At 70.1% G+C, this 54,953-nt stretch carries 59 protein-coding genes, 1 tRNA gene, 1 other RNA gene and 1 riboswitch (2 of these 62 cut by a window edge); of the genes, 31 read left to right on the top strand and 30 right to left on the bottom strand.

Going from position 1 to position 54,953, the window contains the following annotated elements; genetic code table 11:
* The 3 genes from JOE46_RS07505 to JOE46_RS07495 form a co-directional block, all read left to right on the top strand.
* Positions 1–278 carry the final stretch of a TetR/AcrR family transcriptional regulator gene (locus tag JOE46_RS07505; protein ID WP_143548464.1) on the top strand. The gene continues 346 nt to the left of window position 1, outside the view, so the window shows 278 of its 624 coding nt (coding positions 347–624); its start codon lies beyond the left edge, outside the window; the stop codon is at positions 276–278.
* 23 nt (positions 279–301) lie between these two features.
* Positions 302–1,117, top strand: a complete 816-nt coding sequence (locus tag JOE46_RS07500; protein ID WP_209926710.1) for a serine hydrolase — start codon at positions 302–304, stop codon at positions 1,115–1,117.
* A gap of 126 nt (positions 1,118–1,243) precedes the next feature.
* A complete protein-coding gene (locus JOE46_RS07495; RefSeq protein ID WP_097212204.1) occupies positions 1,244–1,762 on the top strand; it encodes a DUF3145 domain-containing protein in 519 nt (172 codons plus the stop codon).
* Here the strand turns inward: JOE46_RS07495 and JOE46_RS07490 are convergent.
* Complete coding sequence (locus tag JOE46_RS07490; protein ID WP_097212079.1) at positions 1,759–2,124, bottom strand: helix-turn-helix domain-containing protein; 366 nt, start codon at positions 2,122–2,124, stop codon at positions 1,759–1,761. The genes JOE46_RS07495 and JOE46_RS07490 overlap by 4 nt on opposite strands.
* A 100-nt stretch (positions 2,125–2,224) precedes the next feature.
* Between JOE46_RS07490 and JOE46_RS07485 the strand changes: the two genes are divergently transcribed.
* The 3 genes from JOE46_RS07485 (at position 2,225) to JOE46_RS07475 (ending at position 4,363) form a co-directional block, all read left to right on the top strand.
* Positions 2,225–2,875: an NAD(P)-dependent oxidoreductase gene (locus JOE46_RS07485; protein ID WP_209926708.1), complete on the top strand. Its 651-nt coding sequence runs from the start codon at positions 2,225–2,227 to the stop codon at positions 2,873–2,875.
* 156 nt (positions 2,876–3,031) lie between these two features.
* Positions 3,032–3,886 carry a DUF559 domain-containing protein gene (locus JOE46_RS07480; RefSeq protein WP_209926706.1) on the top strand — a complete coding sequence of 285 codons (855 nt, stop codon included), beginning with the start codon at positions 3,032–3,034 and terminating at the stop codon, positions 3,884–3,886.
* 276 nt (positions 3,887–4,162) lie between these two features.
* On the top strand, positions 4,163–4,363 hold the full coding sequence (locus tag JOE46_RS07475) for a cold-shock protein (RefSeq protein ID WP_027500001.1): 201 nt from the start codon (positions 4,163–4,165) through the stop codon (positions 4,361–4,363).
* A 65-nt stretch (positions 4,364–4,428) separates the two neighbouring features.
* On the opposite strand, the gene JOE46_RS07470 is transcribed toward JOE46_RS07475, so the two are convergent.
* The 6 genes from JOE46_RS07470 to aceE all read right to left on the bottom strand — a co-directional run bounded on the left by JOE46_RS07470 (position 4,429) and on the right by aceE (position 12,964).
* Positions 4,429–5,862, bottom strand: coding sequence for an acyl-CoA carboxylase subunit beta (locus JOE46_RS07470; protein WP_097212081.1), 1,434 nt, complete (start codon positions 5,860–5,862; stop codon positions 4,429–4,431).
* Between the two features lie 92 nt (positions 5,863–5,954).
* Complete coding sequence (locus tag JOE46_RS07465; RefSeq protein WP_097212082.1) at positions 5,955–7,205, bottom strand: KasA/KasB family beta-ketoacyl-ACP synthase; 1,251 nt, start codon at positions 7,203–7,205, stop codon at positions 5,955–5,957.
* Positions 7,202–7,507, bottom strand: a complete 306-nt coding sequence (gene acpM, locus JOE46_RS07460; protein WP_077041999.1) for a meromycolate extension acyl carrier protein AcpM — start codon at positions 7,505–7,507, stop codon at positions 7,202–7,204. The genes JOE46_RS07465 and acpM overlap by 4 nt, the downstream gene beginning before the upstream one ends.
* 119 nt (positions 7,508–7,626) lie before the next feature.
* The gene (locus JOE46_RS07455; RefSeq protein WP_209926703.1) at positions 7,627–8,544 is read right to left on the bottom strand and encodes an ACP S-malonyltransferase; all 918 of its coding nucleotides are present in this window, start codon (positions 8,542–8,544) and stop codon (positions 7,627–7,629) included.
* 127 nt (positions 8,545–8,671) lie between these two features.
* Entirely contained in the window at positions 8,672–9,988 is a 1,317-nt protein-coding gene (locus JOE46_RS07450) for a CdaR family transcriptional regulator (protein WP_209926702.1), read from the bottom strand.
* A 111-nt stretch (positions 9,989–10,099) separates the two neighbouring features.
* The gene (gene aceE / locus JOE46_RS07445) at positions 10,100–12,964 is read right to left on the bottom strand and encodes a pyruvate dehydrogenase (acetyl-transferring), homodimeric type (RefSeq protein WP_179800566.1); all 2,865 of its coding nucleotides are present in this window, start codon (positions 12,962–12,964) and stop codon (positions 10,100–10,102) included.
* A gap of 238 nt (positions 12,965–13,202) precedes the next feature.
* On the opposite strand from aceE, the gene JOE46_RS07440 reads away from it, so the two are divergent.
* The 3 genes from JOE46_RS07440 (at position 13,203) to JOE46_RS07430 (ending at position 14,217) form a co-directional block, all read left to right on the top strand.
* Positions 13,203–13,625, top strand: coding sequence for a DUF3052 domain-containing protein (locus JOE46_RS07440; RefSeq protein WP_097212206.1), 423 nt, complete (start codon positions 13,203–13,205; stop codon positions 13,623–13,625).
* 25 nt (positions 13,626–13,650) lie between these two features.
* Positions 13,651–14,115, top strand: a complete 465-nt coding sequence (locus JOE46_RS07435) for a peroxiredoxin (RefSeq protein ID WP_097212084.1) — start codon at positions 13,651–13,653, stop codon at positions 14,113–14,115.
* 30 nt (positions 14,116–14,145) lie between these two features.
* Positions 14,146–14,217 (top strand) — tRNA-Val (locus JOE46_RS07430).
* A 115-nt stretch (positions 14,218–14,332) separates the two neighbouring features.
* Here JOE46_RS07430 and JOE46_RS07425 read toward each other — a convergent pair.
* Positions 14,333–14,746, bottom strand: a complete 414-nt coding sequence (locus JOE46_RS07425; protein ID WP_209926700.1) for a hypothetical protein — start codon at positions 14,744–14,746, stop codon at positions 14,333–14,335.
* 102 nt (positions 14,747–14,848) lie between these two features.
* Positions 14,849–15,667: a transglycosylase domain-containing protein gene (locus tag JOE46_RS07420; RefSeq protein ID WP_099459052.1), complete on the bottom strand. Its 819-nt coding sequence runs from the start codon at positions 15,665–15,667 to the stop codon at positions 14,849–14,851.
* Between the two features lie 735 nt (positions 15,668–16,402).
* On the opposite strand from JOE46_RS07420, the gene JOE46_RS07415 reads away from it, so the two are divergent.
* Both JOE46_RS07415 and JOE46_RS07410 read left to right on the top strand, forming a co-directional pair.
* Positions 16,403–16,852, top strand: coding sequence for a DUF5994 family protein (locus JOE46_RS07415; RefSeq protein WP_373560256.1), 450 nt, complete (start codon positions 16,403–16,405; stop codon positions 16,850–16,852).
* Positions 16,849–17,307, top strand: coding sequence for a DUF5994 family protein (locus JOE46_RS07410; protein ID WP_245220970.1), 459 nt, complete (start codon positions 16,849–16,851; stop codon positions 17,305–17,307). The genes JOE46_RS07415 and JOE46_RS07410 overlap by 4 nt, the downstream gene beginning before the upstream one ends.
* Positions 17,308–17,323: 16 nt before the next feature.
* Here JOE46_RS07410 and JOE46_RS07405 read toward each other — a convergent pair whose 3' ends face one another.
* Positions 17,324–17,581 carry a type II toxin-antitoxin system Phd/YefM family antitoxin gene (locus JOE46_RS07405; protein ID WP_245221494.1) on the bottom strand — a complete coding sequence of 86 codons (258 nt, stop codon included), beginning with the start codon at positions 17,579–17,581 and terminating at the stop codon, positions 17,324–17,326.
* Positions 17,582–17,736: 155 nt separating this feature from the next.
* On the opposite strand from JOE46_RS07405, the gene JOE46_RS07400 reads away from it, so the two are divergent.
* Entirely contained in the window at positions 17,737–18,207 is a 471-nt protein-coding gene (locus JOE46_RS07400; RefSeq protein WP_209926696.1) for a DapH/DapD/GlmU-related protein, read from the top strand.
* Positions 18,208–18,300: 93 nt separating this feature from the next.
* Here the strand turns inward: JOE46_RS07400 and JOE46_RS07395 are convergent, their stop codons facing one another.
* Positions 18,301–19,005 carry an excalibur calcium-binding domain-containing protein gene (locus tag JOE46_RS07395; protein WP_209926694.1) on the bottom strand — a complete coding sequence of 235 codons (705 nt, stop codon included), beginning with the start codon at positions 19,003–19,005 and terminating at the stop codon, positions 18,301–18,303.
* A 108-nt stretch (positions 19,006–19,113) separates the two neighbouring features.
* Between JOE46_RS07395 and JOE46_RS07390 the strand changes: the two genes are divergently transcribed.
* Positions 19,114–19,278 carry a hypothetical protein gene (locus JOE46_RS07390; protein ID WP_189636474.1) on the top strand — a complete coding sequence of 55 codons (165 nt, stop codon included), beginning with the start codon at positions 19,114–19,116 and terminating at the stop codon, positions 19,276–19,278.
* A 4-nt stretch (positions 19,279–19,282) separates the two neighbouring features.
* Here JOE46_RS07390 and JOE46_RS07385 read toward each other — a convergent pair whose 3' ends face one another.
* The 4 genes from JOE46_RS07385 to JOE46_RS07370 all read right to left on the bottom strand — a co-directional run bounded on the left by JOE46_RS07385 (position 19,283) and on the right by JOE46_RS07370 (position 22,338).
* Positions 19,283–19,858: a thermonuclease family protein gene (locus JOE46_RS07385; protein ID WP_209926692.1), complete on the bottom strand. Its 576-nt coding sequence runs from the start codon at positions 19,856–19,858 to the stop codon at positions 19,283–19,285.
* A gap of 10 nt (positions 19,859–19,868) precedes the next feature.
* On the bottom strand, positions 19,869–21,176 hold the full coding sequence (locus JOE46_RS07380) for an FtsX-like permease family protein (RefSeq protein ID WP_097212091.1): 1,308 nt from the start codon (positions 21,174–21,176) through the stop codon (positions 19,869–19,871).
* Entirely contained in the window at positions 21,173–21,865 is a 693-nt protein-coding gene (locus tag JOE46_RS07375) for an ABC transporter ATP-binding protein (RefSeq protein WP_245220969.1), read from the bottom strand. Before JOE46_RS07375 ends, JOE46_RS07380 begins: the two co-directional genes overlap by 4 nt.
* A 116-nt stretch (positions 21,866–21,981) precedes the next feature.
* Positions 21,982–22,338: a DUF5655 domain-containing protein gene (locus JOE46_RS07370; protein ID WP_097212093.1), complete on the bottom strand. Its 357-nt coding sequence runs from the start codon at positions 22,336–22,338 to the stop codon at positions 21,982–21,984.
* Between the two features lie 46 nt (positions 22,339–22,384).
* Here JOE46_RS07370 and JOE46_RS07365 point away from each other — a divergent pair, with 46 nt between their 5' ends.
* Positions 22,385–23,380: a cobalamin biosynthesis protein gene (locus JOE46_RS07365; protein WP_209926687.1), complete on the top strand. Its 996-nt coding sequence runs from the start codon at positions 22,385–22,387 to the stop codon at positions 23,378–23,380.
* Here JOE46_RS07365 and JOE46_RS07360 read toward each other — a convergent pair.
* From JOE46_RS07360 to JOE46_RS07350, 3 genes are read right to left on the bottom strand one after another with little or no spacing between them, the layout of a single operon-like run.
* Entirely contained in the window at positions 23,306–24,220 is a 915-nt protein-coding gene (locus JOE46_RS07360) for an SURF1 family protein (RefSeq protein WP_097212209.1), read from the bottom strand. The genes JOE46_RS07365 and JOE46_RS07360 overlap by 75 nt on opposite strands.
* 50 nt (positions 24,221–24,270) lie before the next feature.
* A complete protein-coding gene (locus JOE46_RS07355) occupies positions 24,271–24,741 on the bottom strand; it encodes a low molecular weight protein-tyrosine-phosphatase (RefSeq protein WP_209926684.1) in 471 nt (156 codons plus the stop codon).
* Positions 24,728–25,399, bottom strand: coding sequence for an HAD hydrolase-like protein (locus tag JOE46_RS07350; protein WP_209926682.1), 672 nt, complete (start codon positions 25,397–25,399; stop codon positions 24,728–24,730). The genes JOE46_RS07355 and JOE46_RS07350 overlap by 14 nt, the downstream gene beginning before the upstream one ends.
* 55 nt (positions 25,400–25,454) lie before the next feature.
* Between JOE46_RS07350 and cobC the strand changes: the two genes are divergently transcribed.
* Positions 25,455–26,489, top strand: a complete 1,035-nt coding sequence (gene cobC / locus JOE46_RS07345; protein ID WP_209926679.1) for an Rv2231c family pyridoxal phosphate-dependent protein CobC — start codon at positions 25,455–25,457, stop codon at positions 26,487–26,489.
* The gene (locus tag JOE46_RS07340) at positions 26,486–27,619 is read left to right on the top strand and encodes a Nif3-like dinuclear metal center hexameric protein (RefSeq protein ID WP_209926677.1); all 1,134 of its coding nucleotides are present in this window, start codon (positions 26,486–26,488) and stop codon (positions 27,617–27,619) included. Before cobC ends, JOE46_RS07340 begins: the two co-directional genes overlap by 4 nt.
* A 44-nt stretch (positions 27,620–27,663) precedes the next feature.
* On the opposite strand, the gene JOE46_RS07335 is transcribed toward JOE46_RS07340, so the two are convergent.
* Complete coding sequence (locus JOE46_RS07335; protein WP_209926674.1) at positions 27,664–28,890, bottom strand: FAD-dependent monooxygenase; 1,227 nt, start codon at positions 28,888–28,890, stop codon at positions 27,664–27,666.
* A gap of 125 nt (positions 28,891–29,015) precedes the next feature.
* On the opposite strand from JOE46_RS07335, the gene JOE46_RS07330 reads away from it, so the two are divergent.
* The 4 genes from JOE46_RS07330 to JOE46_RS07315 all read left to right on the top strand — a co-directional run bounded on the left by JOE46_RS07330 (position 29,016) and on the right by JOE46_RS07315 (position 33,358).
* On the top strand, positions 29,016–29,720 hold the full coding sequence (locus tag JOE46_RS07330) for a TetR/AcrR family transcriptional regulator (protein WP_179800569.1): 705 nt from the start codon (positions 29,016–29,018) through the stop codon (positions 29,718–29,720).
* 89 nt (positions 29,721–29,809) lie between these two features.
* Entirely contained in the window at positions 29,810–30,547 is a 738-nt protein-coding gene (locus tag JOE46_RS07325; RefSeq protein ID WP_097212099.1) for a zinc ribbon domain-containing protein, read from the top strand.
* Between the two features lie 20 nt (positions 30,548–30,567).
* The gene (locus JOE46_RS07320; RefSeq protein ID WP_209928989.1) at positions 30,568–31,671 is read left to right on the top strand and encodes a bifunctional RNase H/acid phosphatase; all 1,104 of its coding nucleotides are present in this window, start codon (positions 30,568–30,570) and stop codon (positions 31,669–31,671) included.
* A gap of 292 nt (positions 31,672–31,963) precedes the next feature.
* Positions 31,964–33,358, top strand: coding sequence for a dicarboxylate/amino acid:cation symporter (locus JOE46_RS07315; protein ID WP_209926671.1), 1,395 nt, complete (start codon positions 31,964–31,966; stop codon positions 33,356–33,358).
* Positions 33,359–33,443: 85 nt separating this feature from the next.
* Here the strand turns inward: JOE46_RS07315 and JOE46_RS07310 are convergent, their stop codons facing one another.
* Complete coding sequence (locus JOE46_RS07310; protein ID WP_209926669.1) at positions 33,444–33,914, bottom strand: MarR family winged helix-turn-helix transcriptional regulator; 471 nt, start codon at positions 33,912–33,914, stop codon at positions 33,444–33,446.
* 97 nt (positions 33,915–34,011) lie between these two features.
* Between JOE46_RS07310 and JOE46_RS07305 the strand changes: the two genes are divergently transcribed.
* On the top strand, positions 34,012–34,836 hold the full coding sequence (locus tag JOE46_RS07305; protein WP_209926667.1) for an SDR family oxidoreductase: 825 nt from the start codon (positions 34,012–34,014) through the stop codon (positions 34,834–34,836).
* 19 nt (positions 34,837–34,855) lie between these two features.
* On the opposite strand, the gene JOE46_RS07300 is transcribed toward JOE46_RS07305, so the two are convergent.
* Both JOE46_RS07300 and JOE46_RS07295 read right to left on the bottom strand, forming a co-directional pair.
* Positions 34,856–36,088 carry an SLC13 family permease gene (locus tag JOE46_RS07300; RefSeq protein ID WP_209926664.1) on the bottom strand — a complete coding sequence of 411 codons (1,233 nt, stop codon included), beginning with the start codon at positions 36,086–36,088 and terminating at the stop codon, positions 34,856–34,858.
* 23 nt (positions 36,089–36,111) lie between these two features.
* Complete coding sequence (locus JOE46_RS07295) at positions 36,112–36,636, bottom strand: DUF1697 domain-containing protein (RefSeq protein WP_097212103.1); 525 nt, start codon at positions 36,634–36,636, stop codon at positions 36,112–36,114.
* Between the two features lie 86 nt (positions 36,637–36,722).
* On the opposite strand from JOE46_RS07295, the gene rnpB reads away from it, so the two are divergent.
* From rnpB to JOE46_RS07275, 4 genes are all read left to right on the top strand, one after another.
* Positions 36,723–37,138, top strand: an RNA gene (rnpB, locus tag JOE46_RS07290) — RNase P RNA component class A.
* 46 nt (positions 37,139–37,184) lie between these two features.
* Positions 37,185–37,958 carry a potassium channel family protein gene (locus JOE46_RS07285; protein WP_097212104.1) on the top strand — a complete coding sequence of 258 codons (774 nt, stop codon included), beginning with the start codon at positions 37,185–37,187 and terminating at the stop codon, positions 37,956–37,958.
* A gap of 297 nt (positions 37,959–38,255) precedes the next feature.
* Positions 38,256–38,444 carry a hypothetical protein gene (locus JOE46_RS07280; RefSeq protein ID WP_077041980.1) on the top strand — a complete coding sequence of 63 codons (189 nt, stop codon included), beginning with the start codon at positions 38,256–38,258 and terminating at the stop codon, positions 38,442–38,444.
* 46 nt (positions 38,445–38,490) lie between these two features.
* Positions 38,491–39,903 (top strand): RNB domain-containing ribonuclease, encoded by a 1,413-nt coding sequence (locus JOE46_RS07275; protein WP_097212105.1) that lies wholly within the window; start codon positions 38,491–38,493, stop codon positions 39,901–39,903.
* Here JOE46_RS07275 and JOE46_RS07270 read toward each other — a convergent pair.
* The 6 genes from JOE46_RS07270 to JOE46_RS26915 form a co-directional block, all read right to left on the bottom strand.
* Positions 39,887–40,759: a CHAD domain-containing protein gene (locus tag JOE46_RS07270; RefSeq protein WP_209926662.1), complete on the bottom strand. Its 873-nt coding sequence runs from the start codon at positions 40,757–40,759 to the stop codon at positions 39,887–39,889. The genes JOE46_RS07275 and JOE46_RS07270 overlap by 17 nt on opposite strands.
* Before the next feature lie 48 nt (positions 40,760–40,807).
* Positions 40,808–41,773: a prolyl aminopeptidase gene (pip, locus tag JOE46_RS07265; protein WP_373560257.1), complete on the bottom strand. Its 966-nt coding sequence runs from the start codon at positions 41,771–41,773 to the stop codon at positions 40,808–40,810.
* Complete coding sequence (locus tag JOE46_RS07260) at positions 41,770–42,210, bottom strand: hypothetical protein (protein WP_097212108.1); 441 nt, start codon at positions 42,208–42,210, stop codon at positions 41,770–41,772. The genes pip and JOE46_RS07260 overlap by 4 nt, the downstream gene beginning before the upstream one ends.
* Before the next feature lie 134 nt (positions 42,211–42,344).
* Positions 42,345–43,193 (bottom strand): 3-methyl-2-oxobutanoate hydroxymethyltransferase, encoded by an 849-nt coding sequence (panB, locus tag JOE46_RS07255; RefSeq protein WP_097212109.1) that lies wholly within the window; start codon positions 43,191–43,193, stop codon positions 42,345–42,347.
* Between the two features lie 172 nt (positions 43,194–43,365).
* A complete protein-coding gene (locus tag JOE46_RS26920; protein ID WP_307861259.1) occupies positions 43,366–43,740 on the bottom strand; it encodes a DUF559 domain-containing protein in 375 nt (124 codons plus the stop codon).
* A 249-nt stretch (positions 43,741–43,989) separates the two neighbouring features.
* Positions 43,990–44,238 carry a type IV toxin-antitoxin system AbiEi family antitoxin domain-containing protein gene (locus JOE46_RS26915; protein ID WP_307861258.1) on the bottom strand — a complete coding sequence of 83 codons (249 nt, stop codon included), beginning with the start codon at positions 44,236–44,238 and terminating at the stop codon, positions 43,990–43,992.
* A gap of 136 nt (positions 44,239–44,374) precedes the next feature.
* Here JOE46_RS26915 and JOE46_RS07245 point away from each other — a divergent pair, with 136 nt between their 5' ends.
* The 3 genes from JOE46_RS07245 to JOE46_RS07235 are packed head-to-tail and all read left to right on the top strand — an operon-like array spanning position 44,375 to position 50,366.
* Entirely contained in the window at positions 44,375–45,949 is a 1,575-nt protein-coding gene (locus tag JOE46_RS07245) for an alpha/beta hydrolase (protein ID WP_097212111.1), read from the top strand.
* Positions 45,950–46,004: 55 nt separating this feature from the next.
* Positions 46,005–47,345, top strand: a complete 1,341-nt coding sequence (glnA, locus tag JOE46_RS07240) for a type I glutamate--ammonia ligase (RefSeq protein ID WP_097212112.1) — start codon at positions 46,005–46,007, stop codon at positions 47,343–47,345.
* A 6-nt stretch (positions 47,346–47,351) separates the two neighbouring features.
* Positions 47,352–50,366, top strand: coding sequence for a bifunctional [glutamine synthetase] adenylyltransferase/[glutamine synthetase]-adenylyl-L-tyrosine phosphorylase (locus JOE46_RS07235; RefSeq protein ID WP_097212113.1), 3,015 nt, complete (start codon positions 47,352–47,354; stop codon positions 50,364–50,366).
* A 6-nt stretch (positions 50,367–50,372) separates the two neighbouring features.
* Here the strand turns inward: JOE46_RS07235 and JOE46_RS07230 are convergent, their stop codons facing one another.
* Positions 50,373–51,473: a serine hydrolase gene (locus JOE46_RS07230; RefSeq protein ID WP_209926661.1), complete on the bottom strand. Its 1,101-nt coding sequence runs from the start codon at positions 51,471–51,473 to the stop codon at positions 50,373–50,375.
* A gap of 161 nt (positions 51,474–51,634) precedes the next feature.
* A riboswitch (M-box (ykoK) riboswitch) is annotated at positions 51,635–51,808 on the top strand.
* A 292-nt stretch (positions 51,809–52,100) separates the two neighbouring features.
* On the opposite strand from JOE46_RS07230, the gene JOE46_RS07225 reads away from it, so the two are divergent.
* The 3 genes from JOE46_RS07225 (at position 52,101) to JOE46_RS07215 (ending at position 54,198) form a co-directional block, all read left to right on the top strand.
* Complete coding sequence (locus JOE46_RS07225; protein ID WP_209926659.1) at positions 52,101–52,862, top strand: MgtC/SapB family protein; 762 nt, start codon at positions 52,101–52,103, stop codon at positions 52,860–52,862.
* 172 nt (positions 52,863–53,034) lie between these two features.
* Positions 53,035–53,424: a hypothetical protein gene (locus JOE46_RS07220; protein ID WP_245220967.1), complete on the top strand. Its 390-nt coding sequence runs from the start codon at positions 53,035–53,037 to the stop codon at positions 53,422–53,424.
* A gap of 243 nt (positions 53,425–53,667) precedes the next feature.
* A complete protein-coding gene (locus JOE46_RS07215) occupies positions 53,668–54,198 on the top strand; it encodes a C40 family peptidase (protein ID WP_097212116.1) in 531 nt (176 codons plus the stop codon).
* 157 nt (positions 54,199–54,355) lie between these two features.
* Here the strand turns inward: JOE46_RS07215 and glnA (JOE46_RS07210) are convergent, their stop codons facing one another.
* On the bottom strand, positions 54,356–54,953 hold the end of the coding sequence (glnA, locus tag JOE46_RS07210; protein WP_097212117.1) for a type I glutamate--ammonia ligase. The gene runs 839 nt beyond the window's last position; 598 of the gene's 1,437 nt are visible here — the last part of the coding sequence; the start codon falls outside the window, past its right edge; the stop codon is at positions 54,356–54,358.

Below are 54,953 nucleotides of genomic sequence, written 5' to 3'. Positions count from 1 at the left end.
CGGGCCTCGCCGAACTCGGTCGCCGAGTGGACGCGGCCTCGTTCGAGCTGATCCTCGACGCGCTCGGCATCGATGCGCCGAGCGAGGTCGCGGTCATGGTGATCGAGGGCTGCCTGGCATTCGAGAAGGCCGCGTGCCTGCGTTGGCTGGCGAGCGCGGACGTCGAGCGGGCAGTGCTCGAGCAGGTGCTGGCCGGGACGTTCCTGTCCGCACTGCAATCCGTCTCTGGTGCGGATCCCGCGGTGGCGGCCGGGCTGGCCGGGCTGGCGGAGGGCTGAGGGCGGTCTCGTAGGCTGCACGGGTGCACAGCCTCGATGCGATCGAACACTGGCCCGTCGACCATGCCGCGGTAGCCGTGATCGGCCCGGACGGCAGGATCGGCGCGGCCGGGGACCAGGACCGGGTGTTCGCGCTCGCCTCGGTGACCAAGCCGCTCGTGGCGTACGCCGCTCTGGTGGCCGTCGAGGAGGGTGCGATCGAGCTCGACCAGCCCGCGGGGCCACCCGGCGCCACCGTGCGGCACCTGCTCGCACACACCTCAGGGCTGGCGTTCGGCGAGCCGACCGTGCAGAGCGCGCCAGGGGCCAAGCGGATCTACTCCAGCGCGGGATTCGAGGTGCTGGCCGACCTCATCGCGGCGGAGACCGACATCGCATTCCCGGACTACCTGCGCGAGGCGGTGTTCGCCCCGCTCGGCATGGCGGCATCGACGCTCGACGGTCCTGCGGGGCACGGCGCCCGGTCCAGCGCGGCCGACCTGGCCCGGTTTGCCCAGGAGCTGCTGGCTCCGACCCTGATCTCGGCGGAGACGGCGGGGGAGGCCACCAGGGTCCAGTTCCCCGGCCTGGACGGCCTGTTGCCCGGCTACGGCGTCCAACGGCCCAACGACTGGGGGCTCGGCTTCGAGATCAAGTCCCACAAGGCGCCGCACTGGACGGGTGCCACGAACTCGCCGTCGACCTACGGCCATTTCGGTCAGTCCGGGACCTTCCTGTGGGTCGACCCGGACCGCTCGATCGCGTGCGTCGCGCTGGCCGACCGGGCCTTCGGCGACTGGGCCAAGGCCGCCTGGCCGCCGCTGAGCGAGGCCGTGCTGGCCGAGCTCGCGGACATTTGATCACACCAATCCCTTCTATAACTGGCGCAACAGGGGGCGCACAGGGCACACTGGTGACGCAAATCGCGCGCCAGGCACAAATGAGGTCGTTGGGGAAGACGTCCCTCGTCTGAGCCGGAGGTGCTTGTGCGCGCGTTGAATCAGTTCGCCGATGCGACGACTGGTGTGCTCTACGTGCATTCGTCGCCCGCCGCGGTGTGCCCCCACGTCGAATGGGCGCTCACCGCCACCCTCGAGAGCCCAGCCAACCTCAAGTGGACCTCACAGTCCGCCGGAGACGGGCTGCTGCGCGCGACCAGCAACTGGGTCGGGCCGGTGGGCACCGGCGCGCGACTGGTCACCGCGCTGCGGTCCTGGCCGATGCTGCGGTTCGAGATCACCGAGGATCCCAGCGACGGCGTCGACGGCGAGCGGTTCAGTCACGTCCCCGGGCTCGGACTGTGGCGCGGCGCGATGAGCGCGAACGGCGACGTGATCCTCGGGGAGATGCGGCTGCGCGCGCTGATGCAGGCGCACGGCAGCACGGGCGAACTCGCCTCCGAGCTCGACACCGCGCTCGGCACGGCCTGGGACGAGGCGCTCGAGCCGTACCGCAGTGGCGGCGAGGGTGCCGAGGTCACCTGGCTGCGCAGGCACGTCGGCTAGGGCGCGTCCCCAACCCTGTTCCTGGCGTCGAGCAGCTCGTCCAGATGCTCGCGGGACCAAGCGCAGGCCGCCGCCATCGGCTCGAAGAGCGAGCGGCCGAGCGCGGTGAGCTCGTACTCCACCCTGGGCGGGATCTCGGCGTAGGCGGTGCGGGTGACCAGGCCGTCGCGCTCCATGGCCCGCAACGACTCGGTGAGCACCTTCGGGGTGACCGTGCGCAGTGGGACCTGGAGCTCCGAGAACCGGCGCGGGCCCTCGCGCAGGCAGGTCATGATCCGCGCCGTCCATTTGTCGCCGATCCGAATCGGCGCGGGACCGGTCGAGCAGCCCTCGAACATGTCGGGCTCCAGAGGCTTCGTCACCAGGTCAGCGTAACTATCGTTGCGGTAACCGGCACCCTGCTCGCTACCTTCGCGTCGTCGGTCGGCGATCGTGCGCCGGCCCCGTCGAACGGAGCCACCCATGAGCAGGATCATCATCTTCGGAGCCGGTGGGCGTGCCGGACGCCGCGCGGTCTCCGAGGCCCTCGCCCGCGGTCACCGGGTCACCGCGGTGGTCCGCGACCCCGCACGGTGCCCGGAACTCGCCACGCTCGGCGCGGACCTGGTGACCGGGGACGCCACCGACGCCGACAGCATCGCCGCTCTCTCGGCCGGCCACGATGTGGCGATCAGCGCCGTCGCCCGGATGGATCTGCCGTCGTCGGAGTTCTATGTCGCGGCCACCGAGGCGCTGCTCGATGGCCTCGGCCGGGCTCTGGTGGGTCGGATGCTGGTCGTCGGGATCGGCACGCTGCTCGAGACCGAGCCGGGCGTCCGCGTGCTCGATGCGCCCGGCTTCCCCTCGGAGGCAAGGGAGTTCTCGCTCGGTCACGCGGCCGAGCTCGAGGTGCTGCGCGGCGCCGACACCGATGTCGACTGGCTGATGCTGGCGCCGCCGCCGGTTGTCCTCGACGAGGTCGCCGAGCGCACGGGGGAGTACCGGATCGGCGGTAGCACCGTGATTGCCGATGCAGCCGGGGCGCGGCCGTTCTCGTACGCGGACCTCGCCGTCGCGCTGATCGACGAGGTCGAGCGTCCGAAGCACAGCCGAGAACTGGTCGCGGTCGGCTGACGGTGGCCCGGCGAGGGGAGGTTCTCGGGCTCTCGGCGCGACAGAACCGAGAACCACCCCCTCGGCCGCCTGTGGATGAGCGGTTCGGTCATCCACAGATCGCGGATTCCCGGCCCGGTCGGCTTGCGACACGTCGAGGGTTGGGGAGTGCACCCGATGCCGTTCCGCGGAACCCTGGCCGTACGCCGGGGCACCGTGACGGCGCATCAGCTCAGGCGGGACTTCGTGCGGCTGCACCGAGACGTCTACGTGCGCAAGGGGACTACGCCGACCGCGATCGCCCGTGCCCGCGCGGCGCAGCTGTGGGCGGGGGACCGCGGTGTGCTCGCCGGGTTCTCCGCCGCTGCCCTGCACGGCAGCAAGTGGATCGATGCGAGCGAGCCCGCCGAGCTGATCCGCGCCGGTCACGTGCGGGCGCCGAAGGGAATCGTGGTCAGGAAGGCGGAGCTGCTCGACGGTGAGACCTGTCGGATCGACGGGATGGCCGCCACCACCCCGGCGCGAACCGCGTTCGACCTCGGGCGTGGACTCGGGTTCGACCGGGCGGTCGAGGTCCTCGACGCGCTGTGCAACGCCACAGGTCTCGACCCCGCCGAGGTGTCGGCGATCGCGGAGCGGCACCCCGGCGTACGCGGCCTGGTCCGGCTACGACGGGTGCTCGACATGGTCGACGGCGGAGCGGAATCGCCGGCCGAGACCCGAACCCGGTTGTTGATCGTGCGCGACGGGCTGCCGCGCCCGGCGACCCAGATCAGGGTCCGCGACGAGTCGGGGCGGGTCATCGCGAGGTCGGATCTCGGTTGGGAGCGCTGGCGGGTCCTGGTCGAGTACGACGGCGAGCACCACTGGCTGGACGAGCGGCAGCGTTCCCGCGACATCGACAGGGCCGCCGTCCTCGAGGCGCTGGGCTGGGCGGTGGTTCGCGTGAGCGCAGAACTGCTCCGTGATCGGCCCGGCGTGGTGCTGGAGCGGGTCCGCGCGAAGTTGCGCGTGGCCGGGGCGCCGGTGTGAGCCGGCGAGGGGGAAGTTCTCGGGCTTTTCGACGTCATGGCTGCCCGAGAACCGCCCCCTCGACGAGGGAACCACCCCCTCGGGAATGGATCCGCCGCAGTCGGCGTTGAACCAGGCGGTCGTCAGTTTTGTGTGTTTGTGTTTACCGCACGCTCGCAAGAACTCAAGTTGCGTGCGCTCTGTTTGCCTTCAGGAATCTGGAGACGCCGAGTCTCGAACCGGCCCGGGGCACCACACGGTGTGGGTCCCGTCATCCCAGCCCTGTGAGGAGCAAATATGAGTCAGGGAACAGTCAAGTGGTTCAACGCGGAGAAGGGCTTCGGCTTCATCTCGCGCACCGACGGACCGGATCTCTTCGTGCACTTCTCCGAGATCCAGGGTTCCGGTTTCCGGAGCCTCGAGGAGAACCAGCAGGTCGAGTTCGAGGTGACCGAGGGCCCGAAGGGCCCGCAGGCCACCGCGGTTCACGTGCTCTGAGCCACCCGTTCAGCGAGAAGGGCCCCCGACCTGAGGTCGGGGGCCCTTCTCGGCTCTGGTGCGGATCAGAGCGGGATGTTCTTGTGCTGACCGCGTCCGGCCGGCGCGGCCGCCAGCGCGGCGGTGACCCGGCTGCGGGTCTTTGCGGGGTCGATCATCTCGTCGACGACGCCGATCGAGATGGCGCGGCTGACGCCGCCCGCGATCGCCTCGTGTTCGGCGGCGAGGCGATCGTGCAGTGCCTCACGCTCGTCCTCCGGGGCGGCGGCGAGAGCCCGCTTGTGCAGGATGCCGACGGCTGCCTTGGCGCCCATCACGGCGACCTCGGCGTCCGGCCAGGCGTAGACGGCGGTGGCGCCGAGGGCCCGCGAGTTCATCGCGATGTACGCGCCGCCGTAGATCTTCCTGGTGACCACGGTGACGCGGGGGACGGTGGCCTCTGCGAACGCGTGCAGCAGCTTGGCGCCGCGACGGACGACACCCTCCCACTCCATGCTCACCCCGGGCAGGTAGCCGGGGACGTCGACGATCACGACCAGCGGGATGCCGAACGCGTCGCAGAGCCGGACGAAACGCGCGGCCTTCTCGGCGCTCTCCGAGTTGAGGCAGCCGCCGAGGCGCAGCGGGTTGTTGGCGATCACGCCGACGGTGCGACCGCCGAGGCGTCCGAGGCCGGTGACGATGCTGCGGGCGTAGTTGCCCTGCAGCTCCTCGAGGGTCGACTCGCCCTCGACGTTGTCGAGCAGTTCGTGCACGATCGGGCGCACGTCGTAGGCGCGCTTGGCCGACGCCGGCATCAGCGCACGCAGGTCGGTGTCGCCGTGCTCGGCTGCGGCCTGGTCGAAGGTGCCCTGGTCGCAGAACATCGACACCAGGCGGCGCGCTCGATTGAGTGCATCCAGCTCGTCGGTGGCCGCGATGTGCGCGACGCCCGACTTCTTGGTGTGGGTGTCCGGGCCGCCGAGCGATTCCATGTCGACCTGCTCGCCGGTGACCGAGCGGACCACGTCCGGGCCGGTCACGAAGACCCGTCCCTCGGGCGCCATGATCACGACGTCGGTCAGCGCGGGTCCGTATGCGGCGCCGCCGGCGGCGAAGCCGAGGACGACGGAGATCTGGGGGACCAGGCCGGACGCGCGCACCATTGCCTCGAACACGAGGCCGACCGCGTGCAGGGCCTCCACGCCCTCCGCGAGCCGCGCACCGCCGGAATGCCAGATGCCGACGATCGGGGACTTCTCGTCGATCGCGGTGTTGATCGCGTTCACGATGTGCTTGCAGCCCTCGACGCCCATCGCGCCGCCCATGACGGTCGCGTCGGAGCAGTAGGCGATCGTGCGAACTCCGTCGATCTCGCCGGCAGCGGCGAGCACACCGGACTTGTCACGATCGTGCAGCGGGACGGTGGTCCCGGCGTCGAAGAGGTTCTCGAGTCGCGCCATCGGGTCGCGGGGATCGAGCTGGGCATCGGATCGGGTGATCGGGGCCAAGATGGTCATCGCTTGTCCTCCTTGTACTGGCCGCCTGCGGGCGGTAGTCGGGGTGGGGGCCCCTGGCTGCGAGGCCCCCACCATCGAGCTAGTCCGACCGGTCAGACTCGGCCGAAGGCGAGCGCGACATTGTGCCCACCGAATCCAAATGAATTGTTGAGCGCGAAGTCGATCTGGCCGTAACGGGGTTCACCCTTCACGACATCGAGATCGATCTCTGGATCCTGGTTATCGAGATTGAGCGTGGGCGGAATGACTCCGTCACGCACAGCCAGGACCGTGAGCACGGCTTCGAGCGCACCGACGGCGCCGATGGAGTGCCCGAGAGCTGACTTCGGTGCGTACACCGCAGCGTGGCCACCGACCGCGGACTTGATGGCCAGTGCCTCGGCCGTGTCCCCGATCGGCGTCGCCGTGGCGTGCGCGTTCACGTGGGTGATGTCGGACTTCGCCAGACCCGCGGTCTGGATCGCCCGTGCCATCGCGCGGGCCGCGCCCGTGCCCTCGGGGTGCGGCGCCACGATGTGGTAGCCGTCCGAGGTGATGCCCGCGCCCATCAGGCGTGCGTGGATGGTTGCCCCGCGCGCCTTGGCGTGCTCCTCGGTCTCGAGGACCATCAGTGCCCCGGCCTCGCCGAAGACGAAGCCGTCGCGATCCTTGTCGAAGGGACGCGAGGCGGCCTTCGGATCGTCGTTGCGTGAGCTCAATGCCCGCATCATCGCGAAGCTCGCGATCGGCACGGGATCGATCTGGCCCTCGACGCCACCGGTGACGACGATGTCGGCGTCACCCATGATGAGCATCCGGTATGCGTGCGCGATCGCTTCCGAGCCCGACGAACACGCCGAGACGGGAGTGATCACGCCTGCGCGGGCGCCGAGCTCGAGCCCGACGACCGCGGCGGGACCGTTCGGCATCACCATCTGCACAGAGAACGGCGACACCTTCCGGTATCCCTGGGTCTTGATCTTGTCGACGGCGTCGATCAATGCCTCGCCGCCCCCGAGTCCGGTACCGAGGACCACGCCGAGCCGGTCCTTGTCCACCTCGGGGCTGCCCGCGTTCTGCCACACCTGGCGTCCGAGCACGAGAGCGAGTCGCTCCACGAAGCTCATCCGCCGGATCTCGACGCGGGAGAGTGCATCGTCGGGGTTCACCTTCAGGTGCCCGCCGATGCGGACGGGAAGGTCGTACTCCGCGACGAACGGATCTTCGAGGACGTCGATCCCGCTCTCGCCTGCGAGCAGGCCCTTCCACGTGGCATCCACGTCACCAGCGATCGACGTCGAGGCCGCGAGGCTGGTGACGACGACGTTGGGGAAGTTCCTGGTGGAAGTCACGGGCGAGCTCACTCCTCGTTCGCGGAGTCGAGCTTCGCCTTGACGGCGTCAGCGGCGTCGCCGCCCTCGGCCTCGAGCTTCTGGATGTAGCTGACGGCGTCGCCGACGGTGCGCAGGCTGGCGAGATCCTCGTCGGGGATCTTCACGCCGTACTTGTCCTCGGTCTGCACGGCGATCTCCACCATGGACAGCGAGTCGATGTCGAGGTCGTCGACGAAGGACTTCTCGATGGTCACCTCGGACGGCTCGATGCCGGTGACCTCCTCGATGATCTCCGCGAGTCCGGCAATGATGTCTTCCTGGGTGGTGGCCACTTCGTGGCTCCCTTCTTGTTTGGTGTTACTTGGGTCTGGCGTTGGCCGGTCGGCAGACCGGCCATTGTGGTGTGTGGTCCTGCTGCGAGGGGCCTAGGGCCGCAGGATTGCGGCGGGCCTCATCCGAGCCCGGTGAGCTCGGACAGCGCGGGGATGTCGTCCGGCGTCTTGATCGCCAGCGTGGGGGTCCCCTTCATCTCCCGCTTGGCGATACCGACCAGGGTGCCGGCCGGGGGGAGTTCGGCGATCGCCGTGACCTGGGCCGCGCGCAGCGACGCGGTGCACAGGTCCCAGCGCACGGGCCTGGTCACCTGGGCAGCCAGCTTGGCCAGCGCGTCGGCGCCGGAGGTGACCGGCTGACCGTCGGCATTGGACAGTAGCGTGCGCGTCGGATCCGAGGGGCTGATTCGGGAGGCCGCCTCGGTGACGGCTTCCTGGGCCGGCGCCATGAACGCGGTGTGGAACGCGCCCGCCACCGGCAGGGCCCGGACGCGGGCCTTCTCCGGCGGCGCTGCCGCGAGCTCCTCCAGGGCGCTGAGCAGGCCGGCCGCCACGATCTGGCCGGCCGCATTCCGGTTCGCCGGCTCGAGGCCGAGCTCGGCCAGCCGTGCCAGGACGACCTCTTCGTCGCCGCCGAGCACCGCGGACATGCCGGTCGGCTCCAGCGCGCAGGCCTTGGCCATCTCGGAGCCGCGGAGCGCGGCGAGCGCGACGGCGTCGTCCGAGGAGATCACGCCTGCGATGGCGGCCGCGGCCAGCTCACCGACCGAGTGTCCCGCGGCGATCAGGTCCGCGGGGACGAGTCCGCGGCGCTCGAGCTCCTCGAAGGCGAGCAGCGCGGCGGCGACCACGAGCGGCTGGGTGACCGAGGTGTCGGTGATCTCGTCGGCCGTGGCGGTGGTGCCCAGGCGTTCGAGGTCGAGGCCGGAGGCCTTCGACCAGATGGAAATGCGGTCTGCAGTGCCCGGCAGCTCCAGCCAAGGGCTGAGCATGCCGGGGGTTTGGGAGCCCTGACCCGGGGCAAGCAACGAAATCACAAGATAAGGGAACACTGTCCAGCGGCATGTGGGTGATGTTTTTGACCATCAACCTTGGACAAGTGTTTTGTAGGGTTCCCACAAAATCGCATGTGGGGAACTCGCATCGGAAGTGGACGGCGGAACGTTACAAGTCGATCGCACGGTTTGTGAAGAATGTGATTGGTGTGACTGGATGCGTTGTTTCGTGACTGGCCTGAGCCAAACGACCCACCGTTGACGCGACCCTGAGCACGTACGCGTCGCGCGGGTTCATGGGGTCTCGGCCGGTGATCTCGCTGATCCTTTTAAGTCGATACCGGACAGTGTTGGGGTGCACGAACAGTTTGCGGGCACAGGTCTCAACGGCGGCGCCACAGTCGAGATAGGTCTCGAGGGTGTCGGTCAGCGCCGACCCCGCGGCGGCCAGCGGTCGCACGAGCAGATCGATGAGCGAATCGAGGGCCGCCCGGTCACCGAGCAGGCCCCGCTCGGGCAGCAGTTCACCGGCGTGGACCGGCCGCGGGGCGCCCCGCCAGCCGGCCACCGCCTCCATGCCGGCCAGGGCCTCCACCGCGCTGAAGTGCGCGGCGCTGAGGGTGCGGGTGGTCGGCCCGATCACCACCGGGCCGTCGGAGAAGTTGGTGAGGAGGTCCGTCATGAACTGATCGTCGTACGGGTCCTGCATGTCGCCGCTGACCACCATCACCAGCCGGGAGCCCTGCACGACGGCGAGCGCGGCCCGCCCGTGCTTCTGCGCGATCGAGTGAACGGTGCTGACCACCGACACGCCCTGTTCGGGCGGCGGGGTGCCGACGAGGACGGTCGCGGGCGCGGTCGCGTCCCAGTTGAGTGTCGCTGCGCGGGAAAGCATGTCGGAGCCGGTGTCGCCGCGGACCACCGCGTCCACCACGAGGGCCTCCAGGCGGGTGTCCCACGCGCCGCGGGACTCGGCGGCGCTGGCATAGACGGAGGCGGCGGCGAACCCGAGCTCGCGGCCGTAGCGCAGCACTGCCTCGGTCAGGGCGATGAGCTGTTGCTCGTTCCTGGCCAGTGCGGGCAGCCACTGCTCGAAGAACTCCATCGCCACGCGCACCATGTCGACGGTCTGACGGAGGGTCAGCCTGCGGGCCAGGTCCTGGGGGATGACCTGGAAGGCCTCCATGCTGAAACGGATGTCGCCCTCGGGGTCCTTGAGCCACTCGAGGAAGTTGACCACCGCGGTCTGCACGAGCAGCTGCACGCTCGCGCGCTGGTCGGCGTCGAGGTCGCCGACGAACGGGAGCTGGTCCTGCATCGAGGTGATCGCCTCGGTGGAGAGCCGGCCGGAGAACTGCTTGACCCGCCGCAGCAGTGCGTCGGGCAGGGGGTCGCGGGGCTGACGCTGCCTGCCGAAAACCGGCACGGCCGCCGCCTGTGTCCCGTCGTCGGCGGAGCCGTCCAGTGGGGGTTTCTGCTCGCCCATAGTCTCGAAACTTACGCCCACCGTGACCTCGGGCGCCCGGGGGCGCGAATTGCGCGCTTCCCGGGCGCCTGATTTGTCAGGTGTCTATAAACGCTCGTGCACAGATAGTCGTCAGGCGCTGCCGGGGTCCTTCAGCGACTTCGGCGCCGCCAGGACGTCGTCGATCCGGTAGTGCCGGGCGGCCGCCGCCGGGGTGTTGTGCTCGAGCTTGCCCTCCTTGGCGAGGCCGGCCAGCGCCGCGACCACGATCGACTCGGCGTCCACGTTGAAGTAGCGCCTTGCCGCGGTCCGGGTGTCGGAGAAGCCGAACCCGTCGGTGCCGAGCGTGGTGTACGCGCCGGGCACCCACTGCCGGATCTGGTCCGGGACCGCCCGCATCCAGTCCGAGGCCGCCACGAACGGGCCCTCGGCGCCTGCCAGCGCGGTGGACACGTACGGCACGGCGGCGGTGGCCTGCGGGTTCCGCAGCGCCTGTCGCTCGCACTCGACGCCGTCGCGGCGCAGCTCGCCCCACGACGTCACCGACCACACGTCCGCCGCGACGCCCCAGTCCTCGGCGAGCAGCTGCTGGGCGCGCATGCCCTCCGGCATCGCGACGCCGGAGACCAGGATCTGCGCGCGGGGTCCGGTGCCCGTGCTCTTGCTGTACAGGTAGATGCCCTTGAGCAGGCCCTCGACGTCGAGGTCCTCCGGCTCGGCGGGCTGCACGTACGGCTCGTTGTAGATGGTCAGGTAGTAGAAGATGTTCTCGCCGCCGAACCCGTCCTCGCCGGGCGTGCCGCCGTACATCCGGCGCAGGCCGTCCTTGACGATGTGCGCGATCTCGTACGAGAACGCCGGGTCGTAGGTCACCGCGGCGGGGTTCGTCGACGCCAGCAGCAGCGAGTGCCCGTCGGCGTGCTGGAGGCCCTCGCCCGTGAGCGTGGTCCGGCCCGCCGTGGCGCCGAGCACGAAACCGCGGGCCATCTGGTCGGCGGCCGCCCAGAGTCCGTCACCGGTCCGCTGGAAGCCGAACATCGAGTAGAAGATGTACAGCGGGATCATCGGCTCGCCGTGGGTGGCGTAGGAGGTGCCGACCGCGGTGAACGAGGCGGTGGAGCCGGCCTCGTTGATGCCCTCGTGCAGGATCTGGCCGATCGAGCTCTCCTTGTAGGCGAGCATCAGGTCGGCGTCGACCGAGGTGTACAGCTGGCCGTTGCGGTTGTAGATCTTCAGCGACGGGAACCACGAGTCCATGCCGAACGTGCGGGCCTCGTCGGGGATGATCGGCACGATCCGCTTGCCGATCTCCTTGTCGCGGAGCAGCTCCTTGAGGACCCGCACGAGCGCCATGGTGGTGGCGATCTCCTGCTTGCCGGAGCCCTTCCGCAGCGAGTCGTATGTCTTGTCCTCGGGCAGTGCCAGCGGCGCGACGTCCGTGCGGCGCGAGGGCAGGAACCCGCCCAGCTGCTTGCGACGGTCGAGCATGTACTGGATCTCGGGGGCGTCCGCGCCGGGGTGGTAGTACGGCGGCAGGTACGGGTCCTTCTCCAGCTCGGCGTCGGAGATCGGGATCCGCTGCAGGTCGCGGAACGCCTTGAGGTCGTCGAGGGTCAGCTTCTTCATCTGGTGGGTCGCGTTGCGGCCCTCGAAGTGCTTGCCGAGGGTGTAGCCCTTGATGGTGTGCGCCAGGATGACCGTCGGCTGGCCCTTGTGCTGCAGCGCGGCCGCGTAGGCCGCGTGGATCTTGCGGTAGTCGTGCCCGCCGCGCTTGAGGTTCCAGATGTCCTGGTCGGACAGGTCCTTGACCAGTTCCTTGGTGCGGGGGTCGCGACCGAAGAAGTGCTCGCGGACGTATCCGCCGTCGTTGGCCTTGTAGGTCTGGTAGTCGCCGTCGGGGGTGGTGTTCATCAGGTTGACCAGCGCGCCGTCCTTGTCGGCGTGCAGCAGCGCGTCCCACTCGCGGCCCCAGACGACCTTGATGACGTTCCAGCCGGCGCCGCGGAAGAACGACTCCAGCTCCTGGATGATCTTGCCGTTGCCGCGGACCGGGCCGTCGAGGCGCTGCAGGTTGCAGTTGACCACGAACGTGAGGTTGTCGAGGCCCTCGGTGGCGGCCACGTGCGCCAGGCCACGCGACTCCGGTTCGTCCATCTCGCCGTCGCCGAGGAAGGCCCAGACGTGCTGGTCGGCGGTGTCCTTGATGCCGCGATCGTGCAGGTAGTGGTTGAACCGGGCCTGATAGATGGCGTTCATCGGGCCGAGGCCCATCGACACCGTGGGGAACTCCCAGAAGTCGGGCAGCAGCCGCGGGTGCGGGTACGACGGCAGCCCGCCGCCTGCGTCCGCGTGGCTGTGCTCCTGGCGGAAGCCATCCATCTGCTCGGCCGGGATCCGGCCCTCGAGGAAGGCGCGGGCGTAGATGCCGGGGGAGGCGTGACCCTGGATGAAGATCTGGTCGCCGCCGCCGGGGTGGTCCTTGCCGCGGAAGAAGTGGTTGAACCCGACCTCGTAGAGGGCAGCGGAGGACGCGTAGGTGGAGATGTGGCCGCCGACGCCGACACCGGGGCGCTGCGCGCGGTGCACCATGACCGCGGCGTTCCAGCGGATCCAGGCGCGGTAGCGACGCTCGACCTCCTCGTCGCCGGGGAACCACGGCTCGTTCTCGGTCGGAATGGTGTTCACGTAATCGGTGGAGGTCAGCGCGGGGATGGATACCCGATTCTCGCCCGCACGCTCGAGCAGGCGCAGCATCAGATAGCGGGCGCGCGCCGGTCCCGAGTTCTGCAACAGGCCGTCGAAGCTGTCCAACCACTCGGTTGTCTCGTCGGGATCGATGTCGGGGAGATATGAGGCCACCCCCTCACGAATCACGCGGACGCGGCCGTCGCCGCTGGGTGCGGGCTGCTGCGCTGGCGAGAATTGGTCCTGGGTGGGCTCGGACAACGTATGACTCTCCTTCATCGGGGAGGACGCTCGGTGCGGCGCCCAATCCATGCGAATCGCCTGTGTGACGGCGGTCCGCTTTACGCGTGATGGTGATCTGGCTCAATCCTGCCGTATCGCCCGGCGAGGGTCGACGGCGAGTCACAATCTGCTACGTCACAAAATCTTTGTTCGGTTTTTCGGTGGCGTCGGCTTGCGCAAGAGCCGTTCAACCTGTTCGCTTTCACTACTGATCCACACGGACCGGGTGCTGGAGGTTCAGCCCCGACAACAAAAGGAGGACACCACCGTGGTCGCCGCGGCGGACGCCCAGAACTATGCCCAGAAACTCGGCATCACCAATGACATGGTTGTTCAGGAACTGGGTTGGGACGAGGACACCGACGATGCGCTGCGCGCATCCGTGGAGGAGACCATCGGTGGGGAGCTCCTCGACGAGGATTCGGATGAGGTGATCGACGTGGTCCTGCTGTGGTGGCGGGACGGCGACGGAGACCTCGTCGACGCACTCATGGACGCGATCGGCCCCCTGGCCGACGAGGGTTTCGTGTGGGTCCTCAGCCCCAAGACCGGACAACCTGGCCATGTCGAGCCAAGCGAGATCGCCGAATCGGCACCGACGGCGGGTCTGACCCAGACCTCGGCGGCGAACCTCGGCCTGTGGAGCGGCAGTCGGCTGGTGCAGCCGAAGGCCCGCCCGGCCAAGCGCTGATCGCACTACTGCAGAAGGAACCCCCATGCCTCTCGACGTCGGTGCGATCGCTCCCGATTTCACCCTCAAGGACCAGAACAACCAGGAAGTCTCGCTCTCGGACTACCGGGGCAAGAAGAACGTCCTGATCGTGTTCTATCCGCTCGCCTTCACCGGTACCTGTCAGGGTGAACTCTGCAAGGTCCGGGACGGTCTGCCGAAGTTCGAGAACGACGACGCCGCGGTGCTCGCGGTCTCCGTCGGTCCGCCGCCCACGCACAAGATCTGGGCGGCGGAGCAGGGGTACACCTTCCCGTTGCTGTCGGACTTCTGGCCGCACGGTGCGGTGGCTCAGGCCTACGACGTGTTCAACGACAAGGCCGGGTTCGCGAACCGCGGAACCTTCGTCGTGGACAAGGAGGGCTACATCCGGTTCGCCGAGATGAACGGCCCCGGAGAGGCCCGTGACCAGGCAGCTTGGGAGAACGCGCTCGCCGCGCTAGATTCCTGAGTGCAATTCGGCGGGAAACCGTCGGATTCCGGGCGTGTAGCTCAGTGGTAGAGCTCTGGTTTTACACACCAGCGGTCGGGGGTTCGAAACCCTCCGCGCCCACCGCAGTGCTGACAGGCGAGTCGTCAATCTCGCTGTCGGACACCGAAGAAGCCCCCCGCCTCGACGAGGCGGGGGGCTTGTTCCGTCTGGTGGAGCGTGGACCGGATCCGGTCGGTCAGGATCCCAGCGGGAGGTTGTCGAAGATGAAGTCGTCGACGCCGAGCACACTGAGGAGACCGAAGTCCGTCGACCCGGCCGAGCCGAGGGGGTTCCCCTGTCGGTGCCAGGTTGTGCAGCCGACAGAGTCGAGCCGGTCGCCGGCGTCCAGGTCGACGATCCGGTACTCGGTGCTGGCACTGATGCCTTCGAGGCTCGGCTCGGTTTCGCCGGACTGGGTGAGGGCGAATTGGCAGGCGGCACCGGTGAAGCGGGAGTAGTACGACCCCGGCTCCACGTCGACGCCCGCCACATAGGGGTGGCTGGTGGTGCCGGGAATGCTCACCGGGAGCGCGCTGGCGATGCCTGCGGTGCCGATGGTGAGGCCGACGGCTGCGATGGTGGCGCCGATGATTCCTGCGGATCTACGCACTGTGGTTCTCCTCGTGGGTTTTTGGAGTGAACCAGGACACGTTAAAGGCTTCGTGATGATCCGGTCATGAAAGCCGGCAGTTCTCCTGCTTTCGGATAGCGGTCAGCCGCCGTACTGCGGACTCCACCAGGCGTCCTCGGCCGCGAGTCGATCGGCGACGCTCTGGGGCATCACGGAGCAGCTCTTCGGGGCGCCGAGCGGCGGATGGTCGCCAGCCGAGTCGGTGATGCCCACCGTCGCGACCGCGCCCTCCCAGCCGCCCATCTCGCTGATCCGCTGCGGCACCTTGTTCCTGGCATTGGCGACGGTGCTGGCCACCAGCCACGTCCCGTCGCTCTCGACGTCGACGCCACCACCCGGCGCCCGTCGGGCGTCCTCGCCGAGCGGCAGGAGGCCGGCCAATGTTGCTGCGTCCCAAGAGTTGCTGTCCCATGGCGGGCGGTTGAAGTAGTACCAGCTGGCGGAGCAGACGCCGTACAGGTTCGGCCCGAACTGGGCGTAGTTCAGGTACAGCTCGAGCTGCCGCTGATCGCCCATCAGGTTGAAGGGCCAGGACAGCACGGCCTCCACGCCCTTGCGGAAGACCCTGGTTCCGACCCACTCGCCTCGGATGAGGAACATGTTCTTCACCAGCTGCTGGGGGATGGTCGAGCCGGAGAGATCCTCACCGGACTCGAGATAAGTCTCGGTCCGATCGATGAAGTCGCTCATGTGGAACGGGCCCATGCGCGTGCCGAGCTCGGCGTCCTCGTGGGCGAGCACGGACGCGATGTAGTGCCTGCTGATGTGGTCGAGCGAGACTTCCTGGAAGACCGTGTCGCCCGGCGCGCTGTCGGTCAGCATGAACATCGTGCGCGGCGGCGTCCACACGCGGTAGATCACGGGCGTCACCACGAGCCATACGACGAATCCGATCACCATCCACTTCGTCCACCGGCGCCAGGCGGGCTTCCTGGACGGGGGTGCCGTGCCGTCGGGGAGTTCCGGCGTAGGCGGGAGCGGAGGCGTCGGAGTCGGAGGCAGCGGAGGCGGCGGCCAGATCGGAGCCTGCGGCTTCGCTCGTTGGTACTTCCAACTCGACTGGGGAGGTGGCCCGTACGGCGCAAGGTTGTCCGGCCGCGGGGTATCACGCGGGAGTGCCGGCCACGGCCGCCGCGATGTCTCGGCACTGTACCGAGGCTGGGGTCGGGGAATCGGACGGTTCCGGCTGTCGCCGAGTCGTTTGTTCATGGTGCGTGGAGGGCGTGAACGCGCCTCAGTTCCCGTCCGTGACGGTCAACCCGTGCTGGACGAAGCTTCGGTCCGCAGGCACCCTGAGGGCCGCACGCTGCTCGCCTTCGACATGGCCCTCAGCGGCGCACCGCGCGTATCTCGTGAACACACCTAAAGGTTACCGAAACAATCAGGTTGTCAATTGTGAGCTTCTGCCGGTTCCGTGCTGAGGGGCCGAGGCGAGCGCGGGCGTAGCATCGGGTGTATCGGATGCACCTCGAACGCGGCATTTTCGATCGCGTCGTCTCCGATTGGAATGAACCTGGCCGGTTCGCGGCCAAGGCAGGAGCGTCAGTCGTGACGCTGAATCACACGAGCCCGTCCCTGGGTCATCGCGATGCCCGTCAACCCCATGCGCGGCGGATACCAACGCTGCGGCTGCGGTTGAAGCCACGGCGTGCAGCCCGGGGGTTCGTCGATGGAGCGTGGTGGCCCAGGTCACCCGACTTGGCCACCGAAGTCCCCGGGCTACTGGCGGTGCTCGCCATTCGCCTCGGCCGGATCGACCGAGTGGTCTACAACATAAACGGGTGGGCGAAGGCGCCCGCATGGATCCGCAGTGGGGGACACGAAGTTCGATTGGACGGCTACCCATTTCAGCCGGTTAACACCCTGTACGTCGTCGGCGCGAACAGGAAGAGGATGGCGCTGCTGGTGGTCCCGCCCTACACAGAGCCCGACTACGCGCACGCGACCATGATGACCGCCGCCAAGCCGAACAGTGCGACCACGGCGGACGACCTGTTGATGGTCGGGGTACGCGAGGCGTCCCAGCTTGCCGCCCAGAATCGCTGGGATTCGGAAGGTGGGGCTGGGAAGGTGCGTCGACCATGATGCGCGACGGGGTCCGAAGCGTCGGGAATCACTTCGACATGGGTTCGCGACTGCACGAGACCGATGGCCTCCAGCCCTTTGAGCCGGCAACCCGCACATCGCGCATCCTCCTTCGGGCTCGAGGCGCGCCTGCCGGCCTGGTCGACGGCGCGTGGTGGCCGCGGACCACGAACCTGACGTTGGAATTGCATGACGTGATCAGCGCTGTCGCAACACATCTCGGTCGCACAGCCCGGGTTGCCTTCGCTTGGAATCCGCGCAGTGTCACGCAACGCGGCCTCGATCGACACGATGGAGTGCTCGTCTGCGGCCCAGTCGACGGTCAGCCACAGAACGTCATGTACCTGTTCGGGACCGATGGGTCACGGCTGGCGTTGCTGGTCGTCCCGCCGGACACCGAGGCGGACGGTGCCTATGCGGCGATGCGGCTTGCCGTGGGTGCATCCGAGGTGTGACGTCGTCGCCGGCCAGTCAGGCGATCTGATCGGTGCGTTCGGCGGGCGCGCCGTAGAGGTCGTCGAGGAGCCGCTCGCGGGCACCCGCGCGGCGCAGGCTCTCGAGCAGATCCGGCGACCGCAGCAGGTACGAGGTCTCGCGGAGGGCTTCGTAGTGGGACCGTGAGATCAGGACGGCGCTGCCGTTCTTTCCGCCGATCTCGATGGCGGCGGACTCATCGTTTGCCCTCCGGATCAACTTCTTCAGTCTCTTCCTCGCGGTCTTCACCTTCATTGCGGCCACAGCGCATCTCCATTCCCGACGGATCTGACTCGTGAATCCTGCCACCACGTGGTGGGGTTGAACGCATTTCTATGCCCCGGACACTCCCAAAATTCTGGATCCGCCGTTCGAAATGCCGCGTTTGTCGCGCGGACTAGGGTCACGGTGTGCGTCTGATCAACATCATCCAGTCCTGGCGGCTCGTCCCCGTGTGGCTGCGCATCCTGCTGCTGCTTGCCGGTGGCGCCAAGGTGTGGGGCGCCGGGATCTACGCGGGATGCCACTTCGGCGGCAAGGACATCCGGATGGGGGTTGGCACTTTCGTGAATCGGGGGGTGTTCTTCGACGGCACCGCGCCGATCACGCTCGGCAGGCAGGTCGCGGTGGGGCACCAGGTCGCGTTCATCACCAGTACCCACGAGATGGGCCCTGAGGATGGGCGTGGTGGTCGCGTCTACGACCTGCCGATTGTCATCGGCGACGGCTGCTGGATCGGTGCGCGGGCGACGATCCTGCCCGGCGTCAACGTCGGGCCCGGCTGCATGATCGGCGCGGGCGCGGTGGTGACCAAGGACTGCGAGCCGAACGGACTGTACGCGGGGAATCCGGCGCGGCGGGTGCGGGACCTGCCCGCCTGAACGCGGATTTCCGCGCGCGGCTGTGCGTTTCGCGCGAGTCGCAACGCTGCGAGAGCGGGGCGGCGCGCACTCACGCCGCCCCACGGTCGGGCGCTACTTGTCGCAGGCGATGCCGTCCTTGTCCCGATCCAGTTTGGTGCTGTAGCCGGGGTCGCCCTTGTACATCGGGGCCGCCCCGGCCGCGATCGCGTCATCGCACGAGTCGAACTTGCCCGACGGAGAAGGCGCCTCGACGAGCGGCTGCGGCTTCGTGATCACCGGCGGCGGAGTGGGCCTCCGTTCCGACGTATCCGGAACGTAGGCGGGCGCGGGTGCGGCGCCGGGCGGACGGGTGGTGACGGGGGCGGGCGCGACGTAGGTCGTCGGCTTCGGCATCTCGACCAGCGGCGCCGGCTTCACGGGCGCGGGCACCGCCGAAGAGCGGGCGGGCGTGGTTGCGGGCGTCGACGGGCGTGCCTTCGTCGTGGGCACGGTCCTCGAGATGGTGGGGGAGGAGGCGGGTTCGCTCGTCGCCGAGCCCATGACGCCGGCGGTGACGGCGAGCACCGCCACCGCGACGGCGCCGGCCGCAAGGAGCGGGACGGTCTTCGACTTCTTTTTCGCCGCGGGCTCCGGCTCCGGTTCGGGCTCCGGCTCGGCCGGGATGACCGGGATGAGGGTGGTGGCGGTCGAATCCGGCGGCACGGGGCGCGTTGTCAACGTCCACTCGTCGCCGTTCCAGTACCGCTGGAATTCCGCGGCTCCGCTCGGCTCGGGATCGGGGTACCAGCCGGGAGGGGGTCCGCCGGGGTTCGTCATGGGTGGTGATACTCCTTTTGGGATGTGTGCCCGCAATGAGTATCAGACGGGGTGGGCGGCATCGACATTCCCCCGGCCCGTGACCGTTCGCCGACGTACGCTTGACCGATGAAGACGGGTGCAGTGCTGACGCTGGTCGGGCTCGCGGTGCTGGCCTTCGGCCTCGGGCTGGCGGCTGCCCGGCTGGAGAGCGTGGGCTGGACCATCGCGCTCGGACTGCTGTGGCTCGTCATCGCCGCGGGCGCCCTCGCCCGGATCCGTCGCAGCGGCTGACCGGTCAATTACCTTCCAGCTGGACCGAATCCGTGCGCCCTTCGCAGGGCGGCCCCCACAGTCCCGCGCCCGAGGCACGTGCCTCGCTCTCGGCCCGCGCGATCTCCTCGGTCAGCCGACCGGTGCTGCGGCCGTAGGCATACGCCTTGGCCATCCCGGCCCGGACGGCGGCTGTCCCGTAGTCGGAGCCGTCGGGCAGTGTCAGGTGGGCGAGGGTGCGGCCGTAGTCGTCGACGGCGTCCGCACGGGGATCGATCGTGACCTGCACCGCGGCGCCGTCGAGCGTGGAGCGGGCGTAAGCGGTGGACTCGGGTCCCCAGCATCCGACGGTGTATCCCGCCTTCACCGTCTCGGGGGTGTCGATGCCCAGCACCCGGACGGTCAGCTCCCCGTCGACGTCGCGCACCCGGACCGTGTCGCCGTCGTAGACGTACTCGATCGTCATCGCGCGCGGGTCGGCCCGAGCGACGGGCTCGGTGGCCGTCCAGCGGTCCGCCGCCGCCAGCGCCACCCCCACCGCGAGGACGGCCCCCGCGCCCAGGGCGAGGATCCACTTTCGCCGGGGCGCAGGGGCGTTCATCGGTCAGAGCCTAATCGGCGAGCACCCGGCGCATCACCGGTCGCGCCACGAGCGCGCTGGCCAGCACCAGGGCGATGCCCGCCGCCAGCGTGACGCCGAGCTGCACCAGGGACATCGGGGTGGTCACGATGACGGCGCCGACGAGAGGGAACAGGAACAGCAACGCGCAGGCCGCGCCTGCCAGCGCCATCACCACCACCGGGGTGCGGACCTGCCGCATGCGGGCCCGGTCCATCACCTCGGGCGGGGTTCCCGCCAGGGCCAGGCTGCGGTAGAGCTGCCGGTTGTCCAGGATGGTGGACACCTGCGTGAGCGCCGAGGAGATCGCGGCGAGCGCGAAGGTCGCGCCGAGGGTGAACAGCACGCCGGTCCGCAGGTCCGCGAAGATGAACTCCTGACCCGGCGCCGGTTCGTGGCCCTCGCCGTTGCCGATCGCGGCCAGCAGAGAGGTGCCTGCGGCGACGAAGCTGGCCATCGTGACGCCGCTGACGGTGCGCCACACGGATTTCGGGTTGTCGAGCACCCGGCGTGCGGCGATCAGCGAGGCGGCGTCCGTCGAGCGGGCGAGCATGACGCGGCCCAGCAGCGAAATCACGAACGGTCCGATCAGGGCGACGATGCCGAAGCAGACCGCGAGCCCGATCAGTAGCGCCGCGATGCCGGGCATGCCGCCGCCGACGGCGGTCCACCCGAACAGAACCGCGACGGCGAGCGCGGCGATGAGCGCCTTGGGGGCGGGTCGGGGATTGCCCTGCGCCACGCCGAGCGGGCTGACGAACACCTGGCGCATGCCGAGCATCGAGGTGAGTGCGGCCAGCGCCGTCATCCCGAGCACGACCCCGAGCAACGGCAGGGTGCCGACCCAGAGCTCGGCGACGTCGAAGGTGCGCCCCTGGAACCGCAGCTGCGCGACCAGCGGCATCGCGGCGAGGTAGCCGACCACGCCGATCAGTGCGCCGACCAGACCCTGCGCACCGGATTCGGCCGAGCAGAGGGCGACAATCTGGCGCGGGGTGGCCCCGATCAGCCGCAGCGCGGCGAGCCGCTCGTCCCGACGGCGCGCGCCGAGTCGTGCCGCGGCGAGGCCGAGCGTCACGGCGGGTACCACCATGAGGACCGAGGCCACGCCCGCGAGGGTGAGGTACGTCTGCGCCTCCGGCTCGCCGGAGCGGCCGTCGAAGGCGCCGTACCCGCCGAGGACCGTGAGCAGCAGCGCGGTGGAGGCGGCGAAGGCGGTGACCGGAAGGGCGTAGGTACTGATCGCCTTTCGGCCCTCGCCGCGCACCGTCAGCAGGGCGACGCGAGCGGTGGCGCTCATGCCGCCACCTGCTGCGCGACGAGGGAACCGGCCTGCATCACCAGCGTGCGATCACACCAGCGGGCCACCTCGAGGTCGTGGGTGACCACGACCAGGGCGGATCCGATCTGCTGTGCCGACTCCCGCAGCAGGCGCATCACCTCCCAGCTGGTCTGCGCGTCCAGCGCCCCGGTCGGCTCGTCGGCGAACAGGACCGTGGGTTTGGTCGCCAGTGCCCGGGCGATCGCCACCCGCTGCGACTGTCCGCCGGACATCTGGCCCGGCCTGCGGTCCTGCAGACCGTCCAGCCCGAGCGGCGCGAAAAAGGTGTTCGCGGTGGCCTTGGCGTCACGGATGGAGGCGCCGTTGAGGATCAGCGGCAGCGCGACGTTCTCGATCGCGGGCAGTTCCGGGAGCAGTTGACCGGACTGGAAGACGAAGCCGAAGGCCTCGCGCCGGAGGCGGCTGCGGTCGTTCTCGCCGAGATTCTGGATGTGCTGCCCGGCGAGCAACACCGCGCCGGTGTCCGGCTTGACGATCCCCGACATGCAGTGCAGCAGCGTCGACTTGCCCGACCCCGACGGGCCCATGATCGCGGTCGCGGTGCCGGCCTGGATCTCCAGGCTGACGTCGCGGAGCACGGGGGTCGGCCCGAAGGACTTGCCGAGTGCGTGCACGGACAGGACGGGTGGCGGGGTCGGGAGGCTCATGCCTCCACGGTCGTCGACGAGCGGGGTCCCTGGCATCGGCCCGCGGCCCGATTCTCGGCACCGTCGGGTCATTCCCAGGTATGACCCGACCCGGAGATCACCCCGACGACGCAAGGTCAGCGGGTGCCGGGACCCACGGTGTCGAAGGCCTCTGCGAGCAACTCGCCGATCACGTCGTCGATCTGGTCGGCGGCGGTGAAGAACATGCGATGGGTCCAGACCTTCTTGGTCGTCGCGAACGACTCGCGAAGCCGCGGATGCTCGACGCGTCGCAACAGGTCGATCGCCACCTCCAGCCTCGACGAGACGATGAATGCGGCGGCGAACACCCGGGAGCGGGCCCAGGCGACCTCGCTCGGGTGCACTCGCTCGTCGACGTCACCGAGCGCGAGCACCCGGTCCCGGAACAGGTACAGCAACTCCACCGCGGCGTCGTCGAGGCCCGCGGCGTACTCGTCGACGTCACCGGTCATGGGTCGACGGTAGTCGGCGGTCGGTGCGGTTGATAGAAATACCGGCGTGAACTTCAACGGCCGCGCGACGGCGAGGGCGGCCGGGATCCTGCTCGGGTACGCGGCGGATCGGGCACTGGCCGACCCCGTGCGGTGGCACCCGGTGGCCGGCTTCGGTCAGGCCGCGGCGCTCCTCGAACGGCGCACCTACTCCGATCACCGCCCGGCGGGCGCCGTGCACACCGCGGTCCTGGTCGGCGCGGTCGCGGGCGTGACCCTGGTCGCCGTGCGGTTCGGGCGCAGGCTGGGCTGGGCGGGGGAGACCGCGATCACCGCCGCCGCGACCTGGACCGCGCTCGGCGGCACCTCCCTTGTCCGCGTCGGCTCGGACATGGCCGCGCGTGTCGAGGGCGGCGACCTCGCCGGGGCCCGCGCGCTCATCCCGTCGCTGTGCGGGCGCGATCCGGACTCCCTCGACGCCGAGGGTCTGACCAGGGCGACGGTCGAATCGGTCGCCGAGAACACCTCAGACGCCACCGTCGGGCCGCTGTTCTGGGCGGCCGTCGCGGGCGCCCCTGGCGCACTCGGCTACCGGGCGATCAACACCCTCGACGCGATGATCGGCTACCGCTCGGAGCGGTACCTGAGCTTCGGCTGGGCCGCGGCCCGGCTCGACGACCTGGTGAATCTCGCGCCTGCCCGCGTGACCGGCCTGCTGGCCGTGCTCACCGCGCCTGTCGTCGGCGGTTCGCCTGCCGCCGCGGCGGCGGCGTGGCGTCGGGACGCGGCGGCGCATCCCAGCCCGAACGCCGGTGTCGCCGAGGCGTCGATGGCGGGCGCGCTCGGGGTCCGGCTGGGCGGCCGCACCGAGTATCCGCACGGCATCGAGGAGCGGCCCACGCTCGGCGACGGTCCGCCGCCCGCGACCGCGGACCTGCGGAGGGTGGTGCGACTCTCGTCCGCGGTGCAGATCGGGGCCGCACTCGGGTCAGCGGCGCTTGCCGTAGCGATCGGCGAGCTTCGCCTCCGTCGCGGTCATCGCCGCGGGCTCCGGCTGCGGTGAACGGCTGAATCGGCGCCGCGGCAGCGTGATGTCGTCGGTGGCCGCGGTGGGTTCGGTGGCAGGCGCCGTGGCGGCGGGGGTCGCCGCGGGCTCCGGCGCGCGGGAGCGGCGGCGTTCGCGGATCTCGGCGCGCGCGAAGTAGATCAGCCCGAGCGGGGCCATGATCCCGAACGCCAGCCACTGCAGCCCGTACGACAGGTACGGGCCGGCATCGAGCTGCGGCAGCGGGATCGGCTTCAGGCCGCCCGGCTGGTCGGGGACGAGCTGGAAGTAGGCGTCGGCGGGCTCGAGGCCGAGCACCGAACCGATCTGGCCTGCGTCGATGAAGTAGACCTGCTCGTAGCCGTTCTCACGGATCGGGTCCTTGCCCGGCACGGTGCCCTCGGAGACGCGGGCCCGCGCGGTCACCGTCACCTGGTCGGTGGGGGCGGGCGCGAACGACGGCGGCACCGCGCCCTGCTCTGGGCGGGCGTACCCGCGGTTGACCAGGACGATCCGGCCGTCGGTCAGCCGCATCGGGGTGATCACCTCGTAGGCGGGTGAATCCTCGATCGAGCGCAGCCGGATCAGGACGTCGCTGCCGGGCAGATAGCTGCCGGTCACGGTCACCTGGCGCCACTCGTCGTCCCGGGCGAGCGGTCCGGACTCGGGCAGGATCGATTCCACGGTCACCGGCTCGGCGTTGCTCGACTCCTCGATGAGCTTGTTGCGGTGCTCGGTGTCGGTGTTCTTGCCGAGCTGCCACGGGGCGAGCACGGTGAAGCACATGAAGGCGAACCCGGCGACAACGGCGGCCAGCGCCAACCAGCCCGGACGCAGCAGAAACTTCAGCCTTCGCACGGTTCCACGGTACTTGCCGCGCCGACCCGCCCGGTCGACCGGTGTCCGATTCAGCGCTGCTCGCGCACCCACTGGAGCAGTCCGGGCACTGCGGCCTCGATCTGCTCGCGCACGAGCTCGAAGTCGGCGCGGTCGCCGTAGTACGGGTCCGGCACCGAGTCGCCGTCCGCGTCCGGGTCGAAGCTGCGCAGTAGCCGCCGCCGTTCCGCGGGCACCCCGAGATGCGCCAGCGCGCGGTCGTGCCCGGTGTCGAGCGCGACGACCAGGTCGGCGTCGAGGTGGTCCCGGTCGACCTGCGCGGCCCGGTGTCCGGTGGGGTAGCCGTGACCGCGCAGCACCGCGTTGGTGCGGTGGTCGGCCTCGTGCCCGACGTGCCAGTCGCCGGTGCCCGCGCTCGACACCCGGACCCGCGCGTCGAGGCCCGCCCCGCGCAGGTGCCCGAGCAGGATCTTCTCGGCCATCGGGGACCGGCAGATGTTGCCGGTGCAGACGAAGGTGATGTGGAGGTCAACGGGCTGCATCGAGGACCCTCCCGAGTTCGTCGACCGTGTCCACCGACCAGCGGGCGCCCTCGGCCTCCGCGGCGGAGCCGTAGCCCCAGCCGACGAACACCGTCGGGATGCCCCAGTGCGCGGCGCCGTGCACGTCGTGTTCGCGGTCGCCGACCATCACCACATCGGGGGTGCCGCCGCGCCCCGCGTCGATCGGTTCGATGCCGAGTCCGCGCAGCGCGTGCTCGATCACGTCGACCTTCGCGCGCCGCGCGGTGCCGTCGTCGGAGGCCCCGGCGATCACCTCGAAGTGCCCGGCGAGCGCGAAGTGCTCGAGGATGCGGCGCGCGAACCGTTCCGACTTCGACGTCGCGACCGCCAGCCGGGACCCGCGGCTCGCGGCGGCGGTGAGCAGGTCGCCGATGCCGTCGAACACCGCGTTCTCCGCCCAGCCGATCTCGTCGTAGCACTCGAAGTAGCTGGCCAGGGCGCGCTGGGTGGTCGCCTCGTCGAGCCCGAGCGAGCGCAGGGTGTCCACCATCGGCGGCCCGACGATGCGGTCGAGGACGTCGCCGTCGGGTTCGGGGGCACCGACCGCGGCCAGCGCGTGGCGGAAGCCGGCCACGATGCCGGGCGCCGAATCGGTGAGGGTGCCGTCGAGGTCGAAGAGTGTCACGCTGGGGCTCACGGCTCCATCCTGCCCGTTGTCCGGCACGGCGATGCGACCGCCATAAACTCCCTTCGTGGACACCCGCTCCCCGCAGTGGACCGACCTGCGGCATCACGGCGACATCGACGCCGAACCCGGACTGCTCGACTTCGCCGTCAACGTGCGCGGCGACGGGCCGCCCGACTGGCTGCGGCAACGACTGGTCGACGCGCTGGGAACGCTGGGTCGATACCCGGAGGTCGCGGCGGAGGAGGCCGCGCGGGACCAGGTCGCGTCGCGGCACGGCCGCTGCCGCGACGAGGTACTGCTGCTCTCGGGCGGCGCCGAGGGGTTCGCCATGCTGCCGCGCCTCGCGCCCGCGCGGGCGGCGCTGATCCACCCCTCGTTCACCGAGCCCGAGTGGGCGCTGCGGGAGGCGGGCGTCGCGGTCGAGACGGTGATGCTCGACGAGCCGTACCGGCTCGACCCGGCCGCCGTCCCCGAGGGTGCGGACCTGGTGGTGATCGGCAACCCGACCAACCCGACGTCGGTGCTGCACCCCGCCGCGGACATCCTGGCGCTGCGCAGGCCCGGCCGGATCGTGGTCGTCGACGAGGCGTTCGCGGACGCCGTGCCCGGCGAGCCGGAGTCGCTGGCAGGCATGTCCCTGCCCGACGTGCTGGTCCTGCGCAGCCTGACCAAGACGTTCGCGCTGGCGGGGCTGCGGTGCGGCTACGTGCTCGGCCCGCCGGAGTTGCTGGCCCGCCTGCAGGTCGGGCGGGCGCACTGGCCGCTGGGCAGCCTGCAGGTGGAGGCGATCCGGGCGTGCAGCGAGCCGGACGCCCTCGCGTGGGCGCGCCGCGAGGCCGACGTGATCGAAGCCGAGCGCGCGGAGATGGTGGCGATGCTGACCGAGGCGGGCGTCGCCGTGCACGGGCCTGCGCGGGGGCCGTTCCTGCTGCTGCGGGTCCCGGACGGCGAGGCGGTGCGGACGCGCCTGCGGGACAAGGGGATCGCGGTCCGCCGCTGCGACACGTTCCCCGGCCTCGGCCCCGACCACCTGCGGGTCGCGGTCCGGGAGGCCGCCCAGGCGAGGGTGTTGGTCGACGCGATGAGAGAGGTGCTGTGATGGCTGTTCGGCTGGCCGAGGTGATCGAGGCGCTGGAGCGGGCCTATCCGCCCGCGCTTGCCGCAAGCTGGGACTCCGTCGGCCTGGTGTGCGGCGACCCCGCCGATGAGGTGAACCGGGTGCTGATCGCCGTCGACGCCACCGAGTCGGTGGTCGAGGAGGCGCTGGCCTGGGGCGCGCAGCTGCTGCTGGTGCACCATCCGCTGCTGCTGCGCGGGGTGGACACCGTCGGCGCGCACACCCCGAAGGGCGCGCTGGTGCACCGGCTGATCCGGTCCGGCTGCGCGCTGTACACCGCGCACACCAACGCCGATTCCGCCGACCCCGGGGTGTCCGACGCGCTGGCGCGGGCACTGGGGCTGACGGTGACCGGCCCGCTGGACCCGGCGCCGTCAGAGCCGCTCGACAAGTGGGTGGTGATGGTCCCCACCACGGAGACCGACGCCGTGCGCAGGGCGCTGTTCGATGCCGGGGCCGGCGAGGTCGGCGACTATCGCGACTGCAGCTGGACGGTCACCGGCACCGGGCAGTTCCTGCCGGGTGCGGCCGCGAAGCCGGCGCTCGGCGAGGTCGGCCGGCTCGAGCGGGTGGCCGAGGATCGGGTGGAGGTGGTGGCCAGGCGGTCGCTGCGACGCCGGGTGCTCGGCGCGCTGCGCGGTGCCCACCCCTACGAGGAGCCTGCCTTCGACATCCTGGAGCTGGCGGACACCGGGTCGCCGCGGGGCATCGGCCGGATCGGTGAGCTGGCGGCGCCGGAGACGTTGCGCCAGTTCACCGCCCGGGTGCGGGCCGCGCTTCCCGAGACCACCTGGGGGGTGCGCGCGGCGGGGGACCCCGAGGCGCCGGTGCGGACGGTGGCGGTGTGCGGCGGATCCGGCGACTCGCTGCTCGGTGTCGCCGCGGCCCGCGGGGTAGACGCCTACGTGACGGCCGATCTGCGTCATCACCCCGCGGACGAGCACCTGCGCGCGGGCGGCCCGGCGCTGGTCGACGTCGCGCACTGGGCCAGCGAGTTCCCCTGGTGCGACCAGGCAAGGGGAGTGCTCGACGCCCGGTTCGCCGGGACCCCCGGATGGGCCAGCGCCGTGTCCGCGGTCCGCACCGACCCGTGGACGCTGGGTTCCTGCTAGCGGCCCGCCGCTGGGTTCCTGCTAGCGGTCGCCGTGATCCGGCGCTAGCTCGTCGCCGGCACCCGCTCGGGCACGCTCTCGTAGCGGCCGACGTCGATGGCGTTCGCGGCCCTGGTGGACATCCAGGCCAGCAGCCTGCTCAGCGGGCCGAAGGTCAGCACCCTGAACATCCGGTTGCGCTGGCCGAGCTTCTTCGCGGTCGGCGGGGCGAGGGTGGGGCCGGCGCCCTTGGCGACCTTCTGGCAGGCCGTCGCGTAGCCGCGGATCTGCTCCTCGTATCGCGCGAACGCGGCGCGATGGTCGCCGTCGGCGGCGGCCAGCTCGGCGGCCAGCACGTAGGCGCTGATCAGGGACATGCCCGCGCCCATCCCGCCGCAGGTGGCGCCGTAGCCGGCGTCCCCGATCAGGGCGATCCGGCCCTCGCTGTAGCGGTCCATCTCGACGACACTGATCGAGTCGAAGTAGAAGCTCGTCGCGGACTCGAGCTCGCGCATCAGGGTCGGCGTCTGCCAGCCGACGCCCGCCATGACGTCGGCGAGGATCCGCTTCTGCTGGTCGATGTCGCGGTGGTCGTAGTCGATCGGTGCCGACTCGAACAGGCACATGACCTCGCACTCGTCGCCGCCCCTGGTGCCGTACGCCATCACACCCACGCCCGGCTCGTTGTAGAGGACGCTGTCGTCGCCGAGCCCGATGCTGTTGGGCGCGTTGAAGATCGCGACGTAGTAGCCGGACTGGGTGAGGAACCGGGACTCGTCCCCGAAGGTCAGCGTGCGGACGTTCGAGTGCAGACCGTCGGCGCCGATCACCAGGTCGAAGGTGCGCGGGGCGCCGCGCTCGAAGGTGACGTGCACGCCCTCGGCGGTGTCGGTGAGTCCGGTGATCGAGTCGCCGAAGACGTACTCGGTGTGGTCTTCGGTCTTGTCGAACAGCAGCTGGGAGAGGTCGCCGCGCTGGATCTCGACGTCGCCTCCGGTGAACTCGGGCGGCAGGCTGGCCAATGTCCGGCCGTCGCCGTCGATGACGTTCAGTCGGCCCTCCGGCGTCCGGAGCTCGCGGATCTCGTCGAGGAGGCCCATTCGGGTGAGCATCTGCAGGTGCGCCGCACCGCGGAAGTCGACCGCCTGACCGCCCTCGCGCAGCCGCGGCGCGCGCTCGACGACGGTGGCGGAGAACCCGAAGCGGTGCAGCCAGAAGGCCAGCGCCGGGCCGGCCAGGCTGGCCCCGGAGATGAGGACGTTGCCGCGGCGTGCCGTTGTCGACTCGATCATGGGTGCCTCCATATAGTTGTTGTGAATCGCATTCACTGTGAATGCCGTTCACGATTGAGTGTAGGTTATACACAGTTTTGGTTCGCGGTCAATCGCGGACCGTTGCGGCAACGGAGGAGAAGCGCATGACGTCGGCATTCGAGCTGTTGTGGCGGGACGAGGAACCCGCGCGCCGGGGGCGGCGCCCGAGCCTGAGCGTCCGCGAGGTGGTCGCGGCCGCCGTCGGTATCGCCGACGCGAATGGGCTCGAGGCGGTGTCGCTGCAGCGCGTGGCAGCCGAGTTCGGTTTCACCACCACCTCGCTGTACCGCTACGTCCCCGACAAGGCGACGCTGCTCACGCTGATGCTGGACGAGGCGATCGGCGCCCCGCCCGATCTGAGCGGCGTCGAGGGTGGGTGGCGGCCGCGGCTGGAGGCCTGGGCGCGCGAGCTGCATCGCCTGTTCGTGCGGCGCCCCTGGCTGCTCGCGTCGACCGGCGGTGAGGGGGTGATGGGGCCGAACCAGCTCGGCTGGATGGACTCCGCGCTGCGGGCATTCGCCGAGACCGGGCTCGAGCACCGCGATGTCCACCAACTGTTCCTGCTGCTCCTCGGGCACGTGCGCGGCGTCGCCGGTCAGGCGGCGATGCCCGACGCGGTGTCCGAGCAGTGGCGCGCCGAGTGGCTCGGTTCGGTCTCCGCGATCGTCGATCGGCGCCGCGACGACTATCCGGCGTTGATCGAGTCCATCGACGGCGGCGGATTCGAGCCGGGGGACCGGGTCGGGCTCGAACTCGGACTGCGGTGCGTCCTCGACGGAATCGAGGCATTCGTCGGGCGGGCGCGGTGACCGCTGCGTAGCGGTACTGGCAGTGCCCCGCAGAGCGGTACGGTAGCGGGGCCAATATCCCCACTCAGCACAAGCAGGAGCCCGCCCGCGTGAACGTCGAACCCCGGATTCAGGCCAAGCTGCTCGACCTCGCCGCGGTGGATACCGAGCTGGCGAGGATCGCGCACCGCCGCCGGACGCTGCCCGAGCAGGAAGAGGTGCAGCGCCTCGAGTCCGACCGCGTGGCGCGCAAGGACGCCGCGGTCGCGGTGGAGATCGTCCTCGACGACCTGGATCGGGACATCAAGAAGCTCGAGGGCGAGGTGGATGCCGTCCGCCAGCGCGAGGAGCGCGATCGGAAGCTGCTGCAGAGCGGCACCGTCGGCGCCAAGCAGCTCACCGAGCTGGAGCACGAACTCGGCAGCCTCGAGCGCAGGCAGTCGATCCTCGAGGACGAACTGCTCGAGGTGATGGAGCGCCGCGAGGCCTCGCAGTCGGACTACGAGCACGCGGGCGCGCAGCTGAGCCAGATCGACGACGCCCTCATCGACGCCAGCCGTCGCCGCGACGACGCTGCCGCCGACCTCGACGCGGCCGAGCAGAGATGCGTGAGCGACCGGGCCGCGCTCGAGCCGGAGTTCCCGGCCGACCTGCTGGCCATCTACGACCGTCAGCGGTCCGCCGGCGGCGCAGGCGCCGCGTTGCTGCAGGCCCGCCGGTGCGGCGCGTGCCGGATCGAGATCGACCGCGGTGAGATCTCCCGCATCGCCAAGGCTGATCCGGAGACGCTGATCCGCTGCCCCGAGTGCAACGCGATCATGGTGCGTACCAAGGAATCCGGTCTGTGACTGACCCCGGGGGTCGCTCCGTGGGTCACGTCTTCGTCGAGGCCGACGGCGGCTCACGCGGGAACCCGGGACCGGCCGGCTACGGCGCGGTCGTCTTCGACTCGGATCACGACCGGGTGCTGGCCGAGCGCGGCGAGTCCATCGGCATCGCGACCAACAACGTCGCCGAGTACCGCGGGCTGATCGCCGGGCTGACCGCCGCGGCGGAGCTCGGCGCCCGGTCGGTGTCGGTGCGGATGGACTCGAAGCTGGTCGTCGAGCAGATGTCCGGGCGCTGGCAGGTCAAGCACCCGGACATGAAGCCGCTCGCCCGGCAGGCGGGCGAGCTGGCCGCCGGTTTCGACCGGGTCGACTACACGTGGATCCCGCGGGCCGAGAACTCGCACGCCGACAAGCTCGCGAACGAGGCCATGGACGGGCAGCCGACGAACCTGACGGCCCCGGCGACGGTCGCTGCGAAAACCGAGAAGCCGGAGTCTGCCCCGGTGTCACCGGGGTGGACCGGTGCGCTCGGGAAGCCGACCAGGATGCTGCTGCTGCGGCACGGGCAGACCGCGCTGTCGGTCGAGCGCCGTTACTCGGGCCGTGGCAACCCGGAGCTGACCGACCTCGGCCTGTCGCAGGCCCGCGCGGCCGCGAAGCGGATCGGCGAACGCGGCGGCATCACCGCCGTCCTGTCGTCGCCGCTGGGTCGGGCGCGGCAGACGGCCGAGGCGGTGGCCGCCGAGCTGTCGCTGCCGGTCCGGGTCCACGAGGGTCTGATCGAGACGGATTTCGGTGACTGGGAGGGGCTGACCTTCGGGGAGGCGTCCGCGCGTGACCCCGAGCTGCACCGCCGGTGGATCTCCGACACCTCCGTTCGGCCGCCCGGCGGCGAGAGTTTCGACGAGGTGCGAGCGCGCATCGAGCGGGCGCGCGACGACCTCGTGGCCGAGTTCCCCGGCGCGAACCTGCTGCTCGTCTCGCACGTCACGCCCATCAAGACCCTGCTGCAGATGGCGCTCGATGTCGGGCCGTCGCTGCTCTACCGGCTGCACCTGGACCTGGCATCGCTGTCCATCGCCGAGTTCTACCCCGACGGCGGCGCCTCGGTGCGCCTCGTCAACGACACCTCGCACCTCTAGTGCGGCCGCGCCGCCCGTGAGTGATCTGTGCCCCGACCGGGGTGCAAATCACTCACCGGCGCGAAGCGCGTTTCTTAGCGGGAGTAACATGCTCCGGGTGAACTCGCTGCTGACCAGTCGACGGTATGTCGACAACTGTCTGCAGGCGAGCGCTGTCTGTATGCGCTGACCCATTCATTCCCGCCACCCGGTCGACCTCTGTCCCGGGCCCGGCGTCTGTCAGCACTCCCCGCGCACCCACGCTCGCACGAGCGTGCCTGCTGCTGCGCACCCATCACGAAAGGTCCGTCACATGTCGGCCCCCACCCTCGCCCGCACCAGGCGCCTGCCCGGCTGGGCAACCTCCTTCGGTCCCCAGATCGTCGTCGGCCTGATCGCGGGCGTCCTCATCGGTCTGCTGGCCCGCTCGATGCCCCTCGCCGACGACGGCAGTCCCAACTGGCTGACCAGCACCGTCACGACCATCGGTTCGAGCTACGTCGCGCTGCTGACCGTCGCGGTGATTCCGCTGGTCTTCACGGCGATCGTCAGCTCCATCGCCAATCTCCGCCAGGTGGCCAATGCCGCCCGCCTCGCCGTCCAGACGCTGCTGTGGTTCGCGATCACCGCGTTCATCGCGGTGCTGATCGGCATCGCGGTCGGGCTGATCACCCAGCCCGGCGCGAACACGTCCGTCAATCCCGACGACGCAGGGGTCCCGAAGGGGTCCGGCTCCTGGTGGGCGTTCCTGACCGGCCTGGTGCCGCAGAACTTCCTCGCCCTCGGCGCGAAGACGACGGTCACGGACGCCGGTGTCGCGACCACGTCCCTGAGCTTCAACGTCCTGCAGCTGCTGGTCATCGCGATCGCGGTCGGGATCGCGGCGCTCAAGGTGGGCAAGAAGGCCGAGCCGTTCCTGGAACTGAACGCCTCGCTGCTCGCGATCGTGCAGAAGGTGCTCTGGTGGATCATCCGCCTCGCCCCGATCGGCACCGCCGCGCTGATCGCGAAGGCCGTGGCCACCTACGGGTGGGACGCGATCGGTCAGCTGGGCGTGTTCACGTTGGCCGTCTACATCGGCCTGGCGATCGTGTTCTTCGTCGTGTACCCGATTATCGTTCGCGCGCACGGGCTCTCGGTCAAGCAGTTCTTCTCCGGGGTGTGGCCGGCCACTCAGCTCGGCTTCGTGTCGCGCTCCTCGATCGGGACCCTGCCGCTGACCGAGCGGGTCACCGAGCGCAACCTGGGCGTGCCGCGTGAGTACGCGTCGTTCGCGGTGCCGCTCGGCGCGACCACCAAGATGGACGGCTGCGCCGCGATCTACCCGGCCATCGCCGCGATCTTCGTGGCCCAGTTCTACGGCATCGACCTGAGCCTGACGGACTACCTGCTGATCGTCGTGGTCTCGGTGATCGGTTCGGCCGCCACCGCGGGCACCACCGGCGCCACCGTGATGCTCACGCTGACCCTGTCCACCCTGGGGCTCCCGCTCGCGGGTGTCGGGCTGTTGCTGGCCGTCGAGCCGATCGTCGACATGGGTCGGACCGCGCTCAACGTCACCGGGCAGGCGCTGGTTCCGACCATCGTCGCCAAGCGGGAGGGGATCCTCGACGAGGAGCTCTACAACGCGCCCCGCAACGGCGACCCGTTCGCCGACGAGGACCCCGAGCTGCCGCCTGTCGTGGAAAAGGCAAGCGTGACCGTCTGACCGGACCCCGGGAGCTGTCCCCGATCCGAAGCGCCCCGTCTCCCTTGTGTGGAGGCGGGGCGCTTCGTGTTCTCGGGGGACCGCGTCAGGACGCGTCCTGCCCGGTGAGGCGTTCCGCCTGTGCCCGCCCGACGGCCCCAGCGCGGTTCAGGTAGTCGGCGATGACCGCCAGCTCGTCGTCGCGGTAGGTCTCCAGGACTGCGCCGAAGGCCTTCCCCGGCACGTCCCACGCCGCGCCGATCCGCGCCCTGGCCTCGGGGGCAAGCGTGACCAGGGACTTGCGGCGGTCCTGCGGGTCGGCGTGACGTTCCACGAGTCCGGCCTTGGCCATGCGGTCGACCAGGCGGGTCGCCGATCCCGAGGTCAGCCCGGTCAGCCTGGCGATCTCGCCGGTGCTCACCGGTCCCGGCTCGACGTCGAGCAGTGCGACGCACTGCAGGTCGGTGGGATGCAGGCCGAGATGATCCGCCATCGCCTGGTTGAACCGCATGTAGTCGGCGTAGTGCCGCTGGCTGTCGACGGCGATCTTTTCCAACAATTCCGTACGGGTTGACACCGGGGACCTCCCTGCCTAAATTTATCTGCGTGGCGCAGAGAATGCGTCACGCAGAATCTGTGTAATGCACACAGAATACTCCAGTGAAGGGAACCTCATGACGATCCTCGTCACCGGCAGCCGAGGCGCCGTCGCCCAGCGCCTCATCGCCCTCCTCGACGCCAGGGGGCTGCCGTATCGCGCGGCCTCCAGCAACCCGCAGGACCCGTCCACGATCCGCTGCGACCTGACCGATCCGGCCGACTTCGCCGCCGCGCTGGACGGGGTGACCTCGGTCTTCCTCTACGCCGCGGCCGCGCAGATCGAGGCCTTCATCGCCGCGGCGACGGCGGCGGGCGTCGAGCACATCGTGCTGCTGTCCTCGTCGTCCGTTCTCGCGCCGGACGCCGCCACCGACATCATGGCCAGGTCCCACCTCGACGTGGAGACCGCCCTGCTGGCGTCGCCGATCCGCACGACGCTGCTCCGGCCCGGCGCCTTCGCGGGTAACGCGCAGGCCTGGGCGTGGCCCATCAGGTCCGGCAGTCCGGTGAGCCTGCCGTATCCCGGCGCCCACAACGACCCGATCCACGAGGAGGACGTCGCCGAAGCCGCGCTGGCGGTGCTCACCGATCCCGGCCTCGCGGGTCGCGCGTACACCCTCTCCGGTGCCGAGTCCGTCACCTTCGCCGACCAGATCGAGGTCCTCGCCCGTGTCATCGGCACACCCATCGCTGTCGAGCACGTCACCGGTGACGCCTGGAAGGCCGAGATGGCCGACCATGTCCCCGCGGACTACGCCGATGCGCTCCTGAAGTGGTGGCGGTCCAACGACGGCACGCCCGTCGAGCTCACGGACCACGTCCGGGTCCTCACCGGCCACGGACCTCGCAGCTTCACGACGTGGGCGCAGGACCACGCCGCCGAGTTCGCCGCAGGCTGATCCGGCCGGACCTGCCCTGTCAGAGCGCCAGCCAGAGCGCGGCGACGGCGCCGACAATGGTCAGGGGTGTGCTGATCACGCCGAGTGCGGTGTAGGTGCCCAGCGTCGGCGGCTGCCCACAGTGGGTCGCGACCCGGCGCCACAGCAGCGTTGCCAGGGAACCGGTGTAGGTCAGGTTCGGCCCGAGGTTCACCCCGATCAGCATCGCCAAGAGCAGCCCGGTCGGTGCGCCGGGCCCGAGGGCGCCGATCATCAGGAGGGTGGCCGGCAGGTTGTTGACCAGGTTGGCGGCGAGCGCGGCCACCGACGCCGTCAGGAGCAGGGCGGTGAACGACTCCGAATGCGGCAGTAGGTCTCCGACCCGGTCGCCGACCGCCCCGTCGGTCAGGGGGGCGACGAGGATCCCCAGCGCGAGGACGAAAACCGCAAAGTAGGGATCGGCCGCGGCGAGCATCGACCGCGGCCTGGTGCGCCCCTCCTTCAGTGCGGGCACGCCGAGCAGGACAGCCCCGGCGACCGCGATCCACGCCGGGGCCACCCCGACGAGGCCGGACAGCGCGAAGCCCAAGAGGGTAAGACCAAGGACCGTCAAGGCCCAGCGCGGCGGCGGCACGATCCGCGCCGGCGTCGGGGCCGGTTCTGGCGGCGCGGCGAGGTCGCGCGCGAAGAAGAGCCGGAACACGGCGAGCTCCACCGCGATCGCGACGACCCACGGCAGTGCCATCAGGGAGGCGAAGTGGAGGAACCCGAGGCCGGTCGCCGAGAAGGCCAGCAGGTTCGTCAGGTTCGAGACCGGCAACAACGTCGATGCCGAGTTGGCCAGGTGCGCCGCGGCATAGTTCACCGGGCGCGCCGAGATGCCCATCCTCGTCGCGGTCGCCAGGATCGCGGGCGTCAGCAGCACCACCGTGGCGTCCAGGCTCAACACAGCGGTGGTGATCGCGCAGGCGGCGAATGCCAGCCCCAGCAGCCGCTTCGGGCGACCCCGGGAACCTCGCCGCAGGACCGACGCGGTCCAGGTGAACACGCCGCTCGCGTCCGCGAGGTGGGCGAGCACGAGGATCGCGGCGAGGAACGCCACGGTCGGACCGAGCGTGCGCACCTCCGCCAGCGCCTGTGCCGGGGTGACCGCCCCGACGGCCACCACGATCACGGCGGCGGGCGCGGCGACGGCCACCTCGGGCAGTCCGTGCGGACGGAGGATCGCGGCGGCCAGCACCAGGGCGACGAGGGCGCCGACAAGCCAGACCATTCGGCGGGTGCCTCAGCCGACCGTCACAACAGCTTGCGCAGCGTGCGCAGGTTCCGGTTGGTGGTCGTCGACTTGTACTTGGCCTTGGCGCTGAGCTTTCCGAACGGGCTCTGCAGCGTCTCGCCTCGTTCGACGTGCCAGTACAGAACGCCGTCGCCGAGCGCGACCGCCTCGTCGCCGAGCGCGAGAGACTGTGCGGCGGCGAACATGTCGTCCAGCGACGCCGGGTCCGAGGACAGCAGCACGTACGGGTGCCACCCGTCCCGGTCGGCCTCGAACGGGAAGCCCTCGACGATCGCGGCCAGGCTCTGGTGGTCCACCAGGACGATCCAGGCGTCGTAGCCGAACCTCTCCCGCAGGCAGGCCTCGATATCGGACTTGATCGCCCCGCGGTCCGCGCGGTCGGAGTCGAAAAGCACATTGCCCGAGGCCAATACGGTCTTGACGTTGTCGAAACCGAGGCTCGAGATCGCGTCCTTGAGGTCCGCCATCTTGATGTTGATCCCGCCGACATTGATGCCCCGCAGCAACGCGATGTATCTGGCCATGGCTAGACCGTAGACAGTCGACGCCGGTCAAACAAGCGTTCGAGTGTCGGAGGTGTGCGCGGCAGGCAGTAGTCTGTAGCGGCGGACGAGTTGGTCGGGCGACCGCGGCTCGGGGAACCGTGCGCTCGCGCGCGCAGGCCCAGAGCCGAGGAAAGTCCGGACTCCACAGAGCAGGGCGGTTGCTAACGGCAACCCGGGGTGACCCGCGGGACAGTGCCACAGAAAACAGACCGCCGGCGCGTGAGCGTCGGTGAGGGTGAAACGGTGCGGTAAGAGCGCACCAGCACCCCAGGTGACTGGGGTGGCTAGGTAAACCCCGCCCGGAGCAAGGTCGAAGGCCGCACCTTCTCGAAGGTGCGGCTGCGCAGGTGTTCGAGGGCTGCTCGCCCGAGCCTGCGGGTGGACCGCTCGAGGTACCCGGCAACGGTGTGCCCAGATGGATGGTCGCCACCCGGCGCCTCGGCGCCGGGGACAGGATCCGGCTTACAGACCAACTCGTCCGCCCGCTTATCGAGAATGTGTAAGCCGGCAGTCGCTACTCTCTGCCGATGACATTGCTCAAGTCATCCAGGGACACCCTTCTCACGGTCGCATCGCTCGCCTTCCTGGCGGCCTATGCCCTCCCGATCCTGGTGGTGGACCTGGCGCCGGGAATCCGGCTCCTCTGCGACGTCGCGATGATCGTCACCTGGGCGGCCTTCGCGCTCGACTACGGGGACCGACTCGTGCGGGCTCGCGAGAAGTGGCCCTTCGTCCGGGCCAACCTCTTCGAACTGGTGGCGCTGCTGCTCCCGCTGTTGCGTCCGCTTCGGCTGGTGGTGGTGCTCGCAGCGCTCAGCCGCAGCATGGCCGGATCGTTCCGGGGCAGGGTCGGGGCGTACGTGGTTGGCGGCACCGCGCTGTTGGTGTTCTGCGCCGCCCTCGCGGTCCTCGACGCCGAACGAGCCAATCCCGACGCGAACATCACCGGGTTCGGGGACGCGCTCTGGTGGGGGGTGACAACGGTGACCACCGTCGGCTACGGAGACCGGTACCCGACGACGGCGGAGGGCCGACTGATCGCGTTCGGGCTGATGCTCGGCGGCGTCGCGCTGCTCGGTGTCGTCACCGCGTCGCTGGCCTCGTGGTTCGTCGAACGGGTCGCCGCGGCCCAGGAGGACGGGGCGAAGCACACCAGCGACGAGATCCACCGGCTCACCGCGCAAATCGCGGACCTCAATCGGAGGCTGGCGGAGCAGGCCGGGGCGGCGAGCGCACAAAAAGATGCCCCCGCCGAATCGGCGAGGGCATCTTTGTCGACGTCCGACCTTAGATCGGGTTGACGACCAGGGTCGTCGCCCAGTGCTCGGCGGCGTCGGCTCCGAGATGCGGGAGGAGGGCATCGTAGAGCAGGTAAGACATGGGGGCCATGCGGGTGATTCTCCATTTCATACGGGTTGAGGCGGTGCAGCGCGGAAACTCTCGAATCCTGGGATACGGGTGCGGTGGATGTGACACGCCGTACCCTGCCGCGCGTAAGAGTCTCATGCTTGCGTGCAGTCCTCAAGCGAACGGGCCGAAAAGATTTCGAGGCGGCGGTTCGGATGGTGAGGGTGCCGGGAACCGGGCACACTGAAGACATGAGCGAGGACGAAGAGCACCTCTGGTACTACTGCGTGTCGGACGGTTCGGTGCGTCAGGGCAAGGACGCCCGCGGGCTCGACCGGATGGGTCCCTATCCCGATCGCGAGACCGCCGCGCGGGCGTTGGAGATCGCCGCGGAGCGCAACAAGGCCGCCGACAAGGCCGAGGACGACTGGAACAACTGACGGTCGGCTGCGCGGACGAGCCGAGCCACTACGCTCGGCAATTGTGATGACGCGTATCTCTGCCCGCGGGATCGACTTCGGTGCCATCCGGACCGACTTCTCGCTGACCGCCGACTTCCCCCCGAGGGCCATCGCCGAGGCGGAGTCCGCGGTCGACCGATACGCGGCCGAGCGCGCGGACCGCACCGACCTGGCGCTGGTCACCATCGACCCGCCGACGTCCATGGATCTCGACCAGGCCGTGCACCTCGAGCGCACGCCCACCGGGTTCGTCCTGCACTACGCGATAGCCGACGTCGCGGCCGTCGTGGTCCCCGGCGGCGACCTGGACGCGGAGGTCCGGCGGCGCGGCCAGACCTTCTATCTGCCGGACGGGTCGTTGCCGCTGCACCCGCGGGTGATGTCCGAGGGCGCGGCCAGCCTGCTGCCCGATCTGGTGCGGCCTGCCGCGCTGTGGCGGATCGAGCTCGACGAGCGGGCGGAGCCGGTCTCGGTAGCGGTCTCCCGTGCCCTGGTGCGTTCGGTCGCGCGGTTCGACTACGCAGGGGTGCAGTCGGATTCGGAGTCCGGCTCGTTGCATCCCTCGATCGCGGCGCTGCCCGAGTTCGGCAAGCTGCGGCTCGCCTCCGCGATCGACCGCGGCGCGATCGAGCTCAAGCTGCCCGAGCAGGAGGTGGTCGGCGACGGCGACGGCTGGCGGCTCGAGCTGCAGCCGCGCACCGAGGCCGACGACTGGAACGCGGAGGTGTCGCTGCTGACCGGGATGTGTGCGGCGAAGCTGATGATCGACGCAGGCATCGGACTGCTGCGCACCCTGCCCGCCCCGGCGCCCGGCGCGGTCGCGGCACTGCGCAGGGCCGCGACCGCCCTCGGCATGGACTGGCCGTCGCAGGTCCCGGTCGGTGAGTTCCTCGCGGGCCTGGAAGCGAACACGCCGGCGACGCTGGTGATGATGACCGAGGCGACCTCGCTGCTGCGCGGAGCGGGCTACGCCGCGTTCGACGGCGAGGTCCCGGAGCTGGTCACGCATTCCGGGATCGGCGCCCCGTACGCGCACGTGACGGCGCCGCTGCGGCGCCTCTCGGACCGGTTCAGCACCGAGGTGTGCCTGGCGATCTGCGCGGGAACGCCGGTGCCGCAATGGGTTCGCGACGCCCTACCCTCCCTGTCGGATCTGATGCGGGGATCGGACACGTTGGCCAACAAGGTCGATCGGGCCTGCGTGGACCTCACGGAGGCCACCCTGCTCGCCGGCCGCGAGGGCGAGGTGTTCGACGCGGTGGTGCTGCGCGGGGTGGACGGCAAGCGGGAGGCCGAGGTATTCGCGCCGCAGGCGACGGTGATCGGCAAGTGCCTCGGCGATCCGCCGGAGGGCGAGGCGGTGTCCGTGCGGCTGGTTCAGGCCGACGTCACCGCGCGGACGGTGAAGTTCGGCTACCCGGCTACAGCTTCCGGCTAGCAGACCTGATCTTGCGCACCAGCTTTCGCGACCGCGGCACGGCGCGTCGGACCTGGTCGGCCTCGATGGCGGTCAGCACGCCGTAGGTGAAGGTGTCCTCGCCCGCGCCGCGGGCCAGGTCGGCCGCGGCCAGGAGCCGGGCCCGCGCGACCACGGAGTCGTGGTAGTCGCCGAGCACGGTCTGCAGCTTCTTGGCCGCCTTACCCGCCCGCACGGGCGAGGGACGGGTGGATGCGGCCGCCTCGGCCGCGTACCGGAGCGCCTTGGCGCGCTTGCGGACCGTGTGCAGGCGCTCCGGTGTCGGTTCGCCGGTGTCCCGTGCGGTGAGTCCCGCCTTCCGCGCGGCCTTGCGTAACTTGCGACGGGCGCGGTGTAGCCCGAATCGGACCGCGTCGGTTCGGTACGGGGGCGCCGCGAGCAGGGCGTCCAGCGAGGCCAGCAGCGCCTCGTAGCGAGTGCCGTCGAGCGCGGCAACCGCCTCGATGTGCGCGTCGCGGTAGGCGAGCTCGTTCGTCGCCACCAGGCGATGGCGGACCGGCCCGCGCACCAGTTCGGGCGGCTGCGAGTCGAGGAGGTCGCGAAACTGCTCGGCCATCACCTCGGCGTCCCTGGCATTGCCGAGAACCGTACCCAGCCATCGGAGTTCGGCCCGCACGCCGTCGGTGGCGCCGTCCGGGAACAGCGACTGGTAGCTGCCGAGCACGCTCCGAAGGCGCCGCGTCGACACCCGCATCTGGTGCACCGAGTCGAATTCGTCGCGGTGCACCTCGTCGGCGCGAGAGTCCAGTTCGTCGGCGTGATCGCGTAACGCCGCCAGCACGGCAGCGGTCCCGTCCGGTGTGCGCCCCTTGCCCATACCTCAGGTTTACCCGCCCTCGTCCGTCGCTGTCGAGAGATTCGGGCGTCAGCCGCGAAAGGCGTCGGTCGCCTCGACCAGGTGGTGGGCGATCCCCGGCTCGTTCGCGGCGTGCCCTGCGTCGTCGACGATCACCAGCCGGGCCGACGGCCAGGCCCGGTGCAGGGCCCACGCGCTGGTCGCCGGGCAGACCACGTCGTACCGGCCCTGCACGATCACCGCCGGGATGGTCTCGATCGCGGCGATGTCGCGGAGCAGCTGGCCCTCCGCGAGGAATCCGTGGTTGCGGAAGTAGTGGTTCTCGATCCGCGCGAACGCCAGCGCGAAGCGCGGCTCCGCGCTCTCCTCGACCCGTGCGGGCCGGGGCAGCAGCGAACTGGTGGCACCCTCCCAGGTGGACCAGGCGACGGCGGCCGCCAGCGCGACGTCGTCGTCGGGGGAGTGCAGCAGGCGGTGGTAGGCCTCGACGAGGTCGCCGCCCCGCTCGGCCTCGGGCACCGGAGCGAGGAAGCCTTCCCACAGGTCCGGGTAGATCGCGCTCGCGCCGCCGTTGTAGTACCAGTCGATCTCGCTGCGGCGCAGCAGGAACACCCCGCGCAGCACCAGCTCGGTGACCCGATCCGGTTTGGCCTGCGCGTAGGCCAACGCCAGCGTCGAACCCCAGGAACCACCGAAGACCTGCCAGCGCTGCACCCCGAGATAGGTGCGCAGCGCCTCGATGTCGGCGATGAGGTGCTCCGTGGTGTTCACCGACAGGTCCGCCCCGTCGGCGACGTGTGGGGTCGAACGCCCACAGCCGCGCTGATCGAACAGCACGATCTGGTAGGCGTCGGGGTCGAAGAACCGGCGGTGGTCGGCGGTGGTGCCGCCGCCGGGCCCGCCGTGCAGGAACACGACGGGCTTGCCTGCGGGGTTGCCGCTGACCTCCCAGTAGATGCGCTGCCCGTCGCCGACGTCGAGGTGCCCGGCGCGGTGCGGCTCGATCTCGGGGTACAGGTCCCGCATCGGTGTCAGAACCCGATCAGTCCCGATGCCAGGTCCGGGATCCGCAACGATTCGATGGCGTCGGCGCGCACATCCGGGCACTGCGCCTGGGTGATCGCGTCGATCCGGGCCTTGTTGCCCATCAGCTCGATGACATTGATGCCGTTCTGGGCGGCCCAGGTGCCGACGACCGTGTTCAGCCCGCCCTTGCCGATGGTCGGGGTGTAAGTGCGCCAGCTCTGCAGCTGCGCCTGCATGTCCGAGCACAGCTGGGCGGCCTGCGCCTGGGTGACGCCGCCCGCGACCGGGCCACCGGGCGCCGGGGCGACCGAGGTGTTGGGCAGGGCGCCCGTGCCGCCGCTCGGTGCGGGGGCCGGTGCAGGGGCGTTCTCGGTGGCGCAGCCGCCCGCGAGTGCGACGACCGCGGCGGCTCCGGCGACGGCGGCCGCGAAACGACGATGGAACATGTAGGCACCCTGTCTTTCGGTGAAGTGTGTGACGGCGCACGGGATACCCGCGCGCCGTTGTCATCGAGTGTGCCATCGCGCGACGACAACCCGCCCCGCGAGAGGGCGGATTGTCGTCGCGCGTGAAACCGGCGTCAGAAGCTGTGTTCCTCGGCGGGGAAGGTGCCGGACCGGACCTCGGCGGCGTAGGCGGCCGCCGCGCCGCGCAGATCGTCGCCGACGGCGGCGAACTTCTTGACGAACTTGGCGGTCTTGCCGCTGGTGTACCCGGCCATGTCCTGCCAGACCAGCACCTGCGCATCGCATTCGGCGCCCGCGCCGATGCCGACGGTCGGGATCGTCAGCTTCCGGGTGACCTGCCCTGCGATCTCGGCGGGCACCATCTCCATGACCACGGAGAACGCGCCTGCCTCCTGTACGGCGATGGCGTCGGCGACGAGCTGCTCGGCGCCGTCGCCGCGGCCCTGCACGCGGAAGCCGCCGAGGCTGTTCACGGACTGCGGGGTGAACCCGATGTGCGCCATCACCGGGATGCCGGCGGCGGTGATCGCGGCGATCTGCGGGGCGACGCGCTCGCCGCCCTCGAGCTTGACCGCGTGCGCCTGGCCCTCCTTCATGAACCGGGTGGCGGTGGCCAGTGCCTGCTCGGGGGAGGACTCGTAGCTGCCGAACGGCAGGTCGGCGACGACGAGGGCGTTCGGGGCGCCGCGGACCACGCCGCGAACCAGCGGGATCAGCTCGTCGATGGTGATCGGCACCGTCGTGTCGTAGCCGTAGACGACATTCGCGGCGGAGTCGCCGACCAGGAGTACCGGGATGCCGGCCTCCTCGAAGAGCCGCGCGGTCGAGTAGTCGTAGGCGGTGAGCATCGCCCAGCGCTCGCCCTCGGCCTTCATGGTCTGCAGGTGGTGGGTGCGGATCTTGGTTCGTTTGGCGGCCGGCTGAGCGGGCGCGGAACCGTAGGGCGCAGTGTTATCGGACATCAGTGTCCCTTTCGTGCCTCGAGGCCCAGTGCGGGTCCCCGGGTTGTGGGTGATGACGTAGCTCAGTCTGCCACCGGCCGACCCCCCCGAGAACAGGCGGTGACGTGCAATTGGTCACATCGGATCCGGCAGGGATTCGCCCGGATGGCGGGCGGAACTCAGCCGGATCGCGTCAGTGACGGGCGAGGGCGGTCCGGATCTCGGCCAGCACGCCCTCCTGGTCGAGGGTGAGCCGGTGCCAGGTGAAGCGCAGCACGTGCCAGCCGGCATTGACCAGGATGTTCTGGCGCTCGGCGTCTCGATTGAACCTCGCGGGATCGCGGTGCCAGGCCCACCCGTCCACCTCGATCGCGACGCGTCTGCGCACGAACGCCACGTCGATCTCGAACCCGTGGTCCCACACATGCGCGGCCCACCCGGTGAACCCCGCCGAACGGAGGAGGCGGTGCAGGATCCGCTCCGCCTCGGAGTGGCCGCCCTCCCCGGCCGACCGGAGCAGTCGGTCCGCCTCCGAGGTGCCGGCCCGACCGCGGTTTCGCTCGTGCACAGCGATCAGGATGGGCAGCGACGTGTGCCGCTGTAGGACGCGATCAAGAAGGGTTGATCCGTTCCGGAGTTCGACCGCCGCCTCCAACGCAGTCAATGGCAGCTCGGTCGCACCGAGGCCCCGAAAGGTCCCGATGTCCTCCCACCCCAGGTCGCGGCGGCGCATCCGGATGGCAGGGTCGGGCGACGCGGGGCGCCCACGCGGGACGGTCACCCAGTGCCTGGTCGGCGGTACCTCGGTGAGGCCGTGTCACCACGCGGCGCTCGGACCGTATGCGACGGCGTCGGGGCCCGACCCGTAGACCGCCGCGCGCAGCGCCGCTGCATGGGTCAACGGGTTGTCCGCGCGGAGGAACACGCCGCGACGGAGTCGACGCCACTGACCTGTCGTTACACGACGGCTCACCGCGGACTCGCTCATCCCGGTCGCACGGGCCTGGCCGAGGGTGATCACACCATCCTGGCGGGCCATGATCGCGTTCAGTCGAGTCGACGTCATGCAGTGTTCGACGCGCGCCGAGTCGATCGGTTCCGTCGAATGTCGGATCCGGCAGTGATTCGCCCGCGCAGCGGGCAAAACCCTGCCGGATCAGGGCCGGGCCGGGGGTCCGCCGGCCCGTGGCACCATCGATGGCATGCCGATATTGCGCCGAGTCCCTGTCGTACTGGCCGTGGGAGCGCTCGTCGCAGCCATGGCCGCCGGATGCGGGAGCGTGGTCGACGGGGCCGCCAAGGGCGAGGCGGCAGGCCGGACCGCGGGCGACTTCGCCCCTGGGGCGGGCGCGGTCCCGGCGGGCCTGGAGGAGTTCTACACGCAGACCCCGCAGTGGGAGTCCTGCGAGGGCTACAGCACCGACGGGATGCCGCTGGCCAGCAGCCTCGAGTGCGCCGAGATCACCGTGCCGGTGGACTACGCGGACCCGACAGGGGACACCGCGAAGATCGCGATCTCCCGGAGCCAGGCGACCGGCCCGAAGATCGGGTCCGTCCTGGTCAACCCTGGCGGGCCCGGCGCCTCCGGCCTGGCGATGGCGACCGACGGCGGGGGCACCGCGTTGGGCGACCGGTTCGACGTGATCGGGTTCGACCCGCGCGGGATCGGCGCGTCGACGCCGCAGGTCCGCTGCCTGACGCCGCCGGAGACCGACGCGCAGCGCGCGGATCCCGGCGTGGACATGAGCCCGGAGGGGATCGCCCGGACCGAGGCGAAGAACGCCGACTATGCGCGCAAGTGCGCCGAGCGGACCGGCGCCGAGTTCCTCGAGCACGTCGGCACCCGCGAGGTGGTCCGGGACATGGACGTGATCCGGTCGGTGCTCGGCGACGAGAAGCTGAGCTATCTCGGGTACTCCTACGGCACCCGGCTCGGCTCGAGCTACGCCGAGACATTCCCCGCGAACGTGCGCGCGATGGTGCTCGACGGCGCGCTTGACCCGAACCAGGACCAGGTCCAGGAGGTGGTGCTGCAGGCGGCGGGCTTCCAGAAGGCGTTCGACGCGTTCGCGGCGGACTGCGCGCAGTCGGACGACTGCCCGCTCGGCACCGACCCGGCCCGGTTCAGCGCGCGGTTCAAGGAGCTGGTCGATCCGCTGGTCGACAAGCCCGCGGACACCACAGACCCCAGGGGCCTCGGCTACCGGGACGCAATCACCGGGGTTCAGCAGGCGCTGTACTCGCAGAACCTGTGGGGGATGCTCCGCGGCGGGCTCAGCTCCCTGGCCGATGGCCACGGCGACACCCTCCTGCAGCTGGCCGACACGTACGAGGGTCGCCAGGAGGACGGCAGCTACAGCAACATCGAGGACGTGTTCAACGCGGTGCGGTGCGTCGACGACCCGCCGGTCACCGACCGGGCCGAGGCAGGCGCGGCGGACACCGAGTTCCGACGGGCAGCGCCGTTCCTCGACGACGGCCGGGGCACGGGCAATGCCCCGCTCGACACCTGCGCCTTCTGGCCGGTGCCCAGCTCCGGGAGCCCGCACACGATCGATGCCCCCGGTCTGCCGCACCTCGTCGTGATCTCGACGACCGAGGATCCCGCCACGCCGTACCAGGCGGGAGTGGAGCTGGCCAAGCAGCTCGGGGCCTCCCTGATCACGTACAGGGGGACCCAGCACACGGTCGCGATGAGTGGCGTCTCCTGCGTCGACGACCCCGTCGTCGAGTACCTCACGGAGCTGACAGAACCCCAGCCCGACCTCACGTGTTAGTAACCGATTTCACGATGTAACACAGATTTAACGGACTTTGCCTACTCTCGCGGACATGGATCGCCAAAAGGAATTCGTGCTTCGCACCCTCGAAGAGCGCGACATCCGTTTTGTCCGACTGTGGTTCACCGATGTGCTCGGCTACCTGAAGTCGGTGGCGATCGCCCCGGCCGAACTCGAGGGTGCCTTCAGCGAGGGCATCGGGTTCGACGGCTCGGCCATCGAGGGTTTCTCCCGGGTCTCGGAGGCGGACACCGTCGCCAAGCCGGACCCGTCGACCTTCCAGATCTTGCCGTGGGCGCACAAGGACGGCGCGCAGCACTCCGCGCGCATGTTCTGCGACATCGCGATGCCGGACGGGACGCCGTCCTGGGCCGACCCGCGGCACGTGCTGCGCAGGCAGCTCAGCAAGGCGAGCGACCTCGGGTTCAGCTGCTACGTGCACCCCGAGATCGAGTTCTTCCTGCTCGAGAACGGCCCCGCCGACGGCACCCCGCCGGTGCCCGCCGACAGCGGCGGCTACTTCGACCAGGCCGTGCACGACTCCGCGCCGAACTTCCGCAGGCACGCCATCGACGCGCTCGAGTCGATGGGCATCTCCGTCGAGTTCAGCCACCACGAGGCCGCGCCCGGGCAGCAGGAGATCGACCTGCGCTACGCCGACGCGCTGTCGATGGCCGACAACGTGATGACCTTCCGCTACATCGTGAAGGAGGTCGCGATCAACGAGGGTGTGCGCGCGACCTTCATGCCCAAGCCGTTCAGCGATCAGGCCGGCTCGGCCATGCACACCCACATGAGCCTGTTCGAGGGCGAGAACAACGCCTTCCACAACCCGGACGACCCGATGCAGCTCTCGGACACCGGCAAGGCGTTCATCGCGGGCATCCTCGAACACGCCAACGAGATCAGCGCGGTGACCAACCAGTGGGTGAACTCCTACAAGCGGCTGATCCACGGCGGCGAGGCCCCGACCGCCGCGTCCTGGGGTCCGTCGAACCGCTCGGCCCTTATCCGGGTGCCGATGTACACGCCGAACAAGGCGTCCTCGCGCCGCGTCGAGATCCGCAGCCCAGACTCGGCCTGCAACCCGTATCTCACCTTCGCGGTGCTGCTCGCCGCCGGACTCCGCGGCATCGAGAAGGGCTACGAGTTGCCGCCCGAGGCCGAGGACGACGTCTGGTCGCTGACCTCCGCGGAGCGCCGGGCGATGGGCTACAAGGAGCTGCCCAGCAGCCTCGACACCGCGCTGCGCGAGATGGAGCGCTCGGAGCTGGTGGCCGAGGCACTCGGCGAGCACGTGTTCGATTTCTTCCTGCGCAACAAGAGGCGTGAGTGGGAGGAATATCGCAGCCAGGTGACCCCGTTCGAGATCAAGACCTACCTGGGTCTGTAAGCACCGATGGTCAAGCCGCCTACCGCCCGTTCCACGATCCCCAGCGTCGGCCGTCTCGGCCTCGTCGAGCCGACTGCCGGGGAGGAGCTCGCCCATCTCGACTGGGCCAACCCGGAGAGCCTGGAGCTGCTCTGGGCGCTCTCGCGCGCCGCGAATGCCGACCTGGCCCTGCGCACCCTGGTTCGCGTCAAGGACGGTCTCGGGGACGGTTGGGCGGAGCTCGACGCCGAACTCCGCACCGATACGGCCCTGCGGGGCAGGCTGTTCGGACTGATCGGCGCGTCGAGCGCGTTCGGTGACCACCTCGTGGCCGACCCGTCCGGGTGGAAGCTGCTGGCGGGGGAGGCCCGGCTGCCGAGCCGGGACGAGCTCACCGACGAGCTGCTGGCCGGCGTCAAGGCCACCCCGGACGACAGCGCGTCCGAGACCAACCTGGTGTACCGGGCGGGGATCACAGGCCCGGCCGCGATCGCCGCGCTGCGCAAGACCTACCGCGACCAGCTGATGGTGCTGGCGGCCTCCGACCTGGCGGCCACCGTGGAGAACGAGCCGGTGTTGCCGTATCAGACGGTCGGGCGCCAGCTCTCCGACATGGCCGACGCCGCGCTCACCGGGGCGCTCGCGGTCGCGGTCGCCGAGATCTACCCCGACGGGCCGTGCCCGGCCCGTCTCGCCGTGATCGCGATGGGCAAATGCGGTGCGCGCGAACTGAACTACGTCAGCGACGTCGACGTGGTGTTCGTCGCGGAGCCCTCGGACGCGTCCACCAGCCGGCTCGCGGGCGAGCTGATGCGGGTGGGCTCGGCTGCCTTCTTCGAGGTGGATGCGGCGCTGCGGCCGGAGGGCAAGCGCGGCGAGCTGGTGCGCACCCTCGACTCGCACATCGCGTACTACAAGCGCTGGGCCAAGACCTGGGAGTTCCAGGCGCTGCTCAAGGCACGACCGGCGACCGGCGACCTCGAGCTGGGCGAACGCTATGTCGACGCGCTGAGCCCGATGGTGTGGATGGCCTCCGAGCGGGAGGACTTCGTCGTCGACCTGCAGGCCATGCGCCGCCGGGTCGAGGAGATGGTGCCGCCGGAGCTGCGTGAGCGGGAGATCAAGCTCGGCCGCGGCAGTCTGCGCGACGTGGAGTTCGCCGTGCAGTTGTTGCAGCTGGTGCACGGGCGTGCGGACGAGTCGCTGCACGTGAAGAGCACCGTCGACGCGCTGACCGCGCTCGCGGCCGGCGGCTACGTCGGGCGCGACGACGCCGCGAATCTCGCTGCGTCGTACGAATTCCTGCGGTTGATCGAGCACCGGCTGCAGCTGCAGAAGCTCAAGCGCACGCACACGCTGCCGCCCGCGCACGACGAGGAGGCGCTGCGCTGGCTCGCCCGCGCCGCGCACATGCGTCCGGACGGCCAGCGGGACGCGCTCGGCGTGCTCAACGCCGAGGTCAAGCGCAATGCGCATCGGATCCGTCGCCTGCACGCCAAGCTCTTCTACCGCCCGCTGCTGGAATCGGTTGCCCGGCTGGACAAGGACGCGATCCGGTTGAGTCCGGACGCGGCGACGCGTCAGCTCGCCGCCCTCGGCTACACCGCGCCCGAGAACGCCCTCGGTCACCTGAAGGCGCTGACCGGCGGCGCATCCCGGAAGGGGCGGATCCAGGCCCTGCTGCTGCCGACCTTGCTCGAATGGCTCAGCGACACACCGGATCCCGACGCCGGATTGCTCGCCTACCGCAGGCTTTCCGAGGCCATGGTCGAACAGGACTGGTTCCTGCGGGTCCTGCGCGACGAGGGCGCGGTGGCCCAGCGCCTGATGATCGTGCTCGGGTCGTCCGCGTACATCCCGGACCTGCTGATCAAGGCGCCGGACGTGCTGCGGCTGTTCGCCGACGGGCCGACCGGACCCCGACTGCTCGACATCGACCCGGACGAGGTCGCCCGCGGGATCCTGTCCTCCTCTGCGCGTTACGACGATCCCGTGCGCGCGGTCAATGCCGCCCGCTCGCTGCGCAGGCACGAGCTGGCGCGGGTGGCGTCGGCCGACGTGCTTGGAATGCTCGATGTCCCGCAGGTGTGCCGCGCCCTGTCCTCGGTGTGGGCGGCCGTGCTCGGTGCCGCGCTGGACTCGGTGATCCGGGCCAGCGAGGCCGAGCTGGGTGGGCCTGTGCCCGCGTCGTTCGCGGTGATCGGGATGGGCAGGCTCGGCGGTGGGGAGCTCGGCTACGGCTCGGATGCGGACGTGCTGTTCGTCTGCGAACCCAGGCCAGGCGAGGACGAGGTCCGGGCGGTCAAGTGGGCCAACAGCATCGCCGATCGGGTGCAGAAGCTGCTCGGCGCGCCGAGCACGGACCCGCCACTCGAGGTGGACACCGGCCTGCGCCCCGAGGGCCGCAACGGTCCGCTGGTGCGGACGTTGGCGTCGTACGAGGCATACTACCGACAGTGGGCGCAGGCCTGGGAGATCCAGGCGCTGCTGCGCGCACACACCGCCGCGGGGGACCCGGACCTGGCTGTGCGGTTCCTGCACATGATCGACGAGACCCGGTACCCGGAGGGCGGGGTCTCCGAGCAGGCGGTCCGCGAGATCCGGCGGATCAAGGCCAGGGTCGACTCCGAGCGATTGCCGCGCGGCGCCGACCCGGCCACCCACACCAAGCTCGGACGCGGCGGCCTGGCCGATGTGGAGTGGACGGTGCAGCTGATCCAGCTCCGGCACGCCCACGACGTGCCCGCCCTGCACAACACCTCGACGCTCCAGACGCTGGATGCGATCGGCGCGGCGGAACTGATGAGCGAGACGGACATCGAGCTGCTGCGCGAGGCCTGGCTCACGGCGACCAAGGCCCGCAACGCCCTGGTCCTGGTGCGCGGCAAGCCAACCGATCAGCTGCCGGGACCGGGCCGGGTGCTGTCCGCGGTCGCGCAGGTCGCCGGCTGGAACTCCGGCGACGCCGGGGAGTTCCTGGATAACTACCTGCGCGTCACGCGCCGGGCGAAGGCCGTGGTGGAGCACACCTTCGGCGCCTGACCGGGCTCACGGGCAGAGCGCGTGCGAGAGCAGGGCCTCGCTGTCGGTCTGCTGGGTCGGGATCTGGGTGAGGGTGATGGTCACCGCACGGCCCTCGGTGCTCGCGCCGGACAGGGTGTAGTAGCCGGGGATTCCGCCGGTGTGGCCGACGTACCTGACCCCGCACGGCAGGTCGGTGGATCCGACGCCGAGGCCGTAACCCATACCCTCGGCCTCGGAGGCGGCGGGTAGTGCCTTCGTCATCTCGTCCAACTGCGCACGGGGAACCACCTTCCCGTCCAGCAGGGCGAGCCAGAACCTGTTGAGGTCGCGGCCGGTGGAGACCAGGGCACCCGCCGACCACGGGACCGAGGGTTCGATCATCGAGACGTCGGTCACGACGCCGTCGACGTCCTGGTATCCGGACGGGTGCGGGCCCCGGATCGCGCGCTCGCCGGGCCCGGGAAGGTAGGTGTCCTCGAGGCCCTGCGGGCCGAGGATGCGGGTGGTGAGCTCGTCGGTGTAACTGTGCCGGGTCACCGCCTCGATCAGCATGCCGAGAACGATGTAGTTGGTGTTGGTGTAGAGGAATCGGGATCCCGGCGGGAACTGCGCGGGTTTGGCCATCGCGATCGCCACCGCCTGGGCCGGGGTGATCGTGCGGTTCTCGTTCGCGGCGACCAGTTCGTCCGCCCCCGGCTCGCCCGCGAACTCGGGCAGCCCGCTGCGATGCTGCATGAGCTGCCGGACGGTGATCGCCGTGCCGTCCCCGCCCGCGCCCGCGATCACACCGGGCAGGTAGCCGTCGATGGCGCGGTCGAGATCGACTTTTCCCTCCGCCACGAGTTGCATGATGATCGCGGACGTGAAGGTCTTGGTGATGCTGCCCACTCGGACCCGACTGTCGTCGGCGATCTCGGCGCCGGTCGTGCGGTCGCCGACACCGCTCGTCAGGACCGTGGTGGTGCGGTTGGCGCTCACGGTCGTCACGGCGCCGACGACCCCCGCGCCCGTCAACCCGTCGAGGTCGTTCTGCAGGGTGCGGGTGCGCTCGAAATCCACACAGCCGCTGAGGAGTAGGGCGATCGCGGCGATGGCGGTGGCGAGCGCCGGCTTCTGGTGTCGCATGTCGATGACCGTACGGACGGGGCCGATCGGTGTCATCGGGGTTGCCCCTGATCTGTGCCCTGATCTTCGGTCGGGGGAGTGGCCGCGGTGACCGGATCGGCGTCGGAGTTGGCGTCGTGGGCGGGTTGCCGCGCCCGGACATCGCGCCTACGGTGGAAATCGCAGCACCTCGTTAGGCGAGGCTCCTGCACGAACACAGGCCACTGATCTGACGACGTCGAGAGACGCCCAAGGTTAGGACAGATCTCCCCGGATTAAGGGGTGATCCGAAGTGGCTTCCCGGCGTGATCCGGGATACGTCGTGCAGTGTCAAAGCCCTTACGTGGAGGTGTCAGATCGACGGAATCCATGTCGGATGATGGTGGATTCGACCTCGTGTGCTCGCAGGTTCCACCGCGGCAGTGCCCATCCGTTCGCGGCAGCCAGACGCAGGAGGAGGTGACCACCGTGGACGACCCGCCCAGTGGAGTTTTGACGCAACATGTTTCGGCCGACGGTGGTCGCTGAGGCGACTGGTCTCGCCCACCTCGGTCCTTCCCCTCGCGACCTCGGCGTCGCGTTCGAACCCGCGGCATTCGATGTCGCGGGGTAACCCTGCGCTGCGCGCAAGGGAACTAGGAGTTGGCGATGGATACGACGGTGATCATCCTGCGCGTGGTGCTCGGCCTCGCACTGGGCGCTGCGGTCGGGATCGAGCGACAGTGGCGGTCCCGCCTGGCAGGGCTCCGGACCAACGCATTGGTCAGTCTGGGGGCGACGCTCTTCGTGATCCTGGGCGCCTACAGCTTCGACGGTCCGGGAGCGGACCCGACCCGCGTTGCCGCACAGATCGTTTCGGGCATCGGCTTCCTCGGGGCGGGCGTGATCATGAAGCAGGGCGCCTCGATCACCGGGCTGAACACGGCGGCGACGCTGTGGGCGACGGCGGCGATCGGTGCGCTGGCAGGCGGCGGGATGTACTGGGCCGCGGTGATCGGCACGGTGGCGATCATGACGGCGAACACGCTGCTGCGCCCGCTCGGCAGGTTGATGGATCATCAGCCGGCCACCAAGGGGCGTGAGATGCCTGCGGCGGAATACGTCTTCGAGGTGACGTGCCGCGACGACGCCGAGGCCCACGTCCGCGGGCTCGCCGTGCAGTCGGTCTCGCGCCCGGAGTTCCGGCTGCGATCCGTGCGCTCGTTCGATCTGCCCGAGACCGGCGAGGTGACGGTGCTGGCGGAGCTGACGGCCGACGAACGGGACGACCGGCTGCTCGAGAGCGCGGTCAGCCGGCTCAGCATGGAGCCGCTGGTGACCCACGTGCGCTGGTCGGTGGAGACCGACTCTCGCTGCGCTCGGCCCGCCGCCGAGTGTGCAGCTGCCGTCGCCCGCTCTCGGCCGACGTGACGGTAGGTGCACACTCGGCGAAACGCCGCTGGAACTCGGACGATTGTCCACATATCGGCGCCGGTCGGAGCCGGGGGAATTGCGGCGTTTCGCTCACCCACCGCCGCGACCGGAAGTTACAGTCAGTCCTGGCTCGTCCTTCGTCTGCAAGGTGAGGATCGACATGAAACTGATGACCCGAACGTCAGTATCGGCCCTGTTCGCCGCGGCGGTGATTGCCGGAGCGGGAACCGCACACGCCAGCCCGATCGCCCCTGACGAGGGCCCGCCGCGACCGGTGGTCCCGGGGGTGCACCTGGTCGACCAGGCCCAGAAACAGGCGGCGCTGGAGAACATGCTCAACGAGCTCAATCTCGGCTGGGCCAACGGCGGCGCGGCAGGAACGGCGATCGGCGCGGCCATCGGGCTCGGGGTGGGATGCCTCTCGATGTTCCCCGGCAGCCTCGCCGGCTGCATGATCGGGCTGCCGACCGGTGCCGTCACCGGCGCGCTCATCGGCATCGCCAATGGCAACCCCAAGGCGCAGAAGGCGATCGAGGACTACATCAACACCCCTTCATAGCGTGGGTGTCGCGCTCGCACCGGGACCCGGTGCGAGCGCTGCCGCGCGTACGGACCGGGGAGTCGGTACGGATTCCGGCCCGGGTAACCGACGCATCACACCAGGTACCCAAACATCACAAACGGGTACCCATGCGGGTAGTTCTCCCGATGTCTCGATTAGATAACGAAGGGACTCTGGGTTCCGCCAGTAGATCGAGCCACACGAGGTATCGGTCAGCGGAACTCCCGGAGGACCCCTCGCATGAGCAAGCACCGCCTGCAGAAGAACAACCGAATCGCCCGTGGTCTGTTGCTGGGGGCGATCACCGCGGGAGCGGTGATGATCCCGGTCGCCCCCGCGGTGGCACAGCCGCTGAGTATCCCGGGGCTGGGAAACATCGAGATCCCCGGCTTGCCGCCGGTGGGCGCGATCACCCCGGACGCCGTGGTCACACACGGACAGCGCGCCCTCGACGCCGCGCAGACCAAGATCGGCGCGCCCTACGTGTGGGGCGCGACCGGCCCAGACACCTTCGACTGCTCGGGCCTGGTCCAGTGGGCGTACCGGCAGGCGGGCGTGTCCGTGCCGCGGACCACCTATGACCAGATCAACGGCGGAACGCCGGTCGGCAAGGGTGACCTGCAGCCGGGCGACGTCGTGCTGTTCTACGGCACCGAGCACGTCGGCCTGTACGCGGGCGGCGGCATGGTCGTGCACGCGCCGACCCCCGGCCAGTCGGTCAAGCGGGCACCGCTCGACTCGATGCCCTTCACCGCCGCCCGGCGGTACTGACCCCCTCAGGACAACGGCGCCCCGACCAGGAATGGTCGGGGCGCCGTTGTGTGTTCAGTTGTTCAGCAGTTCGAACGACTCAGACGTCGCGTCGGCAGTGCCGACTTGCACGTCGCGTCGGCGGAGCCGACTTGCGCGTCGCGTCGGCGGAGCCGACTTACACGTCGTAGTACAGCTGGAACTCGTACGGGTGCGGCCGCAGGTTCACCGGGGCGATCTCCTGCTCGCGCTTGATCGAGATCCAGCTCTCGATCAGGTCGGTCGTGAACACGCCACCCTCGGTGAGGTACTCGTGATCGGCCTCGAGGCGGTCGATGACCGTCGCCAGGCTGGTGGGGGCCTGCGGGATGTTGCGGGCCTCCTCCGGCGGGAGCTCGTAGAGGTCCTTGTCGACCGGCGCCATCGGCTCGATCTTGTTCTTGATGCCGTCCAGGCCGGCCATCATCTGCGCGGCGAAGTTCAGGTACGGGTTACCCGAGGAGTCCGGCGCGCGGAACTCGATGCGCTTGGCCTTCGGGTTGTTGCCGGTGATCGGGATACGCACCGCCGCGGAGCGGTTGCGCTGGCTGTACACCAGGTTGATGGGGGCTTCGTAGCCCGGCACCAGGCGGTGGTACGAGTTGACCGTCGGGTTGGTGAAGGCCAGCAGCGACGGTGCGTGGTGCAGGATGCCGCCGATGTAGTGGCGGGCCATGTCGGACAGGCCCGCGTAGCCGGACTCGTCGTGGAAGAGCGGCTTGCCGTCCTTCCACAGC

The sequence above is a fragment of the Rhodococcus sp. PvR099 genome (genome assembly GCF_017833315.1).
Classification (GTDB): Bacteria; Actinomycetota; Actinomycetes; order Mycobacteriales; family Mycobacteriaceae; genus Rhodococcus_G; species Rhodococcus_G oryzae.
This window is presented reverse-complemented; position numbering and strand designations above follow the sequence as displayed.

Coding starts and splice junctions, on each gene's coding strand:
- panB (WP_097212109.1), bottom strand. CDS start 43,193: ATGTCCGATAACACTGCGCCCTACGGTTCCGCGCCCGCTCAGCCGGCC.
- JOE46_RS07280 (WP_077041980.1), top strand. CDS start 38,256: ATGAGCGAGGACGAAGAGCACCTCTGGTACTACTGCGTGTCGGACGGT.
- JOE46_RS07330 (WP_179800569.1), top strand. CDS start 29,016: ATGACGTCGGCATTCGAGCTGTTGTGGCGGGACGAGGAACCCGCGCGC.
- JOE46_RS07385 (WP_209926692.1), bottom strand. CDS start 19,858: ATGAACGCCCCTGCGCCCCGGCGAAAGTGGATCCTCGCCCTGGGCGCG.
- JOE46_RS07235 (WP_097212113.1), top strand. CDS start 47,352: ATGGTCAAGCCGCCTACCGCCCGTTCCACGATCCCCAGCGTCGGCCGT.
- JOE46_RS07275 (WP_097212105.1), top strand. CDS start 38,491: ATGACGCGTATCTCTGCCCGCGGGATCGACTTCGGTGCCATCCGGACC.
- JOE46_RS07215 (WP_097212116.1), top strand. CDS start 53,668: ATGAGCAAGCACCGCCTGCAGAAGAACAACCGAATCGCCCGTGGTCTG.
- JOE46_RS07285 (WP_097212104.1), top strand. CDS start 37,185: ATGACATTGCTCAAGTCATCCAGGGACACCCTTCTCACGGTCGCATCG.
- JOE46_RS07295 (WP_097212103.1), bottom strand. CDS start 36,636: ATGGCCAGATACATCGCGTTGCTGCGGGGCATCAATGTCGGCGGGATC.
- JOE46_RS07475 (WP_027500001.1), top strand. CDS start 4,163: ATGAGTCAGGGAACAGTCAAGTGGTTCAACGCGGAGAAGGGCTTCGGC.
- JOE46_RS07220 (WP_245220967.1), top strand. CDS start 53,035: ATGACCCGAACGTCAGTATCGGCCCTGTTCGCCGCGGCGGTGATTGCC.
- JOE46_RS07305 (WP_209926667.1), top strand. CDS start 34,012: ATGACGATCCTCGTCACCGGCAGCCGAGGCGCCGTCGCCCAGCGCCTC.
- JOE46_RS07300 (WP_209926664.1), bottom strand. CDS start 36,088: ATGGTCTGGCTTGTCGGCGCCCTCGTCGCCCTGGTGCTGGCCGCCGCG.
- JOE46_RS07470 (WP_097212081.1), bottom strand. CDS start 5,862: ATGACCATCTTGGCCCCGATCACCCGATCCGATGCCCAGCTCGATCCC.
- JOE46_RS07485 (WP_209926708.1), top strand. CDS start 2,225: ATGAGCAGGATCATCATCTTCGGAGCCGGTGGGCGTGCCGGACGCCGC.
- JOE46_RS07405 (WP_245221494.1), bottom strand. CDS start 17,581: ATGAAGGTGAAGACCGCGAGGAAGAGACTGAAGAAGTTGATCCGGAGG.
- JOE46_RS07355 (WP_209926684.1), bottom strand. CDS start 24,741: ATGCAGCCCGTTGACCTCCACATCACCTTCGTCTGCACCGGCAACATC.
- aceE (WP_179800566.1), bottom strand. CDS start 12,964: ATGGATTGGGCGCCGCACCGAGCGTCCTCCCCGATGAAGGAGAGTCAT.
- JOE46_RS07270 (WP_209926662.1), bottom strand. CDS start 40,759: ATGGGCAAGGGGCGCACACCGGACGGGACCGCTGCCGTGCTGGCGGCG.
- JOE46_RS07230 (WP_209926661.1), bottom strand. CDS start 51,473: ATGCGACACCAGAAGCCGGCGCTCGCCACCGCCATCGCCGCGATCGCC.
- JOE46_RS07260 (WP_097212108.1), bottom strand. CDS start 42,210: ATGTTCCATCGTCGTTTCGCGGCCGCCGTCGCCGGAGCCGCCGCGGTC.
- JOE46_RS07315 (WP_209926671.1), top strand. CDS start 31,964: ATGTCGGCCCCCACCCTCGCCCGCACCAGGCGCCTGCCCGGCTGGGCA.
- JOE46_RS07245 (WP_097212111.1), top strand. CDS start 44,375: ATGCCGATATTGCGCCGAGTCCCTGTCGTACTGGCCGTGGGAGCGCTC.
- JOE46_RS07390 (WP_189636474.1), top strand. CDS start 19,114: ATGAAGACGGGTGCAGTGCTGACGCTGGTCGGGCTCGCGGTGCTGGCC.
- JOE46_RS07420 (WP_099459052.1), bottom strand. CDS start 15,667: ATGGTGATCGGATTCGTCGTATGGCTCGTGGTGACGCCCGTGATCTAC.
- JOE46_RS07450 (WP_209926702.1), bottom strand. CDS start 9,988: ATGGGCGAGCAGAAACCCCCACTGGACGGCTCCGCCGACGACGGGACA.
- JOE46_RS07225 (WP_209926659.1), top strand. CDS start 52,101: ATGGATACGACGGTGATCATCCTGCGCGTGGTGCTCGGCCTCGCACTG.
- JOE46_RS07435 (WP_097212084.1), top strand. CDS start 13,651: ATGCCTCTCGACGTCGGTGCGATCGCTCCCGATTTCACCCTCAAGGAC.
- JOE46_RS26915 (WP_307861258.1), bottom strand. CDS start 44,238: ATGACGTCGACTCGACTGAACGCGATCATGGCCCGCCAGGATGGTGTG.
- JOE46_RS07375 (WP_245220969.1), bottom strand. CDS start 21,865: ATGAGCCTCCCGACCCCGCCACCCGTCCTGTCCGTGCACGCACTCGGC.
- glnA (WP_097212112.1), top strand. CDS start 46,005: ATGGATCGCCAAAAGGAATTCGTGCTTCGCACCCTCGAAGAGCGCGAC.
- JOE46_RS07370 (WP_097212093.1), bottom strand. CDS start 22,338: ATGACCGGTGACGTCGACGAGTACGCCGCGGGCCTCGACGACGCCGCG.
- JOE46_RS07480 (WP_209926706.1), top strand. CDS start 3,032: ATGCCGTTCCGCGGAACCCTGGCCGTACGCCGGGGCACCGTGACGGCG.
- JOE46_RS07335 (WP_209926674.1), bottom strand. CDS start 28,890: ATGATCGAGTCGACAACGGCACGCCGCGGCAACGTCCTCATCTCCGGG.
- JOE46_RS07380 (WP_097212091.1), bottom strand. CDS start 21,176: ATGAGCGCCACCGCTCGCGTCGCCCTGCTGACGGTGCGCGGCGAGGGC.
- JOE46_RS07395 (WP_209926694.1), bottom strand. CDS start 19,005: ATGACGAACCCCGGCGGACCCCCTCCCGGCTGGTACCCCGATCCCGAG.
- JOE46_RS07410 (WP_245220970.1), top strand. CDS start 16,849: ATGATGCGCGACGGGGTCCGAAGCGTCGGGAATCACTTCGACATGGGT.